Origin of the sequence: Azospirillum sp. A1-3 (genome assembly GCF_023806445.1) — a bacterium.
Classification (GTDB): domain Bacteria; phylum Pseudomonadota; class Alphaproteobacteria; order Azospirillales; family Azospirillaceae; genus Azospirillum.
On record NZ_JAMSLU010000009.1, the window covers coordinates 1 to 55312 of the forward strand.

57 protein-coding genes and 3 pseudogenes (1 of these 60 cut by a window edge) are annotated in these 55312 nt (G+C 63.5%); 26 read left to right on the forward strand and 34 right to left on the reverse strand.

Annotation, left to right across the window (positions count from 1 at the left end):
• The 3 genes and pseudogenes from M5E06_RS35110 to M5E06_RS35120 all read right to left on the reverse strand — a co-directional run.
• Window positions 1-470: pseudogene (locus M5E06_RS35110) on the reverse strand (hypothetical protein); the annotation flags it as partial.
• Window positions 467-2467 (reverse strand): TraI/MobA(P) family conjugative relaxase, encoded by a 2001-nt coding sequence (gene traI / locus M5E06_RS35115; protein WP_353654391.1) that lies wholly within the window; start codon window positions 2465-2467, stop codon window positions 467-469. The pseudogene M5E06_RS35110 and the gene traI, both read right to left, overlap by 4 nt.
• On the reverse strand, window positions 2464-2814 hold the full coding sequence (locus M5E06_RS35120; RefSeq protein WP_252142215.1) for a plasmid mobilization protein: 351 nt from the start codon (window positions 2812-2814) through the stop codon (window positions 2464-2466). Before M5E06_RS35120 ends, traI begins: the two co-directional genes overlap by 4 nt.
• Before the next feature lie 378 nt (window positions 2815-3192).
• Here M5E06_RS35120 and M5E06_RS35125 point away from each other — a divergent pair, with 378 nt between their 5' ends.
• The 4 genes from M5E06_RS35125 to M5E06_RS35140 all read left to right on the forward strand — a co-directional run bounded on the left by M5E06_RS35125 (window position 3193) and on the right by M5E06_RS35140 (window position 6821).
• Window positions 3193-3546 carry a TraK family protein gene (locus M5E06_RS35125; protein WP_252142216.1) on the forward strand — a complete coding sequence of 118 codons (354 nt, stop codon included), beginning with the start codon at window positions 3193-3195 and terminating at the stop codon, window positions 3544-3546.
• A 10-nt stretch (window positions 3547-3556) separates the two neighbouring features.
• Window positions 3557-4342, forward strand: coding sequence for a nucleotide-binding protein (locus M5E06_RS35130; RefSeq protein ID WP_252142217.1), 786 nt, complete (start codon window positions 3557-3559; stop codon window positions 4340-4342).
• A gap of 5 nt (window positions 4343-4347) precedes the next feature.
• Window positions 4348-4779 (forward strand): conjugal transfer transcriptional regulator TraM, encoded by a 432-nt coding sequence (gene traM, locus M5E06_RS35135; RefSeq protein WP_252142218.1) that lies wholly within the window; start codon window positions 4348-4350, stop codon window positions 4777-4779.
• A gap of 1229 nt (window positions 4780-6008) precedes the next feature.
• Window positions 6009-6821, forward strand: coding sequence for a replication initiation protein (locus M5E06_RS35140; protein ID WP_252142219.1), 813 nt, complete (start codon window positions 6009-6011; stop codon window positions 6819-6821).
• A gap of 10 nt (window positions 6822-6831) precedes the next feature.
• On the opposite strand, the gene M5E06_RS36005 is transcribed toward M5E06_RS35140, so the two are convergent.
• Window positions 6832-7110: a helix-turn-helix transcriptional regulator gene (locus M5E06_RS36005; protein ID WP_252142220.1), complete on the reverse strand. Its 279-nt coding sequence runs from the start codon at window positions 7108-7110 to the stop codon at window positions 6832-6834.
• 13 nt (window positions 7111-7123) lie between these two features.
• Window positions 7124-7426, reverse strand: a complete 303-nt coding sequence (locus M5E06_RS35150; RefSeq protein ID WP_252142221.1) for a helix-turn-helix transcriptional regulator — start codon at window positions 7424-7426, stop codon at window positions 7124-7126.
• A 481-nt stretch (window positions 7427-7907) separates the two neighbouring features.
• Between M5E06_RS35150 and trbB the strand changes: the two genes are divergently transcribed.
• Genes trbB through M5E06_RS35210 form a run of 12 tightly spaced genes read left to right on the forward strand, consistent with a single transcriptional unit; the run spans window position 7908 to window position 18351 of the window.
• On the forward strand, window positions 7908-8891 hold the full coding sequence (trbB, locus tag M5E06_RS35155) for a P-type conjugative transfer ATPase TrbB (RefSeq protein WP_252142222.1): 984 nt from the start codon (window positions 7908-7910) through the stop codon (window positions 8889-8891).
• A gap of 7 nt (window positions 8892-8898) precedes the next feature.
• Window positions 8899-9264: a TrbC/VirB2 family protein gene (locus M5E06_RS35160; protein ID WP_252142223.1), complete on the forward strand. Its 366-nt coding sequence runs from the start codon at window positions 8899-8901 to the stop codon at window positions 9262-9264.
• The gene (locus M5E06_RS35165) at window positions 9261-9563 is read left to right on the forward strand and encodes a conjugal transfer protein TrbD (RefSeq protein WP_252142224.1); all 303 of its coding nucleotides are present in this window, start codon (window positions 9261-9263) and stop codon (window positions 9561-9563) included. The genes M5E06_RS35160 and M5E06_RS35165 overlap by 4 nt, the downstream gene beginning before the upstream one ends.
• Window positions 9564-9572: 9 nt before the next feature.
• Window positions 9573-12041, forward strand: a complete 2469-nt coding sequence (locus M5E06_RS35170) for a VirB4 family type IV secretion/conjugal transfer ATPase (protein ID WP_252142225.1) — start codon at window positions 9573-9575, stop codon at window positions 12039-12041.
• A complete protein-coding gene (locus M5E06_RS35175) occupies window positions 12025-12630 on the forward strand; it encodes a hypothetical protein (RefSeq protein ID WP_252142226.1) in 606 nt (201 codons plus the stop codon). The genes M5E06_RS35170 and M5E06_RS35175 overlap by 17 nt, the downstream gene beginning before the upstream one ends.
• An 8-nt stretch (window positions 12631-12638) precedes the next feature.
• The gene (locus M5E06_RS35180) at window positions 12639-13352 is read left to right on the forward strand and encodes a type IV secretion system protein (protein ID WP_252142227.1); all 714 of its coding nucleotides are present in this window, start codon (window positions 12639-12641) and stop codon (window positions 13350-13352) included.
• An 11-nt stretch (window positions 13353-13363) separates the two neighbouring features.
• The gene (locus tag M5E06_RS35185; protein WP_252142228.1) at window positions 13364-13552 is read left to right on the forward strand and encodes a hypothetical protein; all 189 of its coding nucleotides are present in this window, start codon (window positions 13364-13366) and stop codon (window positions 13550-13552) included.
• An 11-nt stretch (window positions 13553-13563) separates the two neighbouring features.
• Complete coding sequence (trbL, locus tag M5E06_RS35190) at window positions 13564-14817, forward strand: P-type conjugative transfer protein TrbL (protein WP_252142229.1); 1254 nt, start codon at window positions 13564-13566, stop codon at window positions 14815-14817.
• 56 nt (window positions 14818-14873) lie between these two features.
• The gene (gene trbF / locus M5E06_RS35195; RefSeq protein ID WP_252142230.1) at window positions 14874-15572 is read left to right on the forward strand and encodes a conjugal transfer protein TrbF; all 699 of its coding nucleotides are present in this window, start codon (window positions 14874-14876) and stop codon (window positions 15570-15572) included.
• Between the two features lie 11 nt (window positions 15573-15583).
• The gene (gene trbG / locus M5E06_RS35200; protein ID WP_252142231.1) at window positions 15584-16543 is read left to right on the forward strand and encodes a P-type conjugative transfer protein TrbG; all 960 of its coding nucleotides are present in this window, start codon (window positions 15584-15586) and stop codon (window positions 16541-16543) included.
• 3 nt (window positions 16544-16546) lie between these two features.
• On the forward strand, window positions 16547-16996 hold the full coding sequence (locus M5E06_RS35205; protein ID WP_252142232.1) for a conjugal transfer lipoprotein TrbH: 450 nt from the start codon (window positions 16547-16549) through the stop codon (window positions 16994-16996).
• On the forward strand, window positions 16993-18351 hold the full coding sequence (locus tag M5E06_RS35210) for a TrbI/VirB10 family protein (RefSeq protein WP_252142233.1): 1359 nt from the start codon (window positions 16993-16995) through the stop codon (window positions 18349-18351). The genes M5E06_RS35205 and M5E06_RS35210 overlap by 4 nt, the downstream gene beginning before the upstream one ends.
• A gap of 77 nt (window positions 18352-18428) precedes the next feature.
• On the opposite strand, the gene M5E06_RS35215 is transcribed toward M5E06_RS35210, so the two are convergent.
• Window positions 18429-19037 carry an ATPase gene (locus M5E06_RS35215; RefSeq protein WP_252142234.1) on the reverse strand — a complete coding sequence of 203 codons (609 nt, stop codon included), beginning with the start codon at window positions 19035-19037 and terminating at the stop codon, window positions 18429-18431.
• Window positions 19034-19288, reverse strand: coding sequence for a hypothetical protein (locus tag M5E06_RS35220; protein ID WP_252142235.1), 255 nt, complete (start codon window positions 19286-19288; stop codon window positions 19034-19036). Before M5E06_RS35220 ends, M5E06_RS35215 begins: the two co-directional genes overlap by 4 nt.
• A gap of 198 nt (window positions 19289-19486) precedes the next feature.
• Here M5E06_RS35220 and M5E06_RS35225 point away from each other — a divergent pair.
• A pseudogene (locus M5E06_RS35225) lies at window positions 19487-19672 on the forward strand (IS5/IS1182 family transposase); the annotation flags it as partial.
• Between the two features lie 225 nt (window positions 19673-19897).
• Window positions 19898-20611, forward strand: coding sequence for an IS6 family transposase (locus tag M5E06_RS35230; RefSeq protein ID WP_252142236.1), 714 nt, complete (start codon window positions 19898-19900; stop codon window positions 20609-20611).
• Between the two features lie 200 nt (window positions 20612-20811).
• Here M5E06_RS35230 and M5E06_RS35235 read toward each other — a convergent pair whose 3' ends face one another.
• The 10 genes and pseudogenes from M5E06_RS35235 to M5E06_RS36010 all read right to left on the reverse strand — a co-directional run.
• Window positions 20812-21090, reverse strand: a complete 279-nt coding sequence (locus tag M5E06_RS35235) for a DUF6522 family protein (protein ID WP_252142237.1) — start codon at window positions 21088-21090, stop codon at window positions 20812-20814.
• A gap of 140 nt (window positions 21091-21230) precedes the next feature.
• On the reverse strand, window positions 21231-21917 hold the full coding sequence (locus M5E06_RS35240) for a DUF4142 domain-containing protein (RefSeq protein WP_252142238.1): 687 nt from the start codon (window positions 21915-21917) through the stop codon (window positions 21231-21233).
• 24 nt (window positions 21918-21941) lie between these two features.
• Window positions 21942-23867, reverse strand: a complete 1926-nt coding sequence (locus tag M5E06_RS35245; protein WP_252142239.1) for a nitric oxide reductase activation protein NorD — start codon at window positions 23865-23867, stop codon at window positions 21942-21944.
• Window positions 23868-23871: 4 nt separating this feature from the next.
• Complete coding sequence (locus M5E06_RS35250; RefSeq protein WP_252142240.1) at window positions 23872-24657, reverse strand: CbbQ/NirQ/NorQ/GpvN family protein; 786 nt, start codon at window positions 24655-24657, stop codon at window positions 23872-23874.
• Between the two features lie 26 nt (window positions 24658-24683).
• The gene (locus tag M5E06_RS35255) at window positions 24684-26033 is read right to left on the reverse strand and encodes a cbb3-type cytochrome c oxidase subunit I (RefSeq protein WP_252142241.1); all 1350 of its coding nucleotides are present in this window, start codon (window positions 26031-26033) and stop codon (window positions 24684-24686) included.
• Window positions 26034-26049: 16 nt separating this feature from the next.
• The gene (locus M5E06_RS35260) at window positions 26050-26502 is read right to left on the reverse strand and encodes a c-type cytochrome (protein WP_252142242.1); all 453 of its coding nucleotides are present in this window, start codon (window positions 26500-26502) and stop codon (window positions 26050-26052) included.
• A gap of 223 nt (window positions 26503-26725) precedes the next feature.
• On the reverse strand, window positions 26726-27133 hold the full coding sequence (locus tag M5E06_RS35265) for a c-type cytochrome (protein ID WP_252142243.1): 408 nt from the start codon (window positions 27131-27133) through the stop codon (window positions 26726-26728).
• 121 nt (window positions 27134-27254) lie between these two features.
• Window positions 27255-27401 (reverse strand): cytochrome D1 domain-containing protein, encoded by a 147-nt coding sequence (locus M5E06_RS35795; RefSeq protein ID WP_353654393.1) that lies wholly within the window; start codon window positions 27399-27401, stop codon window positions 27255-27257.
• A gap of 71 nt (window positions 27402-27472) precedes the next feature.
• Window positions 27473-27814 (reverse strand): DDE-type integrase/transposase/recombinase, encoded by a 342-nt coding sequence (locus tag M5E06_RS35270; protein ID WP_252142244.1) that lies wholly within the window; start codon window positions 27812-27814, stop codon window positions 27473-27475.
• A 58-nt stretch (window positions 27815-27872) separates the two neighbouring features.
• Window positions 27873-28121: pseudogene (locus tag M5E06_RS36010) on the reverse strand (DDE-type integrase/transposase/recombinase); the annotation flags it as partial.
• Window positions 28122-28540: 419 nt separating this feature from the next.
• Here M5E06_RS36010 and M5E06_RS35280 point away from each other — a divergent pair.
• Window positions 28541-28723 carry a hypothetical protein gene (locus M5E06_RS35280; RefSeq protein ID WP_252142246.1) on the forward strand — a complete coding sequence of 61 codons (183 nt, stop codon included), beginning with the start codon at window positions 28541-28543 and terminating at the stop codon, window positions 28721-28723.
• A gap of 50 nt (window positions 28724-28773) precedes the next feature.
• On the opposite strand, the gene M5E06_RS35285 is transcribed toward M5E06_RS35280, so the two are convergent.
• The 12 genes from M5E06_RS35285 to M5E06_RS35335 all read right to left on the reverse strand — a co-directional run bounded on the left by M5E06_RS35285 (window position 28774) and on the right by M5E06_RS35335 (window position 41584).
• On the reverse strand, window positions 28774-28923 hold the full coding sequence (locus M5E06_RS35285) for a hypothetical protein (RefSeq protein WP_252142247.1): 150 nt from the start codon (window positions 28921-28923) through the stop codon (window positions 28774-28776).
• 11 nt (window positions 28924-28934) lie between these two features.
• Window positions 28935-29441 (reverse strand): flavin reductase family protein, encoded by a 507-nt coding sequence (locus tag M5E06_RS35290; RefSeq protein ID WP_252142248.1) that lies wholly within the window; start codon window positions 29439-29441, stop codon window positions 28935-28937.
• Window positions 29442-29455: 14 nt separating this feature from the next.
• On the reverse strand, window positions 29456-29884 hold the full coding sequence (locus M5E06_RS35295; RefSeq protein ID WP_252142249.1) for a DUF1924 domain-containing protein: 429 nt from the start codon (window positions 29882-29884) through the stop codon (window positions 29456-29458).
• A complete protein-coding gene (locus M5E06_RS35300; protein WP_252142250.1) occupies window positions 29881-30177 on the reverse strand; it encodes a hypothetical protein in 297 nt (98 codons plus the stop codon). The genes M5E06_RS35295 and M5E06_RS35300 overlap by 4 nt, the downstream gene beginning before the upstream one ends.
• Window positions 30174-30416: a hypothetical protein gene (locus M5E06_RS35305; RefSeq protein ID WP_252142251.1), complete on the reverse strand. Its 243-nt coding sequence runs from the start codon at window positions 30414-30416 to the stop codon at window positions 30174-30176. The genes M5E06_RS35300 and M5E06_RS35305 overlap by 4 nt, the downstream gene beginning before the upstream one ends.
• A 43-nt stretch (window positions 30417-30459) precedes the next feature.
• Complete coding sequence (locus M5E06_RS35800; RefSeq protein WP_286209174.1) at window positions 30460-30594, reverse strand: hypothetical protein; 135 nt, start codon at window positions 30592-30594, stop codon at window positions 30460-30462.
• An 81-nt stretch (window positions 30595-30675) separates the two neighbouring features.
• Window positions 30676-31059 carry a hypothetical protein gene (locus M5E06_RS35310; RefSeq protein WP_252142252.1) on the reverse strand — a complete coding sequence of 128 codons (384 nt, stop codon included), beginning with the start codon at window positions 31057-31059 and terminating at the stop codon, window positions 30676-30678.
• Between the two features lie 203 nt (window positions 31060-31262).
• Window positions 31263-32471 (reverse strand): IS256 family transposase, encoded by a 1209-nt coding sequence (locus M5E06_RS35315; RefSeq protein WP_252142253.1) that lies wholly within the window; start codon window positions 32469-32471, stop codon window positions 31263-31265.
• A gap of 217 nt (window positions 32472-32688) precedes the next feature.
• Window positions 32689-35535: a bifunctional diguanylate cyclase/phosphodiesterase gene (locus tag M5E06_RS35320; RefSeq protein WP_252142254.1), complete on the reverse strand. Its 2847-nt coding sequence runs from the start codon at window positions 35533-35535 to the stop codon at window positions 32689-32691.
• A 417-nt stretch (window positions 35536-35952) separates the two neighbouring features.
• Entirely contained in the window at window positions 35953-38133 is a 2181-nt protein-coding gene (locus M5E06_RS35325; RefSeq protein ID WP_252142255.1) for a methyl-accepting chemotaxis protein, read from the reverse strand.
• Window positions 38134-38550: 417 nt separating this feature from the next.
• Complete coding sequence (locus M5E06_RS35330; RefSeq protein ID WP_136701296.1) at window positions 38551-39336, reverse strand: Crp/Fnr family transcriptional regulator; 786 nt, start codon at window positions 39334-39336, stop codon at window positions 38551-38553.
• A gap of 496 nt (window positions 39337-39832) precedes the next feature.
• Window positions 39833-41584 (reverse strand): sensor histidine kinase, encoded by a 1752-nt coding sequence (locus tag M5E06_RS35335; protein WP_169054762.1) that lies wholly within the window; start codon window positions 41582-41584, stop codon window positions 39833-39835.
• A 565-nt stretch (window positions 41585-42149) separates the two neighbouring features.
• Between M5E06_RS35335 and M5E06_RS36015 the strand changes: the two genes are divergently transcribed.
• Window positions 42150-43247 carry a tyrosine-type recombinase/integrase gene (locus M5E06_RS36015; RefSeq protein ID WP_353654392.1) on the forward strand — a complete coding sequence of 366 codons (1098 nt, stop codon included), beginning with the start codon at window positions 42150-42152 and terminating at the stop codon, window positions 43245-43247.
• 198 nt (window positions 43248-43445) lie between these two features.
• Here the strand turns inward: M5E06_RS36015 and M5E06_RS35345 are convergent, their stop codons facing one another.
• From M5E06_RS35345 to istA, 3 genes are all read right to left on the reverse strand, one after another.
• Window positions 43446-43676: a hypothetical protein gene (locus tag M5E06_RS35345; RefSeq protein WP_252142256.1), complete on the reverse strand. Its 231-nt coding sequence runs from the start codon at window positions 43674-43676 to the stop codon at window positions 43446-43448.
• A 686-nt stretch (window positions 43677-44362) separates the two neighbouring features.
• Window positions 44363-45115: an IS21-like element helper ATPase IstB gene (gene istB / locus M5E06_RS35350; protein WP_252142257.1), complete on the reverse strand. Its 753-nt coding sequence runs from the start codon at window positions 45113-45115 to the stop codon at window positions 44363-44365.
• A gap of 9 nt (window positions 45116-45124) precedes the next feature.
• Window positions 45125-46672 (reverse strand): IS21 family transposase, encoded by a 1548-nt coding sequence (gene istA, locus M5E06_RS35355; protein WP_502802037.1) that lies wholly within the window; start codon window positions 46670-46672, stop codon window positions 45125-45127.
• Here istA and M5E06_RS35360 point away from each other — a divergent pair.
• Window positions 46650-48674, forward strand: coding sequence for a GGDEF domain-containing protein (locus M5E06_RS35360; protein ID WP_252142259.1), 2025 nt, complete (start codon window positions 46650-46652; stop codon window positions 48672-48674). The two genes, istA and M5E06_RS35360, sit on opposite strands and share 23 nt — an antisense overlap.
• Window positions 48675-48792: 118 nt before the next feature.
• On the opposite strand, the gene M5E06_RS35365 is transcribed toward M5E06_RS35360, so the two are convergent.
• Window positions 48793-49191: a hypothetical protein gene (locus M5E06_RS35365; RefSeq protein WP_252142260.1), complete on the reverse strand. Its 399-nt coding sequence runs from the start codon at window positions 49189-49191 to the stop codon at window positions 48793-48795.
• A 649-nt stretch (window positions 49192-49840) separates the two neighbouring features.
• Here M5E06_RS35365 and M5E06_RS35370 point away from each other — a divergent pair.
• The 3 genes from M5E06_RS35370 to M5E06_RS35380 all read left to right on the forward strand — a co-directional run bounded on the left by M5E06_RS35370 (window position 49841) and on the right by M5E06_RS35380 (window position 51311).
• The gene (locus M5E06_RS35370; RefSeq protein WP_252142261.1) at window positions 49841-50521 is read left to right on the forward strand and encodes an AAA family ATPase; all 681 of its coding nucleotides are present in this window, start codon (window positions 49841-49843) and stop codon (window positions 50519-50521) included.
• Window positions 50518-50841, forward strand: a complete 324-nt coding sequence (locus M5E06_RS35375; protein WP_252142262.1) for a hypothetical protein — start codon at window positions 50518-50520, stop codon at window positions 50839-50841. Before M5E06_RS35370 ends, M5E06_RS35375 begins: the two co-directional genes overlap by 4 nt.
• A 281-nt stretch (window positions 50842-51122) precedes the next feature.
• On the forward strand, window positions 51123-51311 hold the full coding sequence (locus tag M5E06_RS35380) for a hypothetical protein (protein ID WP_252142263.1): 189 nt from the start codon (window positions 51123-51125) through the stop codon (window positions 51309-51311).
• Window positions 51312-51549: 238 nt separating this feature from the next.
• Here M5E06_RS35380 and M5E06_RS35385 read toward each other — a convergent pair whose 3' ends face one another.
• Window positions 51550-54357 (reverse strand): TrlF family AAA-like ATPase, encoded by a 2808-nt coding sequence (locus M5E06_RS35385; RefSeq protein ID WP_252142264.1) that lies wholly within the window; start codon window positions 54355-54357, stop codon window positions 51550-51552.
• Between the two features lie 329 nt (window positions 54358-54686).
• On the opposite strand from M5E06_RS35385, the gene M5E06_RS35390 reads away from it, so the two are divergent.
• Window positions 54687-54929, forward strand: coding sequence for a DUF4167 domain-containing protein (locus M5E06_RS35390; RefSeq protein WP_252142265.1), 243 nt, complete (start codon window positions 54687-54689; stop codon window positions 54927-54929).
• A 13-nt stretch (window positions 54930-54942) separates the two neighbouring features.
• On the forward strand, window positions 54943-55312 hold the 5' portion of the coding sequence (locus M5E06_RS35395) for a hypothetical protein (protein ID WP_252142266.1). The gene runs 14 nt beyond the window's last position; only the first 370 of its 384 coding nucleotides appear in the window; its start codon is at window positions 54943-54945; its stop codon lies off the right edge, out of view.

Consider the following 55312-nt stretch of genomic DNA (forward strand, 5'->3'; position numbering starts at 1 on the left):
CGGCCGGTCGCCGGATCGGTCCAGCCGCCGACATAAACGCCGGCACCCGGCTTATCCGCCGCCGGCAGCAGCCCGCTGCGCTCCACCTCGCTCCGGCCCGCCCAATGGGCAGTGCCATGCACCCCCTCGTGCCGGGTGGCGCTGCGCGTCGCCAAACCAACGGCCAGGACATAGGTCAGGATGCTGGCGCCAAGCCCGCCGAGAAAGCCGAGATTGGCTTTGTCGAATACCTCCTTGGCGTTCCAGTACCAATCCATCTGCCACTGGAACCACGCCCACGGCGGATAGAAGACGCCAATCAACGGCTCCCCCAATGCCGGGTGGTAGCCGAGACTCTGCGCCACATACTGGGTGCAGACGCTCGACAACCCGACCGCCGTCCCGGCCAGCAGCAGCGGCCCGAACAGCCGCGCCCGTGATCGCTTGCGCTTGGGCTGGAGAGTCGGAATCAGGGGACCGGCCGTCGTCATCGCTTGCGCCCTCTCGATGGGGAAAGGAGGCGGCCCCGGCTGTCCAGCTCGACCGTCTGCCCAACCCGCCATGTGCTCGCCTTGGCGGCCTGGGCGGGGGTGACCGGCTTGACCAGCGTCTCGCCGCCTCGATGCAGCAGCACCACCTCGGCACCGTCTTGCAACCTGCGGCGGCCTTGGTAGACCACCGGGCCGGCGTCATTCGCCGTCCAGAGGCGCGTATAGTCTATCGACGTTACTACTTCCCTCCTACTGTTCCGCTGGGAGATGAAGTCGGCGATGGATGTAGATCCTTCGGCCTGGGTCATACGTTCGGCAAACTGGGCGCGCTTCTGCTCAAGCTCGGGATCGGCAAAGCGCACCTCCAGCCCCTTCATCGCCGCGAGCTGCGCCACCTGCGTCTTGAAGGCGTCGGTGCCCTCCACCACCAAAGCCCGGCCACGGAAGCGGTCGTCGGCCAGCGACAGGGCAAGGAAGGCCGCCCCGGTGGTGACCTCGGTCACCCGCACCTGGGTTGCCTCGTCGCTGACCACCCCGCCATCCTCCACCCGGTAGACCAGCGCGCCGTCCCTGCCGGCCTTCGGCCGCAGCCGCTCATAGACGATGTGCCGGGCAACATCGGCGTCGGTCGCGGTCAGCAGGTTCTCCGCCATGCGGCGCTGCCGGCGGGACCGGCTGCGCAGCACCGCCACGGCCACCTCGTTGCCCCGGCTGGCCTCCGCTGTCAGGAACTCTTGCCATGTCGGCAAGCTCTGTCCTGCGGCCTGCTGGCACTGCCGGGCCTGCTCCTGTCGCCACGCCACCGCATCGGCCCGGCGCTGGTGTGCCAACATCGTGTAGGCATGCCGGCGCTCGGCCGCCGTCAGCACCGGGCTGCGCTTGATCTCCGCCCGCCGTGCCGCATACCACGCCGCCAGCTCCTTGGCGTGGTTAGCCTGGGCCTGCCGCTGGGCCGCCCGTTGGGCAACTCGCGCCTTTAGCAGCGCCTCCCGCTGCGCCTGATACTCTTGGTACAGCGCCTTGCTGTTGCCGTGGCGGTGCAGCGGCACTCTCTGATAGCTGCGCCCTGGTTGGGTCGGATCGCCGGCCGGCGCTGATGTGACAAAACGGGCGGCTTCTCCCCCCCCTTGCGAAGCGTCACCGGTCGGCCGGCGCTGGGCCGGTGCCGCAGGCGGCTCGTAAGCCCCCAGTCGCTTCGTCAGCGATTTGGCCGACAAGCTGCGGTCAACGCTGCTCGCCTTCACGCCGAGTCCTGTTCCCTCCTGCACGATGACCAGACCCGCTCCCTTCCGGCGGATCGCCAAGCCATGGCGCTCCAGCACCACGTGCAGCTCGCCCCAGCTCGCCGCCTTGGCTGCCTCTTCCACCAGTTCAGCGCCGGCCGTCTCCTTCACCCACCGCAGGAATGACGCCTCGCCTGCGTGCGCCTCGAAATCACCCGGCCGGCCGGCCAAGGTCGGGCCGTCCATCGGATGGAGCTGCAACCCGTGTTTCTGCTCCAGCGCCCGGCACAGCCGGAACAGCTCCTTGTAATCGTAGAACGGCTCGATGCAGCGGAAGCTACGGGGATGCACCCGGTTGATCGCGATGTGAAGATGGAAGTGCTGGGTGTTGCTGTGGGCGGCACTGATCCGCTGGTGCTCGGCAAAGCCGATGCCGGCGCACAGCGTGTCCTCGATATCCTCCAGCTGCGCCCTGGTCGGTTCCTCCCCCTCGGGGAAGCTGACGATCAGGTGATAGCTCTTGTCGCCCTTGGAGCGCTTGTTGCGGTCCTGGGTCGCCAGGATCTCACGGATCGCCCATCCTGGTTCTTCCGAATGGCAGTTGGTGATGCGCGACCACGCCAGCTTTTCCCCGCCGCCCTTGGCGTCCAGAATGTAGTCCGCCGTCCGCGTCCATAACTGCGCCGCCGTCTCGGTCTTGGCCGCCATAATATAACGACCCAATCTTGCAAAATCGGAGGTCGCCGCCGTCCGCCTGACCCGCTTCGCGATCATAACCGGGTCACCGCATGGCGAAGCTCGTCCTGGGTATCCTTGATGTGTCCCAGCAGCTCGCGCACGTCGGCAACCGCTGCCCCCCGCCCCGGCGTGTCGGTCAGCCACAACTTTAAGAGGCCGCCCAGCCGCCCAAGGTCGGCGTTCACTTTCGCCAGCCGCTCGACCGCTTCAAGGTCCACCACGCTACGCGGCTGATACCCCAGCCCGACACTCCGCAGATAGGCCGACACCGACAAGCCGGCCGCCTCAGCCTTCACCTCGATCCGCGCCCGCTCGGCCGCATTCACCCACACCTTCAAAGGCCGTTGCCGGTCTCGGGTCTCGCTCGCATTCGGTGTTGTCATCGGGATTTCCCTCCTGGCGTTCAAAGCGGCGGCAGCCGCCGTATGCCTCGCAGAGCAAGATCAGCGTCGAGCCCAAAGGGCGAGTAAGCGCGGGTGGTGGAGGTCTGCACGGCTCCGCCGTGTAGGCCTACAACACACATCTTGCGAGCCTCAAACATGAAATCGTATGAAATTATCTGCAATCGTCTGAAACGGCCTATACCAACCGAGTCAAAATCGCAGAGTTTCTCAGTTTATTTCATATAATTTCACATGATTTCATATGCAGCCGCCCGAAATTTCAGATAATTTCATATACTTTCAGAAAATTTCATACGGTTGCAGATAATTTCATATGTTGATAGCGTTCCTCTACTTGGCGCAGACGTGAGGCGGAGGATGGGTGAGCAGCAGCCCGGAAAGCGGCGGAAGGGGGAACACCGCGCCCTGTTCCTGACCCGGATCGACGTGATCCGCACCGAATTGCAGCAGGGCTGGCCGGTCAAATCCGTCTACGAACGGCACAAATCAGAATTGCAGATGTCCTACCCTCAATTCTGGCGATACGTGTCCTCCCTGATCCTCAAAGAGACCCCGAAGGTGAGCGGTACCGCCCCTCCCAATGAGGCTGTGGTCCCCCCGGTCGGCACCTCAGAACAGCCTCCCGTCAAGCCCACCGATCCCGATGGCGGCCCTGTGATCCGCCAATTCGAATACAATCCTCGCGCGAAAAATCCCGAGGACCTGATTTAAGGAGTCACCGATGGCTACCAAGGCCCAACAGGCTGCCGATGAGGCCCTGACCGCCGCCCCGGCCTTATCCCAACCAGCGCCGCAAATTCACATGACGCTCCAGGGAAAAGGGGGTGTCGGAAAGTCCATGGTCTCGTCCCTCCTGGCCCAGTACATCACCGCCAGCGGTCGGCCGGTCACCTGCATCGACACCGATCCCGTCAACGACACCCTCTCGGGCTACGCCGCTCTCAAGGTTCGCCGCCTCGACCTCTTGCAGGGCAACCAGATCAACACCCGCAACTTCGACGCCATGATCGAGCTGCTGGTCTCGGAGAATGCCAGTGTCGTGGTCGACAACGGCGCCGCCTCCTTCCTCCCCCTCACCAGCTACATGCTGGAAAACGGTGTTGCCGACCTTCTGGCCGCGTCGGGCCGGCAGCTCGTCGTCCATACCGTCGTCACCGGCGGGCAGGCCATCATGGACACCCTCACCGGCTTCGATCAGCTCGCCCGCCAGCTCCCCGAAAGCGCGCAGATGGTGGTGTGGCTCAATGAGTACTTCGGCGATATCCTGGCCGAGGGAAAGAGCTTCCAAGAAATGAAGACCTACCAGATCAACAAGCATCGGGTGAAAGGGCTGGTACGGATTAAGCGCTATACCGGGGAAACCTTCGGCAAGGACATGGAAATGATGCTGGATCGCAAGCTCACTTTTGATGAAGCGGTCAGCAGCCCGGATTTCGGCCTGATGGCAAAGCAACGCCTGACGATGATGAAGCGCGATATCTTCAACCAGATCGCTCTTGTCGTCTGACGGCCATGGATGTCCAACGGCTCATAGGGGAGGTCGCCAAGCGGCACAACGTGCTGCTCGGCCCCTCTGACCCGATCCTCGTCACCCTCACCCTCAACGAGCTGGTGCTCGCCCAGTATGTCGAGCGGCTGACTGCCACGCTTGAACAGGCAGAGGACCGCACGGCTGCGGGATCGGCCCAGCAGATCGCCGCCGCCCGCGAGCTGGCCGGCAAGCTGGTCACCGAAACCGGCGGCTATGTGGCCGGACAAGTCGAGGAAGCCGGTAGGACCGTCCAGGCGCAGCTTATTGCCTCTCTCGACCGGCAGGTTCAGGCAGCACGGGAAGCCGCCCAGCAGGCCGCCGTAGCCCGCCGGACGGCCCTCTACGCTGCTCTGGTAGCCGTAGGAGCCGTGTGTTGCCTCTCTGGCCTCCTGGTGGGGGTGATCGCCTTCTAGGACTACCTGGCAGTCCGAAGCTGTAGGATGGCCGGCAGTTCACTGCCGGCTGCTCCACGCTCACGTTTTGCGATGGGGCCGGCCGCCCGTTTTGTCACATCAGCACCGGCCCGACGCCGGCCCTTCCATGGTGATGCTCTGTAACGGGGAATGGCCGCCTGTTTTGTCACATCAACGCTGACGGGGCGAACGCCGTATAGCCCTTGTATGGTGAGGTTTCGCAGTGAGGTGAAGCCTATTCCTTGGATAGCAAATGATTGGACGCTAGGGGTATAAAGGAAACTTTATTTTCCCCATTTTTTCAAGACAAATCAATAGGTTCTGGTTGTTGGTTGCCCCGGTGGGGTTGTGGGCAGAGGCGGGCGGCGGTGGGCAACCGCGATAGCGGTTGTCTACGGTCGTCTGCCGGTGCGCCTTCAGGCGCACTGTCCACAAATCCACCGGAAAGGGGTGATGTGACTTAACGGGCGGGGAAGAGGTTAACTCGTTCTAAGATTCATAGATTCATAGATTCAATGTTCAGGGGTGGTTTTAGCTAACCCAGTCATGATGTTAACCTGTTGATGGGTGAGTTTTTGCAACGAGTCGCGTGAGTTTTTGCAACGAGTCGCGTGAGCGTTTGCAATGAGTGGCGTGAGTTTTTGCAATGGTATCGGTGAGTTTTTGCAATGGGGGCGGGACCTGCCGTCGGAAGGGCGCGAGGATAGAACGTATCGAGCAACATATCTTTTTATTTCAGAGAGTTAGGCTGTTGATGGGTGAGTTTTTGCAATGGCCTGAATGGCTGTTACCGGTCTATCGGGGGCATCTGCGGCTGCCCGTTGTGTCACAATGGCGATAATCGGCTCCCGTTAGTGAGGTTATTATTTGAAAACAATAATTTAGCCTGTGAATGGGTGAGTTTTTGCAATGGCAAATCTGCTCTCCCGGATGGTGCGGCTGCTTGGTGGGAGGAGCAGGCCACTCTTGTCACAGATGCTTTCTTTTCGAATCAATGACTTGCTGTGTGGATGGGTGAGTTTTTGCAACGAGACCAAACCAATAGAATGGGTGCTGAAAAGGGAGCTTGCCGTGCCCGGGTGGAAGCTGTACGGGAGGTGGGCGAGCCCCAAGGCTGACGTCTCAACTTGCGTATCGTGAGTTTTTGCAACGGGTCCTGTGAAGTGAGTTGCGCCTTGTCTCACTTCACGATACCGTGCGGCTGCTTCTTCTCAGCTCTCGGCGCAGACATGGCAATCCGTACTCTGGATCAGCGTCCAAGCATTGGCTCAATGATCAAGCCTGGGGAACTGATCGACATCCTCGAAAACACGTCCCGTCCGCTGACTCTGCTCGATCGGCGGAACTATAATCTGCTGATCCTCAACGCCTGGGATCGGATTGGTGAAGAGACTCCGCACCAAATCCACCTGGCGGAACTGCGAGGCACTGATACGAGCAACGCCAGGGTCAAGGACAGCATTGAGCGGTTGATGACGACGATCGTCCGCGTCCGCTACATCAATCCGGAAACTGGCCGGCCGAATACCATCCGCGTCCAACTCCTGGGCGGTAACCGTGCCGAAGACGAAAGCCCGGATGGCTTTCTCGCCTACCGATTCGATCCGCTGCTGATCGAATTGCTCCAGAACAGCAGGACCTATGGCCGTCTTCGGATTGAAGTAATGGCGGCCTTCGAGTCCAAATATGCCCTGGCAGCTTACGAAATGGCGATGAAGCGGCGCAACCTGCGTCACGTCGCGCGAGAGAAATTCACCATCGAGGAAATGCGTGGACTCCTTGGGGTTCAGGACGGCAAGCTTTCGCGCTTTTCGGATCTCAACGCCTACGCATTGCGCACCGCTGAACTGGAGGTCAATGCTCTGGCCGAAGAGGTGTGCATTGCTTTTGAGCCAGAATACAGGGGGCGTCGCTGCGTTGGAATTTGGTTTCAATGGCGGGATAAAACGCCGGAGGAACGGAAGGCCGCCTTTGCAGAACTCCAGCGCCCTCGTGTTGGTCGCAGCGCCCGCCTCCGCGGATCAGTCGTTGATACCGTATAACTGTGCGGAACTACGGCTCTAGCAGTTCGTGCAGTGGCTTACCCACGACCCGCGCCAGCAAGGCCATGTAGCTGAGGCTTGGAGAATAAAATGATCGTTCAAGGAAGCTGATGTAGTTCTGGCTTATTCCAGTCAGTTTCATGATGTCACGTTGAGAAAGTCCGGCTTCCAGACGCGCTCTTTTGAAATTTCTTGCAAATATGAGAAGCTCTGGCGGCGCATCCTCTTTTGCGGTGGGCTGCTTATGAGGCTTGCGTGCGGTGGGCGGTTTTTTGAACTCGTCTGTCACGACTAGAACACCATCACTTTGACTGTGAAGGTTTTAGCGTCGATGAAGGTCTCAGCAGCTCATGCAGCGGCCTGCCGACCACACGCGCAAGCAAGGCCATGTGCGTCAGGCTGGGATCAACCACAGCCCGCTCCACGTCCGACACGTAAGCCTGCGAAATGCCAATTCTCTTAGTAATGTCAGTTTGTGTCAGGCCAGCAGAGAGGCGAGCCTGTTTAAAATTATGGGCGAAAATCATCAATTCTACGGGTTTGTCTTTGTGAGACACCCGGCGTTTGCGTGAGGCTGGCTCCGGCTTTTCCTCTGGATCAACCAAGTCTATCGCCTGCCTTTACTGTTCTATGAAGGAAGATATCAAATAGCGCGTCATGGTAAGTGATGCTGCACTATACACGACCGAGCCGGCGCGCTTCTTAAGAAGTCACGAGTGGGCAAAGAGAAGACAACTGCAAGAAATTTGGATTCCGCAACCCAGCCATTAGGTGCGCCACCTCTCACTCCCGATCTAGTCCGGCGTTCGGCCGTGTTCGCGCTTTCACATTACGGGCACATTTCGGGATTTCAAGCATCTTGCGCCCTCTGATCCCATAGGCAAAAGGCATACCCGGTTATGCTCGTCCAGCGTAAATTTTGGATCGCACCGATAGTGGGCTAGTGGCCCTGTCCTTTGGGTGATGCAACCTAACCACGACCAATGAAGGATATTTCTATACCATTTAAGCCGTTCTTTGATGATTATGTGGCGACTATATTAACCGGCAGAAGAGAGAACAAAGCAACGACTCCAGGGGGTGCCGATGAGCGTAACCGCTGCCGCCTCATTCCAACAGGAACACGACCGGCGCGTGCAGGAGAAGCTACGCCGCGAGCTTGGCCCTCTGGTGTGTGGCTTTCTGGCCGAAGCGGAGGTCGTGGAAATCGCGTTGAACCCGGACGGTCGGCTGTGGGTCGAGCGCCTGGGGCAGGAGATGAGGCCGGTCGGCACCATGTCCGCCAGTCAGGCGGAATCCCTGATGACCACGGTGGCGGCGGCGCTACGCACCACCATCACCCGCGACAACCCAATCCTCGAATGCGAGCTGCCCTTTGACGGCTCCCGCTTTGAAGCCCTGATTCCACCGGTCGCCGCTGCTCCCACCTTCGCCATCCGCCGCAAGGCATCGCGCGTCTTCACGCTGGAAGACTATGTCGAGCGCGGCATCATGACAGACCGTCAGCGAGCGGTGTTGGTGGAAGCCGTGGCCGCCCGCCGCAACATCCTGGTGGTCGGTGGCACCGGCACCGGCAAGACGACGCTGACCAACGCCCTCATCAAGGAAATCGAGCGTGCCACCCCGCATCACCGGCTGATCATCATCGAAGATACGGTGGAGCTTCAATGCAGCGCGCCCAATGCGGTGCCGCTGCGCGCCACCGAGCACGTCAGCATGCTGCGCCTGCTCAAGGCCACCATGCGCCTGCGCCCCGACCGCATTCTGGTGGGTGAGACCCGCGGCCCCGAGGCTCTGGCGTTGCTGAAAGCCTGGAACACCGGCCATCCCGGTGGGGTTGCCACCGTCCACTCCAACACCAGCGACAGCGCCGGCACCGCCGGCCTGGTCCGCCTGGAAAGCCTGATTGCCGAAGCGACGCCCACACCGATGCACACGCTGATCGCCGAGGCGGTCAACCTGGTGGTGAATATCGAAAAGACCTCGTCCAGCCCCGGCCGGCGCATCGCCGCCGTTCTCGCCGTCGAGGGGTTCGACGGCAGCAATTACGTCCTGTCACAACTCGGATAAAGCCCCCATGCGCAATCCCCTCTTACGCGGCGTCTCAGCCGCCACCCTGACGGCTACCCTCACGGTGCTGGCCGCCGCTGCCAATCCGGCGCTTGCTGCCGGCGGTGGCGGCGGTGGGCTTCCCTGGGAAGCGCCGCTCCAGACCTTCGTCAACTCGCTGACCGGGCCGGTCGCCTTTGCCATCTCGCTGCTCGGCATCGTCGTCTGCGGCGCCATGCTGATCTGGGGCGGCGAGATCAACGAGTTCGCCCGCCGCTTCGTCATGCTGGTGCTGGTGGTCGCCCTGCTGGTGTTCGCCACCAACATCCTAACCCAGCTTTTCGGTGTTGGTGCGGTGATCGCCGCGGCTGGCGCCGGGGTGGTGCTGGCATGAGCGGCGGCGCCACCAGCGGGTTGCGCCTGACGGACTTCCGCCGGGCGTTGCACCGGGCCAACCTGCTGATGGGTGGCGAGCGCGAGCTGGTGATGTTCACCGCGCTCGTGGCCGGCGGCCTGATCCTGACGGCGCAGAACTGGATCGCCACGGCGGTCGGTCTCAGCGTCTGGTTCGGCCTGATCGGCTTCCTGCGGACCATGGCGAAGGCCGATCCCCGCCTCAGCCACGTCTACACCCGGCACCTCCAATACCAAGCCTACTACCCGGCCCGGTCGCGGCCCGCCCGCGACCGATAAGGAGGGGCCATGCTGGCTCTCAAGACCTATCGTGACAAAGCCAAAGGAGTTCCCGATCTGCTCGACTGGGCCGCCCTGGTCGATGACGGGATCGTTCTCGGCAAGAGTGGCGCCCTGCTCGCCGGCTTCTATTACCGGGGACCGGACACCGCCTCCTCGACCGCCGATGAGCGCAACTATGTGACGGAGCGGGTCAACGCCGCCCTCGCCCGGCTGGGAAGCGGCTGGGTGAGCTGGTTTGAGGCCACCCGCCTGCCCTCGGCCGGCTATCCATCGGCCGAGGCCTCGGCGTTCCCCGATCCGGTCAGCCGCCTGATCGAGGCGGAGCGCCGCCGCCAGTTCACCACCCACGGCGCGCACTACGAGTCCGCCTATGCCCTGGTGGTGCAATACACCCCGCCGCTGCGGCGCAACACCAAGATCCAGGATTACCTGTGGGATGAAGACCCGACCGCCGCGCCGCAGTCGCCGGCCGACCAGACGCTAGCCGCCTTCCGGAAGGCGCTCGACGATCTGGAAGACGCGCTCGGCACCGTGCTGACGGTGCGCCGCATGACCAGCTACACCCATGTCTGCGCCCAGGGCCGCGAGCACCTGCGTGACGAGTTGGTCAACTACCTGCACTTCTGCCTGACCGGCGACGACACCCCGCTCAACATCCCTCCGGACGGGATGTATCTCGACGCGGTGATCGGCGGGCGCGAGCTGTGGACCGGCGACACTCCGCGCATCGGCGACCGCTACATCGCCTGCGTCTCGCTGGAAGGCTTCCCCGGCGCCTCCTATCCCAACGTTCTCGACGTGCTGGAACATTTGCCGGTGGCCTACCGCTGGTCCTCGCGCTTCATCTATCTCGACCAGCATGAGGCGGTGACCCACCTTCACCGCTACCGCCGCAAATGGAAGCAGAAGGTGCGGGGCTTCTGGTCCCAGGTCTTCCGCACCCAAGGGGGCGTCGTCAATGAGGACGCCCTGCTGATGGCCGGTGAGGCCGAAGCGGCGATCACCGACGCCAGCTCGGCACTGGTGACCTTCGGTTACTACACCCCGGTCATCGTGCTGATGAGCGAGGACCGCGCCCGGCTGCTCGACAGCGCCCGGTTGGTGTCGCGCGAAGTGCAGCGCCTCGGCTTCGCCTGCCGGCTGGAGACGATCAACGCTGTGGAGGCGTGGCTCGGCACCCTGCCCGGCCATCCCCACCCCAACGTTCGCCGGCCGCTGATCCACACCCTCAACCTCGCCGACCTGCTGCCGCTCGCCAGCGTGTGGGCCGGGCTGGATACCGCCCCCTGCCCCTTCTATCCGGAAGGCTCACCGCCACTTTTGTACGGTTCTGCCCCCGGATCGACGCCGTTTCGGCTGAATCTGCACGTTGGCGACGTTGGGCATACCCTGGTCTTCGGCCCGACCGGCGCCGGCAAATCCACCCTGCTGGGCACGGTGGCGGCCCAGTTCCGCCGTTACCCCGGTGCCACCGTGGTGGCCTTCGACAAGGGCCGCTCCATGCTCGCCCTGGCGCTCGCCTGCGGTGGCGCCCACCACGACATCGCCGGCGAGGCTAGCCGGCTCTCCTTCGCCCCGCTCGCCGCGCTCGATACCGCTGGGGATCTCGCCTGGGCGGAAGACTGGATCGAGTCCTGCTACGAGCTCCAGACCGGCATGCCGCCGACCCCGGCGCAGCGGGAGGAAATCCACCGCGCCATGCGGCTGCTGAGCCAGGAAAAGGGGGAGGAGGAACGCTCCCTGACCGACTTCCTGCTGACGGTGCAGGATGAAAAGCTGCGCTCGGCCCTGACGCCCTACACGATCAGCGGTCCCCTCGGCCATCTGCTCGACAGCACTCGCGACGGGCTGGGTGAGGACGCCTTCACGATCTTTGAGATCGAGGAGCTGATGGGAATGGGCGAGAAAAGCCTGATCCCGGTGCTGCTCTACCTGTTCCGCCGCTTTGAGAAATCCTTGCACGGCCAGCCGGCGCTTCTGCTGCTGGACGAGGCCTGGGTCATGCTCGGGCATCCGGTGTTCCGCGAGAAAATCCGGGAATGGCTGAAGGTGCTGCGCAAGGCCAACTGCGCCGTCGTGCTCGCCACGCAAAGCCTGTCGGATGCCGTGCGCTCGGGCCTGCTCGACGTGCTGCTGGAGTCTTGTCCCACCAAGCTGCTGCTGCCCAACGAAGAGGCCGACAAGGGCGGCACCCCGCAGGTGCCGGGACCGCGCGACCTCTACACCGCCATCGGCCTGAACGAGGTGCAGATCGGCATCCTCAAGACCGCGGCCAAAAAGCGCGATTACTACTACCTGTCGCCGGAAGGCCGCCGGCTGTTTTCGCTCGCCCTGGGGCCGGTGGCCCTCGCCTTCGTCGGCGTCTCCGACAAGGAAAGCATCGTGCAACTGCGCGACCTTGCCGCCAGCCATGGCGCCGACTGGCCCTTCCATTGGCTCCAGAAGAAAGGGGTGCGCTATGACCACCTGCTGTAAAGCCGTCACCACGGCCGGCGCGCTGCTAGCCGGCCTCGCCCTGCTGCCGGCGCCGGCCAAAGCGGACGATTGGGGCTGCCAAGTCCTGCTCTGCATGAGCAACCCCGGCGGGCCGACGCAGTTTGCGGAATGCGTGCCGCCGATTGAGCGGCTGTGGCGGCATCTGCGCCGTGGCGGCAGCTTTCCGACCTGCGACATGGCCGGCTCGCCGGAAAGCGGCGGCTCCTACGTCCAGCAGGTGTTCGACCCCTACGACCTCTGCCCCGCTGGTCTCCAGCCGGCGCCGGCCGGCCAGTGGGTCGGCAGCCGCTCGCAGCTTGGATTCTTAACGCTTGGGGGCCTGCCGGCCGATATGGACAACGCGCGGCCGGCTCAGTCAGAAGCGTCAATCACCAGCGACCATGGCGGGCGCCTGGGACCACGGGCCTGTGTCGGTTCCTTGATGGGTACCACCGTCCAGGGCGGCTCCGACGATGAGCGGATCACCGTCTACGTCTACGACGCCGTGCAATGGCTGCAACCGAAGTCGCCGCAAGCCTTCGACGTCTACATCGACTCCCAGCTCTTCCACCGCGTCCGCATGCAATAGGTGCCCCGATGCGCAAGCCCCTCTCCGCCATTCTGCTGTCCGCCCTGGTGTTCCACACCCTGCCGGCGCACGCGCAAGGCATCCCGGTGATCGACGTGTCGGCCATCGCGCAGATGATCACCCAGGTCGCCAACCAGATGGAGCAGATCAGCAATCAGGTTCAGATGATCGAGAACCAAGCGCGCACGCTCCAGACCTTGGGCGGCGGCAGCTTTGGCGAACTGAACGGCAATCTCAGCCAACAGGTGGGCCAACTCAACGCGGTGATGAGCCGGGTTCAGGGGATCGGCTACCAGCTCGGCGGCATCGAACAGGAATTCAACCAACTCTTCCCGCTGGGGACGAACTGGCAGTCGGTGCCGACCGAGGACGTGGCGCCCTATTACCAGCGCTGGTCCACTCAGCTGCAGGACGCCTCGCGCACGGCAATGGACAGCCAGGGGGTGGTGCGCAACGTCCAGCGCAACGTCTCGGCCGCGCAAGGCATCCTGGCCGACGCCCAAGCCTCGGACGGCGAGGTGCGCCAGCTCCAGGCGACCAACGAGATGCTGGCGCTGCTGGCGACCCAGCTCGGCGACATAACCATGACCATGGCGACCACCGGCCGGGTCACCGCGAGTGCTGCGGCAGCAGCGCAAACACGCTCCGATGCTGAGGCCGAATTGCAGCGTCGGTTCTTACTGGCCCCTCCGCTTCCCTCCACCGATGGCGAAGCGTTCTAAAGGAAAAACTCATGTTCCAGATCAAGACGTCTATCGCTCTTCTTATCGTGGGTGGAGCAATCGCCAGTTCTGCGGTCATTACGCATATCGTTACACGCTATAGCCTCAACATGACTTGCACCGCTGCTGCGCCAGCCGAGCCCGCCAGGACACTACCAGTTGGCCCGATGCTGAATTCTCGTGACGGAGAAGCGTTCTGAGGAGAAGTCTCATGAAGAGGAATTTAAATTGGTCGCGCTGGATACCTCTCATTTTAGCCGCAGCTATCGTTACGGTTTCATGTGAAGTTTCAGCTCAAACAACAAACAACTCGCTCGACAACATTGTCCGTTTGTATCGTGATCATTCAGCCGCGTGGCAAGCAGCGCTGAGAAGCCATGCCATTACACTGTTCTGGCTGTTAGCGGCAATTGAATTTACCTGGGCGGCGATCCGTCTGGGACTGAAAGGTGCTGACTTTGGAGAGTGGGTGGCAGAGGTCACCAACCAAGTCCTGTTCATTGGCTTTTTCTTAACTCTGCTGCTCCACTCGGCCGATTATGCTCAAGCCGTGGTGGACAGTTTCCGAGAAGCCGCTAATCAGGCAAGCATGGCCGGGGGTGGAACAGGTCGGATCAGCCCGTCCAACATCTTTGAGGTTGGCGTTAACCTCGCGCTTCGAGTGGTTGGCCAAGTATCTTTGTCAAAGCTGGCGGAGAGTGCTGGCTTTCTTATCGCGGCCCTGGTCGTTCTCATCTGCTTTGCGCTGATCGCTGCCTTCCTAATTCTAGCCCTGGTGGAGAGCTACATCGTCATCTCTGCTGGTGTTCTGCTCATGGGCTTCGGCGGCTCACGCTGGACCAAGGATTATGCTGTCAAGGTGATGGTCTACGCTGTGGCGGTCGGCGCCAAGCTGTTCGTCCTGCAACTGCTTATCGGGTTGGGACAGGCCATGATCTTGTCTTGGGAAGCACAGATCATTAGCAACACCTCCGACGTTTTTGTCATTGTTGGCTCTGCTGTGGTGATGCTGGCGGTCACCAAGGTGGTGCCGGACATGGTGCAGAGCCTCGTGAACGGTACTGCCCCCAGCGGTGGCGGCGCCTTGGTTGGAGCGGCCGCCGCGGTCGGTGGGGCTGTGGCTGGTGTCGCAGCAGGTGCGGCCGGCGCCGGGATGGCGGTCGGTGGCGCCTCCAAGCTTGCCAGTGCCCAGCTCGCCAGCTCCGGCCTGTCCTCGTCCCCTCCGCCCGCTTTTGCCGCCCGCATGGCCGCCCGCACCGCCGGCAATCTCGGCCAAGCGGCGGTGCAGGATCTCGGCCGCCGCCTGTCCGGCCGCTCTTACGGCACCATGGGCGGGCGCATGGGCGAGAGCATGAGCCACAAAGCCCGCGAGCTGCGGGCCGCTGCCGAAAAGCCACAGGCTCCGCAAGCCCCCCAGCAAGGGCAACCGCCGGGCCAACCCGACAACGTGATCCGCTCCGAATAGGCGTTCGGGTTTGAACGCCAGGGGAATGGATTCCTTCGATCTATAGGCAATCGACTATGAAGACCCACGCCCTGCGCAAGCCGAAAACTCCAGCAAAACCGCCGACCGAGACCCCCTACCTCTCGGCCCGGCGCGAGTGGAATGAGCGGTATGGTTCCTACATCGCCCGCGCCAACGCATGGCGCCTGACGGCGCTGTCCAGCCTCGCCATCGCCGCCCTGGCGGTCGGGGGTGTGGTGTGGATCGGCAGCCAAAACCGCCTCGTCCCCTATGTCGTGGAAACCAACAAGCTGGGCGATGCGGTGGGGGTGCGGCGGGCCGATCAGATCTATGTGCCCAACGAGCGGGTGATCCGCGCCCAGCTCGCCCGCTGGGTCAGCAACATCCGCTCCGTCTATGTCGATGCCGCGGCGGAGCGGGCGCTGATCGACGAAGCCTTCGCCATGCTCAACAAGCGCGGCGCCGCTTACCCGCAAATCCTCGAACACTTCCGTACCAACGACCCCTTCAAGCGCGCGGAGAACGAAACCGTGACCGTCGAGGTGCAGTCGGTGCTGCCGATCAGTCAGGACACATGGCGAATCGAATGGCGGGAAAGCGTGATGAACCGGGATGGCTCGGTCAAGCAACCGCCGGTCTCCTGGCAGGCCACGGTGACGATCAGCATCGCCCCGCCAGCCACCGAACAGGCGATCCTCATGAACCCGATGGGAGTCTACGTGAACAGCTACTCCTGGTCCCAGCGGCTCATCTGACAGGTGCCCCCATGCTCAAGGTAACCATCACCCTGGCCGCTCTGGCGGTGATCGTCGCGGAACCGGCGCTTGCCCAGCAGGTTCCGGCCATCCAGACGGCGCAGACGGAGGCGCCCGGCGCCACTCCGCCGGCCGGCGATCCTCCGGCCGTCCTGACCCGCCGCACCGGCACCCCGCCGCCTGTCAACCTGATGTCGGGCAAGGAGGCTGCGCTGAACGCCAAGGAACAGCGCGGCGTCGCTCTCTCCGATGAGTGGCGCGGCGGCAAGGACCGCCCGGCGCGCGGGCAGGCCGGCCGCGTCACCTTCACCTACGGCTCCACCCTCCCCTCCGTCGTCTGCGCGCCTTTGCGGGTCTGCAACCTCGAACTCCAGCCGGGCGAGGTGGTGCAGCAGATCGACCTCGGCGACATCGCCCGCTGGAAGGCCACCCCCACCGCCTACGGAACCGGCGCCAACCAGACCAGCGTCATCGTCATCAAGGCGAGCGACAGCGGCCTGACCACCACCATGACCATCGCCACCGACCGGCGGATTTACGTGGTCCAGCTCGTCAGCCGTACCAAGGACTGGATGCCGCTGGTGTCCTTCGTCTATCCGGAGGACGTTCAGCAGGACTGGGACGCCTACCGGGCGGCGGTGAACCGGCGCCAGCAGGCCACCACCCTCTCCGATGGCCTGAATGCCGCCAATCTCGACTTCAACTTCGCCATACGGGGCGACACGCCATCCTGGCGGCCGGTGCGGGTCTACACCGACGGGCGCAAGACCTACATCCAGTTTCCCAGCGAAATGCGCTACGACGAGTCCCCCGCCCTGGTGGCCATCAGCGCGGACGACAAGGAACAGTTCGTCAACTACCGGGCCAGCGGCGACCGCTATGTGGTCGACAAGGTGCTGCGCCATGCCGCGCTGATTTCCGGTGTCGGCGGCGACCAGACCAAAGTCGAAATCCTGCGCGAGAGGAACTGAGCCATGCGGCATCCCCTGCATGCCGCGCTGATCGGCGCGATGCTGCTGCTCGGCGGCTGTGCCGGCGTCGGCCCACGGTCCTCCTACGTCGAGGCGGTGACGCCGGCAGATGCCCCGGTGCTGGCGGCCGACATCGCCGGCTTCATGGCGGAGCGCCTGCCGGCGGCCGCCACCACCCTGGCGCTCGATGCGCCGATCGCAGACTTGGTCAACGACAGCCTGACGCCGGTCCTGCGCGGCGAGCTGCGGCGGATCGGCTTCGGAGTGGCGGACGCGGGGCAGAACGCACCAGGCGCCCACCCCCTGCGCTATCTGGTGACGCCGCTCAATGCCGGGGTGCTCGTCCGTCTCCAGGTCGACCGCACCACGGCTTCGCGCCTGTGGCTGCGCAACAGTGCCGGCACCCTCCAGGCCGGCTCCCCCTTCACCGTGCGGAAGGACGCCGCGGAATGACCGACCAGACGCAGCAACCGGCCGATGGCCCCGACCGCTCGCCCGATTTCCTCGCTGGTCCGACTCTGCGCCAGACCGGCGGCCGGCGCCTGACCCGCGTGCCGATCTACATCCTGATCGGCATTTCAGCATTGGTTGCCATCGCCATCGCCTACACGATGAACGAGCGGGCCAAGCGCCGGGCGGCCGGCGTCGGCAGCACCGAAGTGGTGGCGGCGCCGGAGCCGGTGGACGCCAAGCCGCTGTTCGGGGCGGCGCAAAGCGCCGGCATCATCGAAGCACGGCGGGCAGCTCCGCCCCCGGCAACGCCGGCAACACCTCCTGCGATCACCCCCGCCACCCTGCCGGGGGTACCACCGGACCCGATGGGGCGAGGCCCCGCTGCCAATGGCGGGCGGACGCTGGAGGACGATGCCCGGATGCGGGCATGGCAGCAGTATGATGCCGAAGTGCGGCGGGTCGAGGAACAGCGCCGGGCGGTGCTGAAGGCGGCTCTGGAAGCGCCGACCACCGTCCCCGGCAACCGCACCCAGCCCGGGCAGATGCAGCAGCCGGCCGCGGCTGGTCCTGGCGCCGCCGGCACCGGCTTTGGCAGCTCGGGGGCGAGCGGCGGCCTCGGCGCGGCCGGTGGAACTGGTGGCGGTGCCGGCGGCTATGGCAGCGGCCAAGGGCGCGGGGGACAGGGCACCGGGCCGGATGCCAAACGCAACCTCCTCACTCAGCAGCCGGCCCGCGGCTCGCACTACCTCGCCGGCACCCGCGAGGCGGCACTGTCGCCCTACGAGGTGAAGGCCGGCGCCATCATCCCTGGTGTCATGGAAAGCGGCATCAACTCGGACCTCCCCGGTATCATCAAGGCGCGGGTGCGCGAGAACGTCTACGACACCGCCACCGGGCAATATCTGCTGATCCCCAAGGATTCCATGCTGATCGGCACCTACGACAACGGGGTGGAGATGGGGCAGGAACGGGTGCTGATCGCCTGGAACCGGATCATCTATCCTGACGCTTCGTCGCTGGATCTCGGCAGCATGCCCGGCGCCGACCAGGGCGGCTATGCCGGCGTCTCCGATCAGGTGAACAACCACTATTTCCGAACCTTCGGCAACGCCCTGTTGCTGTCGATCTTCTCGGCCGGCGTCCAGCTCTCCCAGCCGCAGCAGCGCGGCGACACCCGCGGCGGCTATGACGCGCAACAGATCATTGCCGGCAGTCTCGGCCAGCAGATGGGCCAGCTCGGCACGGAGTACGCCCGCAAGGGTCTGAACGTCGCTCCGACCCTGGAAATCCGACCCGGCTACCGCTTCAACATCATGGTGACCAAGGACATGATTATACCGCCTTGGCAGGGGTGAGGCTTTCTGGAGCGCATCACAAAGGGCCGGAAGTCTCCCGGCCCTTTTTTTATCGCCTGACCGTTCCCGTTGGGGTTTTACCGGCCGCCGCGCTTTTGGACTTTCTGCCTGAGTTGCTGCGGGATCGCCTGCTCGGCCCACGCCGATAGATCGGCGGACAGCTTCTTCACTTCACCCTGATCCCGTTTCAGCAGCAGCCGGCGCCGGCTATCCGAGTTGTCGAACACCCACGCCCGGTGGGCGATTGACAGAGCTTCCGGCAGGGCCTCCATGCTGCGGCCATAGCGGCGGAGGATCGCGTCCTTTGGAACGTTGTGGCCGCCTCTGCGCACACGGGCATGCACGCGCGCCGCCGACAGCGCAACATCATCCAGCCCGACAAAAATCAGGTTGACCTTGTAACCGGCCTCGGCCGCCCGGCGCATCAGCGCCAGCTCGCTCTTTCCGGTCAGCGTGGTTTCCATCGCGAAGGTTTCGCGACGGGCAAGCCTGCCCTCGCGTTCCTCCACCGCCAGCCGGCCGGCGCGCAAGTGGGCGGCCGGGCTGTTCACGTCGCTGGGATCGAGCTGGCGGGCGATGTCGTCCGCGTTGACGAACGGGACGCGCCCAATGATGTGGCGGCGGGCGATGGTTGACTTGCCGGCGCCGTTCGGACCGGCGAGCACCCATAACTGTGGTTGGCTCATGCGACCAGCCGATCGACCAGCCTTTCCTCCCCGGTCGAGAAATCGACCAGTTCCTTTCGGCCGTCCGGATATTCCTTGATGACGCAGCCCGGCCGTGTGTTGGGTTTGCGGTAGTAGATCGGCTGGCCTTCAGCGAGGTGACCGCGAGCGGCGGCACCAGCATCCTGCTCAAGTTCTGCATCGAGACGCATTAAGAAGAGGCTTTCCTGATCGGGCGTCATCTTCTCCAGGTTCTCCAGCGTCAGATCCATGGCCTTAACGTCCTTCAAGTCCCAAATTCTGATCCGGATATAGGATGCAATGAAGTCTACAACGAAGAAAAATCGTTGCGATACCAAATAGGAATTGGGGTCCGGGCATCATCCGACACTGTTGGCGAAATCCGGGGCCTCGGCACGGCCTGGGAACGGTGGCTGTTGAGGAGACATCCTCAATGAAGGGGGCCGATCATGTCGCTCAAGCCGCAGACCATTCCGCCGGTGCCCGAGACGACCGCGACCGTCGCGCGGGCCGCCTTTCCCAAGGGCACGGCCGTTCTCCGCCTCCGCGACGTGCTGGGGACGATCTACCAGGACGAACTGTTCGCCGCCTTGTACCCCGAACGGGGCCAGCCGGCGGTGGCGCCGTGGCGGTTGCCCTCTGCGTCAGGATGGTTGTCGCCCGGATAGGGTTGTATGAATCCGAGGGCGATGAGGAGAGAGCCGTTGGGCAGATAGAGGAGCGCGAGACTGTCCGGAATTTCGTGCTCGGCGGGGTTATCCTGAAGCAGAAGGAGACCCTGAAGGTTCTGTTGCAGCGTTTGCGACAGGGCTGGGATCGGGTAGAACCTTGGCCGGTTCGGCAGCTGGGGTGGCGGGGTGATGCGATGCAAGAAGGGCCCGTTCAAGGGCCGGCAGTTCACGGCGGCGGTGATCCTGTGGGCGGTGCGCTGGTATCTGCAGTTCCCGATCAGCTACCGGGACCTGGAACGCATGCTGGCCGACCGAGGCGTGGCGGTCGATCACACGACGCTCTTCCGCTGGATCCAGGCCTACGCGCCGGAGTTGGACAAGCGCCTGCGCCCGCACCTGCGCATGACGACCGGCTCCTGGCGGGTCGACGAGACCTACGTCAAGGTGAAGGGCCACTGGATGTATCTGTACCGCGCCGTCGATGGGCGCGGACAGACGATCGACTTCCTGTTGAGCGCCAAGCGTAATGCCGCAGCCGCCCGCCGCTTCTTCCGCAAAGCCCGGAGGCAGCGGCATACGGTTAACCCGCGCACCCTCACCGTGGACAAAAATGCCGCCTATCCAAGTGCAACCAAGGCGATGAAGGCAGACGGCGAGCTCTGGCGCTTTGCCAAGCTGCGGAAAATCAAGTATCTCAACAATATCGTTGAACAAGATCACCGACGGATCAAAAGGCTGGTCCGTCCTGGTCTCGGCTTCAAAAGCTTCCATACCGCGCGCCGAACGATCGCCGGCTACGAGATCATGGCCATGGTTCGCAAAGGACAGATTGCCGCCATTCCCGCCAACGACATGAGCGGCCAGGCCTCCTTCATCGCCACCCTGTTCGGGGTTGCTGCCTGAAGTCGTTCAAACTGGAACCACTTTCACCCAACCGCCGACTTTGCAACAGAACCCCAAAGACGGCCAGTTCACCCAGGATGAGAATCCACATCATTGGATTTCCGGGTAGGCTCGACAACGGTCCCCAGTCAGCCGTCTCGGAGTCTGGCCGCATGTGGGAAGGCAGGGAGTGCTCCTTAACGCCGACGTCAGCGGCATTGTTATCCGACATGAATCACGCGTCCAAAGCTATCTAAGATCAGGACAGATTGCCGCGCCCGATGCCGGAATGTCACCCGCGTCGTCCCGCTGTCCTCCCCCACCCCCAACTCATGCACGTGGTAAACCATGCCCCTCTTCAGTTCTTCCATGAATGCACCGGGCCTGAGCCCGAGAACCGGAGCCACGAGCGTTGCGTCGAACACGAGGCTGCCAGCGCTGTCCACTGTGGCGACCTGTGTACCGACGAGTGTCTGCTGCTCGATATGCGATCTGGTCATGTGCGTCATCCGACTGCCGATAACGAGGTACAAGGCAGTATATCTTTGTCGACAAAGAGCCTCTTTGCGATTCAGCAAACCTCGCTCCAGAGACTGATCTTCACGCTCCCGGTAGGCACATGGCTGATCGATCCTCGCACTCATCGGGCTTTGCTGGGGTCGTCGTACTGAATGGCCTGCCCTTCCACAGGGGCGCTGATCCCGAACCGGCCGGCCATCTGCCGCAGGGCGTCGCGGTTCTTCTGGATCGACACCAGATTGGTGATGGCGAAGGTGGCGAGTTCGCGGTCGGGCGTGTGCGACGCTTCGGTCTGGTACAGGTCGACGATGCGGTCGTGGATGCGCAGCTGCGCCTCCAGATAGCCTTTGGCAAATCCTTCCCCGCTCGCCGCCGACAGGGACTTCGCCGCCTCCTGCGCCATCCCGTCCTGTGTGTTCGCCGGGTTGGTCACCGCCCCTGCCGCTCCGAACTGGTCGGCGCGCTGCGGCTTCACCTGATCGGCCGGCGGCAGGGTGCGGGCGGAGGACAGGCGTTTCAGACCCTCGTCGAGTTTCGCGTGGGTTTGCGCGATCTCCCTGGCCATGGCCTTGAACGCATCGTCCGGCCCCTTCTCGGCGGCGAGCCGCCCGAGTTCGGCCTGCCCCTGGCTTGCCGCCGCGGCCTGCCTGAGAAACAGCGCGTCCTCGAGCGGCAGCGATTGGCCCGGCTGCGGCGGCAGGCGCGGCGTCGGGTCCGGCCGGAGATTGGCCTGTGCCCAGGCCGAGCCGGACACCAGGATGGCTCCCAGGGCGGTTCCAAGAATGGCGGCGCGGAGGATCCTAAGCATGATGGCTCCTGTTCCCGTGAACACTCAGCAGGTCAATTGGCGGTAGATGGCCGGCAATGCCGCCGGCAGGCGCGCGACATGAGGGAAGATGGCGTAGGCGCCGGTGCCGAAGATGTAGGGGAGATAGTCTCGCCCCTGCTCGTCCACCGTGATGCCGAACAGCCGCAAGCCGGCGCGGCGCGCCTCCTGCACCGCCACGCGCGTGTCCTCGATGGCATGGCGCCCCTCGTAATGGTCGGTGTCGTTGGGCTTGCCGTCGGTCAGCAGCAGCAGCAGCCGGTGCGTGTGCGGACGGTCCTTGAGGCGGAAGGTGGCGTGGCGCAGAGCGGCCCCCATCCGGGTATAGCTGCCGGGCTTGAGCGCCTGTATCCGGCGCAAGACGCGGGCGTCCAGCCGCTCCTCGAAATCCTTCACCGTGCGCACGTCCACGCGGTGCCGGCGATGCGAGGTGAAGGTGAGGATGGCGTGCTCGTCGCCGCAGGCGGCCAGCCCATGCGTCAGCGCCAGCAGCGCCTCCTTCTCGACGTCCAGCACGCGCCGCTCGTCGACATAGCTGTCGGTGGACAGGGAGACGTCGACCAGCACGCAGACCGAAAGGTCGCGGGCGACGGTGCGCACCGCGCTGTAGACCCGCTCCGAGCCGTATCCGCCCGCCCGCCGGTCGGCGACGGAGCGCACCAGCGCCGAAAGGTCGAGGTCGTCGCCGTCGGGCTGGCCGGTCATCAACTGCCGGCGCGGCCGCATGGCCTCGAACTGGCGGCGCACCAGACGGATGCGGCGGATCGCATCGTCGTCGGGACGCCAGTCCTCGCCTTCCAGCGCGGCGGGTTCGGCGATCACGCGGCAATGGTCGGGAAGATAGCGCCGCCGCTTCCAGTCCCATTCGGGATAGGTGATCTCGGCGCGAAGCGGCGCCGCATCGGCCTCTTCGGCGGCAAGGTCGAGGTCCATTTTCAGCTTGGCCGAGGCCTTGCGCTCGTGCTGGCCGACGGCGATCTCGTCCATGTCCTCGGCCGCCTTGCGCGCGTTTTCCTCGTCGTCGTCCTCGACCTTGCGGTTGAGGTTGACCATCTCCGCCAGCCCGAGGATCTTCTCGAAGCGATTCAGCATCAGCGGGTCGTCGCGGCGGGTCTGGTCGTTCTCGCGGCGCTTGGCCTTGCGGCGCTTGCCGTCCCCCTCCGCACCGCCGCCGCCCTCCTCGTCGCCGTCCGCCGCCACGCCCGCTCCGACGGCGTCGGACACCTCGCCCCACAGCGGCACGGGCAGGAACGGCCGATAGCCGGGATCCGCCTCGAACGCGTCGAGCGGCATGGTCCCGTCGGTCACTGCGGCGAGCATGGCGGAAAACCTGACGTCGGCAGGCCGCCGCTCCGCGCCGAGGAGGGCGAGGACCACGTTTTCCACCGCGGCCTCCTGCGCGGGCAGGCGCCGCCGCGGCCTTGCGGCGCGCATCGCCCGGCAAAGCCGGTCATGCAGGACCCGCAGTCCTGGCCATGCCGCAAGCGCGCGGTCGCTCGCCAGCTTGGCCGCGCGCAGGCGGGCCAGATCGGCCTGCAGCAGGTCGGTGGGAAGCATCGGCGGCGGCTCGGCATGGACGAAGAAGACGGCCAGCCACTCGTAAAGGCCTGCGTTGTCCTCGCGCGCCGGAAAGACGTCCAGACGGTCGGGCAGTTGGAGGGTGGCGCCGTCATAGCGGGCGCGGTCGAGCTTTTCGGTTCCCAGGCCGAGCCGCTGCTTCAGGCCCAGGCGGTGGCCGGAGGATTCCGCGGCGGTCGCGGCGATGCGGACGGCGCCCGGTCCGCCCAGCGCCCGGAACAGCACGCCCAACCGCGTCCGCATGTCGTCCAGGCCGACCGCCGCCTCCGGATGGCGCGGGTATGACACGGCATTGCCGACAAGGCGGTGCCACAACGCGCCGACGAACTCCTCGGGTTCCCAGATGGACGCCATACGATCACCCCAGCGTGAGTTCGGTGACCCGCAGCAGCGCCTTCTTGACCTCCGGGTCGTCGGTGAGCGGCTCGATCATGGAGGCCAGCACCGCCTCGTCCCGCGCCATCCCGTCACGGATCAGGCTGGCGCAATAGACCAGCAGTCGCGTCGAGACGCCTTCCTCCAAGTCCTGTCCCTTGAGCGCACGCAGGGCGTTGCCCAGCCGGACCAGCGGCGCCACCCGATCGGCGGCAAGCCCGCTCTCGCGGGCGACGATGGCGGCCTCCGCCTCCGGGGCGGGAAAGCCGAACTCGATGGCGACGAAGCGCTGGCGGGTGCTGGGCTTCAGCGACTTCAGGATGTTCTGGTAGCCGGGGTTGTAGGAGACGACCAGCATGAAGTCGGGCGGAGCCTCAAGCAGTTCGCCGGTGCGCTCCAGCGGCAGCAGGCGGCGGTCGTCGGTCAGCGGGTGCAGCACGACGGTCACGTCCTTGCGCGCCTCCACCACCTCGTCGAGGTAGCAGATCGCGCCTTCGCGGACGGCGCGGGTCAGCGGGCCGTCGGTCCAGACGGTGTCGCCGCCCTTCAGCAGGTAGCGGCCGGTCAAATCGGCGGCGGTCAGGTCGTCGTGGCAGGACACGGTGTGGAGCGGACGCCCCAGCCGCGCCGCCATGTGCGCGACGAAGCGGGTCTTGCCGCAGCCGGTCGGCCCCTTCAGCAGCAGCGGCAGGCGGTTGCGGTGGGCATGCTCGAACAGCGCCACCTCATTGCCGGTCGGGGCGTAGAAGGGGATGGCGGAGCCCGCCATCCCGTCCGTGGGTATGACCCCGCCCATCATTCCGCCGGAGCGACGCTGGGCCGGCTGCGCGCGGGCAGCTGCTCGCGGGCCGGTCCGAAGACGGAATAGACGAACAGCAGCACCGACAGCACCACGAAGATGCCGGACCCGAGACGCATCCAGTAGAACAGGGCCAACTGCTCCTGCACCTCCATGTAGGTCATGCCCAGCACGCGCTGCAGGTGGATCTGCACGACGCCGCCGAAGGTCAGGGTGAAGGTCATGAAGGCCATGGCCGAGGTCATGATCCAGAAGCTCCACATGTTGAGCACCTGGTTGTATGGCGCACGGCCGCGCAAGGTCGGCATGGCGTAGGTGATGATGGCGAGGTTCAGCATCACATAGGCGCCGAAGAAGGCCAGATGCCCGTGCGCCGCGGTGACCTGGGTGCCGTGGCTGTAGTAGTTCACGAAGGACAGCGTGTGCAGGAAGCCCCACACGCCCGCCCCGAAGAAGGCGAAGACCGGCGTGCCGAGCGTCCACAGGAAGGCCGCCTTGTTCGGATGGTCGCGCCGTCCCTTCCAGGCCATGGTGAAGGCGAAAAGGACCATGACGAAGAAGGGGGCCACCTCCAGCGTGGAGAACAGCGAGCCGATCCACTGCCAATACCCCGGCGCGCCGATCCAGTAGTAATGGTGCCCGGTGCCGAGCAGGCCGGAGAACAGGGCGAGGCCGACGATGGCGTAGAGCCACTTCTCCACCACCTCGCGGTCGACGCCGGTCATCTTGATGACCAGGAAGGCCAGGATCGACGCCATCACCAGTTCCCACACGCCCTCCACCCACAGATGGACGACGTACCACCAGTACATCTTGTCCAGCGCCAGATTGGCCGGGTTGTAGAAGGCGAACAGGAAGAAGATGGCGACACCCCACAGCCCCAGCAGCAGGACGTTGGTGATCGCCGTCTTGCGGCCCCGGAACACCGTCAGCGACACGTTGTAGAGGAAAATCAAGGCGGCGATGACGATGCCGACCTTCACCCACAGCGGCTGTTCGAGGAACTCGCGCCCCTCATGGATGCCCATGGTATAGCCGGCGACGGCGGCGAGAGCGCCGATCATCAGGATCGCCAGTTGGACATAGGCCAGCATCGGACTCTCGATGTCCCGCTCCGCCTCCTCCGGGATCAGATAATAGGCCGAGCCGAAGAAGCCGAGCAGCAGCCACACGATCAGCGCGTTGGTGTGGATCATGCGCAGGATGTTGAAGGGCAGCGTCTCGGACAGGAAGTTGGGCACGACATAGACGGTGCCGGCAAGCGTGCCGACCAGAACCTGGACGACGAACAGGACCATCGCACAGACGAAGTACCAGTAGGCGATGCGCTGGGTTTCGTATTTCATGCCGCGACCCTCCCCTTCAGCCCGCGTTGTTCGGCGGCCAGCCTTGCGTGTCGATGCGGCTGGTCCATTCGAGGAAATCGACGAGGTCGTTGAGCTCCTGGTCGGTGAGATTGAACTGCGGCATCTGTCGGCGCCCCTCGACCCCGCTGGGCTGCGACTGCATCCAGGCGATCAGCGCTGCGCGCGCGCTTTCGGCGTCATCGCGCCCGCCGTAGCGGACCCAGACATTGCCGAGTTCCGGCGCGAAATAGGCGCCTTCGCCGAGAATCGAATGGCAGTTGATGCAGGCGTTCTTTTCCCAGACGTGCTTGCCACGGGCCACGCTGTCGGACAGCGTCGCCTCGTCCGTACTGGACGTGCGTATGTAGTAGTGGCTGTGGATCGTCAGGGCGACGAAGGTGACCAGGAAGAAGAGCGATCCGCCATAGAAGATGTTGCGTGCCGCTGATTTCGTGAACCTCTCGGCCATCACCTCCCCCTCGTTGTCGATTCGCGACAGAATTGCTTATTAACCACCAATAAAACCTGTGGTGGGCGGCGGTGGCTACAGCGCAAAAGGGGAGACTGGCGTAAGGCGGATCGACCTTGCGGATAAACGTTCAGCCTCCCCAGGCTAGGTACTATGACCTATATGCGACTACCCTCGATCGCCGACAGCGAGCCAGGCAATCTGAACCATGTATCTGTGACGGTCACTTGGTTTCGGTCAGGTAAGCAATGAGATTGTCGGCTGCTTCATCCGGACTGGCTTTGTACTTGGCAGAGTTCTTCAATCCTGCATAAGCCATAGTGGTACCTGGAACGATCTCCTTAGGCGCTTGCAGATAGGACTTGAGGACCTCTGGCGTCCAGGTTAGCCCCGATGATGCCTTTTCCTGCATAGGTTTAGAATACTTGAAGTTCTCAACTGACGCGGCCTTGCGACCGACCACACCATGCAGGCTCGGACCCACGCGGTTCTTTCCCTGTTCGACGGTATGGCAGGCCATACATTCCTTGAAAACATCCTTGCCTGCAGCCGCGTCGGCTGCCGATGCGCCGGACGCGCCGAGTGACGAACCGATGACGAGAAAAACTCCCCAAAGCAGCGCCTTGCCCATAGCTTGGTTTCCTCCTTGTTGTGCTCTTGCCATATCTGGCACCTGAACTCCGGCTTTTGCCGACACATGACGGCACCAGGGATTCATGCGTCGCCTTGTGTTGAACCAGCGCCAGCACAACTCAGTGGCTGGTGCCGGCCGATAGGCTGATTTTGTTGTGAACATTGTATTTTCCCGACGGTTTGGACATCGGAATACGTTTCACTTCCGTGAGCGTGATGGCGTCGTAGACGATCAAGGCACCGTCCATCTCCCACAGGCTGACCAGGGGGTTCCGTCAGGTCTCGCGCCAAGGTGAGCGAGTAGGCGCAGAGAGCCCGTCCTCCGGCTCCGTGTTTGTCAGGCGGCAGCGAGCATATCGCGCAGGACGGCGACCCTCTGGACATGGATCGCCCGTCGCCGCGCCGCTGGGACGGGCTGCATGCGCTCGGTCGCCGGCCGCAGGAAGTCGCGCACCTCATCGTGCGCCCGGCAGAAGCGGTGAGCACTGGTGTGGGTTTGGAAGCCGCGCATTGGGCGCGTGCGGCCTTTGACCCCGCGATGATCTTGCTCGAGATGGTTATTCTTGAACTTGGAAGTACGGTGCTCGATGTCGTCGCCGAACACCTCCTCCAGAGCCGGCGGGTAGCCGGCATGCTTGTCGGTGGTGATGGTCTCCGGGATGATGCCGGTGACGTCCACGGCGGAACGCCACGGCGGAACGGAAGAACGCCTCGGCGGCGGCTTGTTCACGGGTCGCGCTCAGGTAGACATCGACCAGATTGCCGTCGGTGTCGATGGCCCGGTACAGGTATTGCCACTGCCCGGCGATCTTCAGGTACGTCTCATCCACGTACCAGTTCCGGCCGATTTTGCCCTTGCGCCGTTTGCGCAAGGCCCCGGTGAGCAGCTGCGCCAGCTTGGCTTCCCAGTCGCGCACCGCCTCGTGCGAGAAGACCAGCCCGCGCAGCAGCAGGACTTCTGCCAAGTCGCGCAGGCTGAGCTTCATCCGGAGGCGCTACAGCACAACAAGAAAGGCCACATCGGTGGGGACCTGCAGCCGGTTCAGCAGCGAGCCCGTGCGCTCGTTGAACTGGCGTCCGCACCCGCGGCAGCGGAAGTGCCGGTACCCGTGGGCCGTGCGGTCTGAACGCTCGGTGGTCGCGGTCGAAGAGCAGTGCGGGCAGCGCATAAGGCACCTCCTGAAGGGAGGTGATCCTCTACGGCAGCGCCAGCACGACGATCAAGTTGGCGCGAAACCTGCCGGAACCATCGTGACGGCCCCGCCAACGATTCCGACATAACTCGGTACTATCCCATGGATGCCGATCAGCGTGTCGCACGGAGGTGGCCGGGGTTACAGTTCCGCTTGGCTCGCGTCCGTAATCAGGTTCTGTTGCAAAGTTTGCCGGCACGTGTAAAGGCCGGATGAACCTCAAATATGCCAGCCCCGTCGTCAACACGATCATGCTGTCCAATGTCACCGACCTGACCGCGGTTCTGTCCTCCATGGCTGCGGAGGGCATTGCCGTCACCCTGGCCTCGTTGCCCGCCTCAGCCCCTACACACGCGAACACGCCCGCCGCTTCGGCCAGTACGTCCTCGACATGAACGACCTCCCGGGGCCGCTCAATCCAACGTCCCTTCCCTTCGAAGTGCCCTTATGACCTATTTTTACACGTATCTTGGACGGACCTGCATTCCTTCCGCGTCGCCGCGTCGGTCACCGGCGGCACCCGCTCGAACTCGTTCGCCAGTGCGCCGCCGCCGATCAGCAGCAGGGCGGCGGTGGCGCCAATCACGAGGCGCATGGCCGGACTCCTCAGGCTGCTGTGGCGGACGCCAGTTCGCGGCGCAGTTCGGCGTAGCGGCTGGCGAAGAACAGGAGCGGCGCGCCGTCGCGGTGCTCGAAGCGGTGCACGCGGCCCAGGACGACCAGATGATCGCCGGCCTCCACATGGCTGTGTGTCGTACACTCGAACTGCGCGAGGCAGTCGCGCAACAGGGGCACGCCGCCCAGACCGGGCGTCCAGTCAATCCCGGCGAACCGCTCCTCGCTGCGCGACGCGAAGCGCGTCGAGAGATGGTGCTGATCGTCGGCAAGCACGTTCACGGCGAAGCGGCTGGCCTCGCAGAACACGGGCAGGCTGGCGGAGGACTGCATCAGGCTCCACAGCACCAGTGGTGGATCCAGCGACACCGAACTGAAGGAGTTCACGGTCAGGCCGACGGGAGTGCCCGCCGGGGTCAATGTGGTGATCACCGCGACCCCGGTGGCGTACCGGGCGTAGGCGTCGCGTAGCGAGCGGAGATGTGGGTCGGGAGACATCGGGAGCGTCCTTTCTATTGGCCGGCCAGGAAGGTGATGAAGTCGCCCTTCTCACGGGCGGTACAGGCGCGGCCGAGGACGTTGACGCAGTCGCGCTCGAAGCGCTTCTCGCCCTCGGCCGGGTCGGTGAACCGCTTCGGGTTGGCCGAAATCGCCATCGGCTCGATGGCCCGCCCGGTCCGGTAATGGCGCCCCGGCCCGGCGGGGTTCTGGGTGTGGCAGCTGGCGCAGGCCCGGGTTTCGGCCACCTTGCCGCCGCTGTGCGGGCCCAAGTAGAGCTCCTGACCACGGTCGGCGGAGAAGCCGGTGAAGCTTGGATCGGCCTTCTTCGCCTCGGCGGCGTAGCCGTCCAGGATCTTCGTGCGGTTAGGGTCAGCGGTGGCCGCCAGGGCGACGCCGGTGGTGGTGGCCGCGACGGCCGCGAGGACGAGGAGCAGTCTCATGAGGGCACCCGATCGGAAAGGGTGGAGCGCTGGGTGGTGCCGCGGGACGGGACCACGGGCGTGAGCCGCTTCAGCCCATACAGCCCGAAGACCAGGGCGATATGGGCGATGACGATGTACAGGGCGACCGCGCCGAGGGTCTCGTGCAAGTCCTCGAACTTCACGACGAAGTCTGCCACCGCGCCGGAGGCCGCCGCCAGGCCGAAGGCGCCGAGGAGGGCCGCGGCCATCCAGGCGATCAGTGGGCTGCGCTCGGTGCGCGCTTTCGGATCGCCGCTGACCAGGCGCTTCATCCAGTCCAGCACCGGTCCGGGCGATGGCCGGGGAAGGCGCAGCGGGCAGCCGGTGGGGCCAACAGTCCGATCACCACGCGCAGCGCGATGGCGATGAGCGCCGCGTAGCCGACGAAGACGTGCATGCCGTAGGTATCCTCGTCCCCCTTGAGGTAGGCGACGACGAACGCGCCCGAGAGGGTGGCGTGGAACGTCAGCAGCGCGGTCATCTCGGCGGCGGTCGGCTTGCGGGTGGCCATGGCGGTGTCCGTGTTGGCTGGGGTTTGCGCCGGCAGGTGCGGTTCAGTGGTCCCGGCTGCCGCCGGCGGCCCAGAGCCCGGCGATGCTCGACGGGCCGTCCACGGCCTGATAGGCGGTGGCCAGAGCGCCGATCACGAGCACGGTGGCGACGGTGTGGGGGATCGTCGTCTTCAGCATGGGCGGCGCTCCGGCTGGGAATGCCTGGAACGGCGTCGGGCGGGGGCCTCGTTCCACCCCGCCCGGGTGCCGGGGGCGCGGTCAGTCATTGTCGGCGTACCGGCGGCGGTCCAGGGATGCGTCGCGGCCGAAGGCGGTGCCGTCCTGGCGGATGATCTGGTCGGCCCGGATGCCGCCGTGCCGGATGCTTCCGACCACGGTGATCTGGTCGCCGGACTGGATGCCGTCCGCCAGGAAGCCGTGGCTGGTGACCGGGATCTCCTTCTCCCCGTCGGAGAGGACGAACGATGTCGCAGCGACGGTGCCGACCGTGCCGGTGACAGTGCCGCCGCCGGCCTCGACGACGGCCATGAGCGCCTGCGGGCTGCTCGGCTGGAACGCCTGGGCGCGGTGATGGTCGCCGGCGGAGACGCCGCCGGAGAGCGTCAGGAGGCCAAGAGCGGCGAGAGCGGTGGTCTTGAGCATGGCTTCACCTGTGGTGCTGGGGAGCGCCGATGCGCTCCATGACCGGCACTCTGCGCCACGCGGCCTGAGGCGAGCCTGAACAGCCGGTTCAGCCCGCGTTCAGGATCGCGGCGCAGGGGGAGTACCCCTGTGCTCGGGGCTGTGCGGACGCGGTCACGTCCGTCAAGGTGGTGGAATTGGAAGGTGGTCAGGAGCGTCGTCGGTCAGGCCGCCTTTGCTGAGGGAAGTGGCGTGATGGCGGTCTCGTCGGGGGCAGCGATCCCGGCCATGGTTTCGAGCGTCAGGTAACGGTGCTGGAGCTGCCAGTCATCATTTTGCTCCAGCAAGATCGCGCCGACGAGCCTTCGAACACTTTCCTCATTTGGGAATATACCAACAACATCAGTGCGGCGTTTGACCTCCTTGTTGAGACGCTCAAGAGGATTCGTCGAATGTAGTTTGGTGCGGTGCGCCTCGGGATAGTCCATATAGGCGAGCACGTCATGCTCGGCGTCGTCGAGCAGTGCTGCCACCTTGGGAAAGCGCGCCCGCAGCTGATCGGCGACATGGCGCCAGACCTCACCGGCGTTCTTGCGGTCGGGCTGCACGAAGACTTGGCGCACGGCGGCCGACACCACGGTTTGCTGGCCCTTGGGCACATGGCAGAGCAGCGAGCGAAGGAAATGAACACGGCAGCGTTGCCAGGTGGCGCACAGCACCTGGCTGATCGCCGCCTTCAGCCCCTCATGAGCATCGGAGATCACCAGCTTCACGCCTTTCAGCCCGCGCCGCACGAGGCCGCGCAGAAACTCAATCCAGAAGATCGCCGCCTCTGATTGCCCCAGCCCGAGGCCGAGGATATCGCGCCGCCCATCCTGATTGACGCCGGTGGCGATTATCGCGGCGATCGAGACGATCCGGCCGTCCTGGCGGACCTTCAGGTAGGTGGCATCCAGCCAGAGGTACGGCCAGTCTCCCTCCAGCGGACGCTCCAGGAAGGACTGCACCCGAGTGTCGATCTCCTGGCACAGCGCCGAGACCTGGGACTTGGAGATGCCGGTCATGCCGAGCGCCTGGACGAGGTCATCGACCTTGGGGGTTGAGACGCCTTGAATCCACGCTTCCTGGATGACGGCGGTGAGCGCCTTCTCGGCGGTCTTGCGCGGCTCCAGGAAAGCCGGGAAGTAGGAGCCCTGGCGCAGCTTGGGGATCTTCAGATCCAGCGTGCCGAGCCGGGTGTCGAACTGGCGCGGGCGCGAGCCGTTGCGGTAGGTGGTGCGCGTGTCGGTGCGTTCATGGCGAGCGGCGCCGATCAGCGCCTCGACCTCGAAGTCCATCAGCCGGTGCAACGTGTGCTCGGCGACCGAGCGCAGGAAGTCGCCGTCCGTGCTCTTCTGGATCTGCTCGATCAGTGCCAGTCTGTCGTCGGTCATCGTCGTGTCCTTGGTCGGGGTCGCGTGTTGCAACTTGACCTTACCGAAGATGCGCGATGACCACCTCCTGCCGCCGAACACACCGCCTGCGAGGCGGAGGATCGGGCTGGGGCCGGGCTACGCTGTGTGCGAGCTTCGCCCGGCCCCAGCCCGATCCTTCATGGGCGCTTTTTCCACCACGCCCATGGACGTTACCTCAAAAAAACGATGTAAGCCGTCATCCCATCTGGCCGTGATTGGGCGCTGATCCACAGTGAGTCGGCTTGACACATTCCGGTCCGGAGTGGGCTCGCAGCCAATCGGCAAACTCCACCGCCGGCAGTGGCGGAGCGATCCCGAAACCTTGCCCTAGGTCACAGCCCAGTTTCAGCAGCATCTCCACATGCTTCGGCCCCTCGACACCCTCGGCAATGACCCGGCGGCCAAATGCCTGGGCCAAGCTGATCACAGCCCGAACGATCGTCAGGCTGTCCGACTGGTACGGCATGTCGATAACGAACGATTTATCAATTTTCAGCACATCGAACGGTAGGCGCCGGAGGTAGTTCAGCGACGAATATCCCGTCCCAAAATCGTCTATGGCAAACGGCACCCCGAGGTCCCGACAGGTGTAGATGATTGTGCCGACCGCCTCGACATCCTCCAGCGCCGCCGTCTCAAGGATCTCAATCTCTAGGCTCCCAGCCGGCAGTTCCGGCCAGCGGGAAAGCCGATCCCGGACCTTGGTTATAAAGTGGGGATCTTGGAGTTGGCGGGCGGCAACGTTGACGCTCACCGTGACATCCAAACCTTGGCGACGCCAAACCACCATCTGGCGCAGCGCTTCCTCCATGACCCAATCGCCAAGGATGATGATCAGGTCCGAGTTTTCCAGATCCGGCAGGAAATCGTCCGGGATCAGCAACCCTCGTTCCGGATGCTTCCAGCGGATTAGTGCCTCCGCTCCTGCGAACCGGTTCTGCCGCAGATCCAGTTTGGGTTGATAGAACAGCTCAAACTCACCAGCCTCCAGGCCCGTCTGAACCCGCTTGAGCTTGGCACGGGTTTCGCTGACACGGAGATCGTCGGTGACGTCGAAGATGTGACAGCGGTTCCGGCCGGCCTGCTTGGCCAGGTACATGGCTTGATCAGCATGACGCAACAACACGCCGGCGTCGCTGCTGTCCTGCGGAAATAACGTCAGGCCGATCGACGCCGAAATGGTGACCGGCTGCCCCCGGATCTCAAACGGCCGGGCGACGGCATCTAGGGCGCGTTCGGCCGCCCGCTGGCCGTCGACCACTGTTTCGAGCCCCGGCAGCAACGATACGAACTCGTCGCCGCCTACCCGACACACGGTGTCGCCGGGGCGGAAACACTGCCTGAGCCGATCGGCGACGGCCGCCAGCAGCATGTCTCCGGCATCATGGCCCAGGGTGTCGTTGACCGGCTTGAATCCGTCGAGATCGAGATACGCGATCGCCAGAAGCTTGCCAATGTTCCGTGCCCGCTCGACCTCTTGTTGCAATCGCTCCGTCAGCAGAAGCCGGTTCGGCAAACCGGTCAAGGCGTCGTAGTAAGCCATGCGGCTGAGCCGTTCCTGATGGACCCGCACAAGGGAGAGGTCGGAAAGAAAGTCGATGCCGTCACCAGCCGGCTCGTCCGCTTGGCCAGCATCGGTGTCGGCTACCCGAGGAACCAGCCGCTCGATGATCTCTGTCCGCAGCCGATTGAGGAGGAGCTGCTGGTTGTAGCGCCGCGCCGTGAAGTAGTTCCTGAAAGTGGAGTAATAGGCTGGAAAAAGATCGACGCAGGGATCGGCCATTCGGGCGCCGCCGGCGGTTTGGAAGAAGACAGCCGCGGTGAGGGTCTGGTTGACATTGATGCCGAACAACTCGCCGAAACTGGAACAGCCAGCGGCTGGAATGCCGTCGAACACGCGCAGGCGATCCGGATCCGCGGCGATGGCCGAACGGCGCTGAATGCAGTCGTTCAACAGGATGCCAACGGGCGGCGGTTTGCCCTGTAGGAAGGCCGCCCAGTCGGCTTCCGTCTGCTGGACGGGATCAGTTCTTTCCAAAGAATGCAGCTCATCGCCCGCCGCGAGATCACAGAAGAATGTTACTGTGTTGGCGTCGTCGTCGATATCGGCGACCGAGCGCACGAAAATTTCACCTTCCAGTTCAATGCCGACAGCATGGTGATTTAGCGTGGCCCGGAGATTTTGCGGATCGCAGCCGAGCAGCCGCGCCAGGCCGTCAACGGCCGGCAGGATCTCCAGGGTCCGGGGGTCGATGAACTGTGTGACGGAACAACCGGTAATGTCGGTGGCCGCCACGACCATGCCCGAGCCACCTTTCTTCCTGACGTTCTGGGTTCTGAAGACCCCGTAAGCCGCACCAGCAGCGAGTTTGATGAAGATGATGAGCGCATCACTGGTCGGTAGTTCGCTACCGCCGTCTGACAAACGGCTGGTGTCCACAGCGGCGGCCGAGCCGCCAACAAACGGGCAGAGAAACCGGTTAACCCGGTAGACGGCTTCCATGAGCGAGCTCTCCGCTCCGGACAGACTATCGATGAAGGTCAGGGCGAGCGTGTCGCGGGCGTCCAGCGGGAACGGTACGGTGACCGACGACAGCGTATCGGCGATCCGATCGGTACGCCGCTCCGGAACGCCGGCCGGACCGAGCGGGACACGGACGATGTGGAACTGTGCGACCATGTCACGGGAAAACGCCTGGAGGACGATGCCGCCGGGACTGTCTTCGGGCGACAGATGCAGTCCGCCTTCCGGTCGGGAGCACAGGCAACCGCCACCGGACACCAGCACGGTTGCGGTATCGCCGGCCACAGTGCCGCGCATTTCACGAGCGACAGCCGCGATATTCATGCCAGGCGGCACGAAAGCGAGGATAAGGGAGAGATCGGCGCCATCGGGGGCAAGAGCGGCCGTGAGGGTGGCACCCAATGATCCGGAGTGGGCCACCGCCGTCCGCACGGGAGGCTGTCGGCGCAACATCGCAGAATACCCGTTCTCGGCGGTCGGGACCATTCCGTCGGGCTTGGCCCGATGTGACACGGACATGGACATCTCTCCCGCTGATTTTGCGCCAATTTGCCGGTATTGCGGTTTAAGCACTCTTAACAGTCCTGCCAATACCTCGGAGCGAAGCCAATGGATCTACGCACTAAAATCAATGTGCTGGAGGGCTTTCGCCCAAACAGGTTGTGCTCTGGCGGCATCAAGGAACGCCAGGCATTGGGACAGTCTCACTGTCGCCAAACTCGCATCTGCGTTCTCTGTAATGGAGCCGCTGGCCATGTACCGTGGAAACGACCGGAAGCGTGGCGCGCCAGCGGTCGGTCACGTTCCGACCACTGCCGCAACCACGCTCTTGATGAGACCACTTTACATCACGGAGGGCATCTGCTGCCTCCAGATGACTGTCAGTCATCAAACCTAGAGAGTTGGCGAGGCACCCTAATATCACGGTTGATGGCGCTAAGCCGCGCGGACCTGTGACAGGAAACCAGTCACCACCGAGCGCAGGCGTCCCGCTTCATCGCCAAGCTGGGCGGAGACGGTCAACACCTGCCCGGCGGACTCGCTGGCCTCCGCCGCTGCCTGCCTAACGCCTTCAATATTCGACGTAACCTCCTGAGTGCCGTTGGCAGCTTGTTGGACATTGCGCGCGATCTCCAGTGTTGCCGCGTTCTGCTCCTCCACTGCAGCAGCAATCGTGGTGGCAATGTCATTGATCTGGGCAATGATCGTGCCGACGCTCTTGATTACCGCCGTGGTTTCACCAGTCACCCGCTGCATGTCGTTCACCTGACCAGCAATCTCCTCGGTCGCCTTGGCGGTCTGGTTGGCAAGGTTCTTCACCTCTCCGGCAACCACCGCAAAGCCCTTTCCCGCCTCTCCTGCCCGAGCTGCCTCGATGGTCGCATTCAGGGCGAGCAGGTTGGTTTGCGCGGCAATGGACTGGATGAGCTGCACCACCGTCCCAATCTTCAGCGCCGCTTCGTTCAGCCCCAATACCTGTCCGTTCGCCTGCTGGGCGGCAGCGACGGCATCGCGGGCGATGTCTGCCGAGCGGTTGACCTGTTGCCCAATCTCGCGAATGGACCCGGACAGTTCCTCCGTCGCGGCGGCAACGGTCTGGACATTCACATTGGCCTCTTCGGAGGCAGACGCAACCACCACCGCCTGCTGGCTGGTCTGGGTTGCGGTGCTGGTCATGCTCTGGGCGGTGGTGCCCATCGCACGGGCGGCGCCGTCCACCCCTTCGACCACGCTCATGACTTGCCCTTCCAGATCGTCGGCAAGCCGCAGCATGCTCGTACGACGCTCCTCCTCTGCCCGTTTCTGGTCCTCGGCCCGTTGGGCGTTCATGCGGGTAAGGTCGGCCAGCATCTTGCGCAGCGCATCGGCCAGAACGCCAACCTCATCCACCTGCCGAACGGCGAGCTCCTGATCGAAGCGGCCGGCGGCGATTCCCTCGGCAAAGCCGACACAGGCGCGGATCGGCCGGGCAACGCCACGGGCCATGCCCCACATGACCCCGACCGCCGCAATCGCCACCAGCACGGCAATGCCGACCTGCCATAGCACGCTGGAGTTTGCGCGCTGGTCCAGCGCAGCACCAAGAGTGACGCTATCCGCCAGCACAACGCTTTGCGGCACCTGGATCAGCACCGCCCACGGCTTACCGGTCTGGCCCAGGGTAATAGGGGCAAACGTCCGCAGCATCTTCGACCGATCGTCGATCTCCACCTTCGACTGCCCGCTCTTCACCACGGCGATGTCCTGCTCCCAGCCGGTGTTGAGCTTGGAGAGCGGCTGGCCGATAAGTTCAGGGCGTGCGCTGTGGGCAACGATCAGGCCCATGTTGGACACGATCACCACTTCATTGCGCCCATCGAAGATCGACTTGCTAACCTGGGTGGTCAGCTTCTGCACAAAGTCGAGGTCGAAGTCGGAGCCGGCAACACCTTGGAACTTGCCGTCAACCACGATCGGAACCGATAGTGTGGCAAGAAAGACCTGTTTTCCTTGCACGATGTATGGCAGAGGATCGAGAACGCTCTCCTTACCGGTTTCCTTCGGACCGATGTACCAGCCGCCCTTCATGACACCGTTCGGGTGCAGGTCGCGGCTGTCATACTCTACCAGAGGCTGCATGGCGATCCGACCGTTTTGATCGCGGTTCCAGTAGGGGATGAACCGGCCTGTTGCGTCGGTGCCGGTATCGCGTCTATTGCGGAACTGCTCGTCGTGCCCATCCACAGCATTCGGTTCCCAAGCTGTGTAGGTGCCATTGAACAGGGTGTTGTTGCTCAAGACGTTCAACAGCATCGCGTTCAATGCCTCACGCCGATGTTCGATCGGCACTGCACCGGAATTCTTCTGATCCACCATGGTGGCAAAACCGTGCGCCATCGTGCGAGCGGCATTGAGGGCGGTTTCGAACTCAGACCGGATCAAGCCGGCCTGGGTTGAGGCAAGGTTCTGAATGGCCTCCTTCGACTTCTTTTCGAGGATGTCCGATACGTTCTGCCCGACGAAGCCGTTGGTTGCATTGGTTGAGGCAATGCCAAAGCCGACCATAACGATAATCGTTCCCGCCACACAGAATCCAGCGAGGGAGGCGATCTTCAGCTGAAGTGACTTGATTTGCACTCTATTCGTCCTCTTCTTCGCAGGAAGCAAGGTGGTGGGCGCGAGCGCGTCAAGAAGTCACTTTAGAATGACATTTGCGGGTAAGCGCACCACTAGCGGATCAGCATCCATAAAGTTCTCAAGCAGCACAATTAGGGTTTCCCATGCGACAAACATACGCAGGTATGCCGTCTGATCATTGCGGAATGATCGGCTACTTTCTTGCTTAGTTTCTGTTCAAGAAGAAGTTGAATCAGATGAATCTCTTGTGATTCAAAGTTGCCTGTGGATCGGCGCCCAAGCTCGGCCAGCATCTAAATCTGTCAACCGTATTGATTTTTTGAGGGAAATTTGCTGACAGGTAACCTTTTATCGGCGCCACTGCTGGACCACTCTGCAGTGGGGTTCCTCCATTAAAGTCAATGATGTGAACCGCCATCACTCCGCCGTAGCCAGTTCGCCAAATGCGTCGAGGTCGTTGATGCGAATATGAGCCGACTGGATGCGGGTGATCAGCCCCTTGGTCTCCAGAGAGCGCAGAACACGAGAGACCGTTTCCGGACGCAGGCCAAGATAGCCACTCATGTCAAGTTTCTTCATGGGCAGAAACACCACCGGACGGGTTCGGCCGTCCTTTGGGGCACGGTGGGCAAGGCCCAGCAAGAAGGTGCAGACCCGCTCAGTCGCATTCTTGCAGCCGAGCATCAGGATTTGGTCCTGTGCCGCGGAGAGTTCGGTTGACAGCATCGAGAGCAGGCGCCTCTGGAGGCGGGGATTGCGGTCGACCAAGGCATGGAGACCACGGCGGGTTATGGCGCACACGGTCGATGGCCCCACTGCTTCGGCGGTATAGACATAGCACGCGCTGAATGCCAAACCGACGACCTCGCCGGGCGTGACGAAACCGGTAATTTGCTCACGGCCATCCGGCAACGTCTTGTAAATTTTCAGCATGCCGGACAGGAGCGTGAAGACCGTGTCTGCGGCTTGGCCCTCAATGGTCACCGTCTCTCCCGCGTTTAACGCCTTGATGCGAGAGATAGCCGCCAAGTCCGGCAATTCGCTAACTGGCAGGGCGGAACACAGAACGTTGTTTCGCACCGCACAATGAAGGCAGCGGGACGCCGCCTGAACTCGAAGATATGGCCCAGTGCTCGAAAGGAAGCCTTTTAGATCATCGCTGCATCCTCCTGTATGCTCATTGGCCTCATTGGGCAGCGGCATGCTCTGATCCTCCCTCACGCCTATGGGTATGACCCTTTAGAATTGATACGTTAGGACCAATCCTGGACACTAACAACGCCCCTGCGGAGCATTGCTATGCAAACAGGAAAATTACGCATGGAACTTTGTCTTCTTCGAACTGAGCTGCGTTGCCACGATTACGGTTTGAGCACAAAAGATTCATAAAATTATATAGGTAAATACATAGTGTTGGAGATTAATATCTGGCCATTTTTATAAATGGCGGCATGCATTGAGATGACGGGGGAGTTTTCCCAGGCAATCTCCGCTGCAAGAGTGATTGCTTGTGGATCGGCGTCCACGCTCGGCTAGTATCTGAAGCTGGCTGCCTTGTTGATCTCATGAGATAAAGTCTCTGTCAGGTGACCTTTCATCGGCGTCGATGCAGGGCCACTCTGCGGTGGAATTTCTCTATCAAGATCAACAATGTAAGCCATCCTCCCATCTGGCCGTGATTGGGCGCCGATCCACAGACTCAGATAAGAAGCATCACTCGCAGCTGGGTTCCGGGGCCAACCGTCCATTGTGGTTCCCCGCCAACCTGTTCGGCAAGCATGGCGATCAGCTGAAGACCGGAGGCCCGTGTTTGCCCCTCCGGAATGCCAATGCCGTTGTCGGCTAGGGTGAGACAGACGGACCCCGGATGTGGCACGTTCAGATCGAGCGTGATCGTCCCTGCTCCTTCGGGGAAGGCATGCTTGGTGCTGTTGGTGACGAACTCGTTGGCGATCAGACCGAGCGACACCGCCGTGTTATGGTCGACGTAGACCTCACAGACGCTTGCCCTGAGGGTGACCTCCCCGGCAATGCTCCGCCCATACAAGGCGACTGCATTTGTGCAGAGCTCTCGCAGGTATCCGCCCAATTCGACCGTCCCAACTCGGCTGGTCTCGTAGAGGCGGCTGTGGATGAGGCGCAGCGCCTCGACACGGCCTTGCAGTTCACCAAGGATGCGGTGGGTCTCAGCCCCATTGGACTGGCCGCTCTCCAAAGCGATCAGGCTCAGGATTGCCTGGAGGTCGTTCTTCACCCGATGTTGAAGCTCTCGCATCGCCGTCAGGCGCTCTTCCTCCGCACGTCGCAGATGGGCATCGGTGGTCTGCATCGACTCGTACACCGAGGCCAGTTCCGCGAGATCGATACCGGGTGACGGCGGCAACTTCGCCCCCGGCTCCCGCATAGCGTCCACCACCCGCGCCAACCCCACGACAGCCTGGGATAGCCGACGTGCGTAGACCAGCACCAGGAGCGACGCGAACCCGAGCGCCAGGACGCATACCGTCGCCGCCAACATCAACGAACGGCGCATCGGGGCTTCGAACACCTTGGCAGGAGCGGCAAAGGCAACGGTCCACCCTGAGACGTGCGAGCGTGCAAAAGCCAGCGACAGCGGTTCTCCTTCCAGCGCTGGGCCTGACGCGTGGCCCTCTGGTGCCGTTCGAATGGCCTCCCGAACCCAGTCGGGAGCCAGTTTCCCGACGGAGCTTTCGGCGGCGCGAGTGCGAGCAACGACGACGCCGTCCCGGTCGATGATCCCGGCCACCCAGCCGGACGGGACCCGTTGCTCGTGCAGGAGTGCCTCCCACTTGGTCGCCGTGACGGCGGCACCGAGCACATATTGTCGCCCGTCTGGCCCGCGGGCCGGTACGAACACCACCGCGACCGGGGCACGGGCAATCGGCCCGTACAAGAGGTTAGACACCTGCGGCTGGCCTGTGAGCAGTGCCGTGTTTATCCAGGGGATGACAGCGTCCGTTCCGGCTGCGGGAGCCCCGTAGGAAATAGCGGTGGTGAAAAGGATCTTGCCCGTATCATCACGCAAAATCACGTGCGACCAATAGGGATGATTGGTCATGACGTCCTGGGCGATGCGGTGCAGCCGTTCGGGGTCGGCATTCTCCTTCATGGTCGACACGAGGCTTTGCAGGGCGGCCGTGGTGACAAGAAGCTGCTGGTCGAGGGCGGCAGCGATGGCCTGGACGGTCCGGCCCATCTCCGCCTCGGCTAGCCGCCGCTGGGATGTCATGTTCCATGCCAACAGGCCCAGTGTGATCAGGGCCATCGATGCCAAGGCCGCGACCACGACGCGGAGAAGATGGCCACGGATGTTTTGCCGCGGTGACGAACCCAAGGGCGGTTGCGCCTTGGAAGAGGCTGACGCGCTCATCGGAACCGCCCCATCTTGGTTGAGCGATGCACCAGCAACCTCGCTGCTGCCCTTCGTCATAGAAGCCGTCATCTTACCAGAAGAGCTCATAAGACTTTATCAATGAATTGAAGCGCAAAGAATTTGTTTTTGATCAAGGGGCATGACGATTAGTACGTCTCCACCCTCGCGCAAATCGGGTATCCTTTGAGCGTTAGTCTTCGATGCCGGCCATTGAATTTTGGCGCACAGTTTGTGAATCGCCGCCGCCTCGAGACCCCTATCAGGGGTCACGCGATAGGACGGACGAAATTATACGCCGCCATTATCAACCAAGGACAGCTACGGCGGAGCGGATGCTGAGCCCGCCATCCTTGGTCCGCCGGAGTTAGTGCCCGACAGCATAACGGAAGACGGCCGGAAATTGAGGCTGGGGCCGCAAGGGGCCAGAGGGGTTGGAACACCATCCGCCCCTTTCGGCTTCGGCGTTCGGCTTGCCCGACCATACTCCCGCCCACCGTCCATCCCCCCCCTGTCGCCCCAACGACCGCCGATAAGGGTCTCTTGTCGGCGATCGTCGGCTTGACGCCGCCGGCGCCCTCGGCGACCCTGGCGCCCCCGCTCCCCCCTGCTTGAGACGCCGCCCGTGCCGCTTCCCGCTCCGCTGTCCCCGGGCACCACCCCGGCACCGGCGATCGCCCTCGATGCCGACGCCGCCGAGCGGCTACGCCGGCTGCGCGCCCAGGCCACCGCCGCCAACACCGCCCGGGCCCAGCGCAGCGACACCCGCTACCTCACTGCCTGGGCCGAGCGGCGGCTCGGCCTCGACCTGACCGATCCGGCGACCCTGCCGCTGCCGGCCGAGGCGGTGGTGACCTTCGTCCTCGACCATGTCGACCTGACCGGCGACGGCATCAGCCTGCCGGCCGCCGTCGACGAGGCCCTGGTCGCCGCCGGCGTGAAGCGCCGGCTGGGTCCGCTCGGCCTGGCCACCACCGAACGGCGGCTCGCCACCTTGGCGGCGCTGCACCGCGCCCGCGCGGTGCCCAGCCCAACCCTGCATCCCGGGGTGCGCGACCTGCTGCGCCAGGCCCGCCGCGCCCTGGCCGCCCGCGGCATCACCCCCCGGGCCAAGCGCGCCGCCACCCGCGACGAGGTGCTCGGGCCGATGCTCGATGCCCTGCCGGACGACGCCCGCGGCCTGCGCGACCGTGCCATCCTCGCCGTCGCCTTCGCCAGCGGCGGCCGCCGGCGCTCCGAGCTGGTGGCGCTGCGCCTCGCCGACGTCACCGCGGCCGGGCGCGACTTCACCCTGCGCATCCGCCGCTCCAAGACCGACCAGCAGGGCGCCGGCACCGACGTGCCGGTGAAGCGCGCCGCCGCCGACGCGCTGCGCCGCTGGCTGCGGCTGCTCGCCGACCAGGGCATCAGCGACGGTCCGCTGTTCCGCGAGCTGTCGCGGCGCGGCCGGGTGGTGCGGCGCCGGGGCGCGGAGGACGGGGCGAAGCCGCTGGACGGCCGGGTGGTGGCCGAGGTGGTGAAGCGCGCCGCCCGGGCCGCCGGCCTGGATCCGGCCGCCTACGCCGCGCATTCGCTGCGCTCCGGCTTCCTCACCACCGGCGGGCGCGACGGCATCCCGCTCGACCTGCTGATGCAGCTCTCCGGCCACAAGAGCCACCGCATCGCCGCCCGCTATTTCCAGGCCGGCGCCGTCCACCAGAACCCGGCCGCCAACCTGCTATAGATGAAAGGGAGAACAACGACTGCAAAGCAGACGGCCAGAGTTACCGTCAAGAAAAAGGCCGCCACCAAATAGGTGCGGCCTTTCAGGTTTCGGTTCGGGGAGGATGAGAACCTGAGGTCACCATAGGGCGGTCCCCGTTAATGACCTGTGAACGGCGCCACACGTCTGGCTCTCTACTCCCTTTTTGCAAGATTTTGATCAGAACAGCGGGAGCTGGATGCGCCCACCATCGTCCGTGTGGGCTTTCGCGGCACGCACCGCAGCATCCTGAGCGCCGGTCATCGTCCGGGCACTTCCAGAGCGGACCGGCTCTCCAGCAACGGTGACGGTCCAGCTCCACAGATCCGGCCCGCGCCAGACCACCGCCAGATCGCACCCGTGCATCCGCGTCACCGCGTGCCGTGTCGTCCAGGTCGTTGTCGTTGGCATGCCGGCCCTCCACAAGCTCCGGCTTGCTGTACCACAGGACGACGGTGGCCAGTAAGCCTGTCATGTGGAAGCGGTCATCTGAGCAAATGCCCGTTTGATCTTTTACGCTCTTGACCATTTGAGTGTCGCTAAACTGAAGGGCTCAAATGTTCGGGATGCGCAAACACGGTGTGAACGCCGGCTGCCCCGCGCTGACCAAGGTTGGCTTTGCCGGCTTCAGCCCGGCCAAGCCAGGTTTCAACCTCCAGGGGCTGGCTGCGCGGCGGTCGTCCACAAGATGTTGATCGGAGGCGCCCCAACAGCTGTTGCATAACTTCCACTGCCGCGCGAAAGCAAGCCGAACCAGGGGCTTGGCCGGGCACAACCGGCGCGGCGAACAGATTATATGCAGATTCCGATGAAGCCGGCCGGGTATTCCGATTTGAAAGCGGCCACTGTTCCGAACTGAAGCCGGCCAGCGTTCCGAAGGAAAGCGGCCGGGGTGGCGTATCCCCGCGAGGCATTTTTCGTGTCGCATGAGCATGGCGTCGGGTCAAGCCGCCATGATCATGTCGAGGTGGAGGGCGTCCCCGGAATCCACAGGAGGGCCCCGGGCAAGCCGGTCGCGAGCGCGCCTCATCACGCTGGAGAGCGGCCGGCTTGCCTGGGAGGTGCCTGTGGAGCTCCGGGGGCGCCCGGCGGTCTCGTCACTCTCCGTCGGACAGGGCTGGCTGGCGTCGCGGCTTGCGCATTGAGTCTCCGGTGAGGTCGATGCGGTAGGCGTTGTGAAGAATGCGGTCCAAGATCGCGTCCCCGAGAGTCGGATCCCCAATGAGTTCGTGCCAGCGGTCCGTGGGGATTTGGCTGGTGATCAGCAGAGAGCCGGCGTTGTAGCGGTCCTCTACGATCTCGAGCAGGTCGCGGCGCTGCTCTGCGTTCAGCGGCTCTGGTCCCCAGTCGTCCAAGATGAGAAGTCGCACGCGGGCGAAGCCACGCATCAGGCGGGCGTAACGGCCGTCGCCATGTGCCAGGGCCAGGGTCTCGAACAGCCGGGGCATCCGCTGGTAGAGTACCGATAGGTTTTCGCGGCAGGCACGGTGGCCAAGCGCGCAGGCCAGCCAGGATTTGCCGATGCCGGTCGGCCCGGTGATGATCACGTTCTGGTGGTCGTGGATCCATCGGCAGGTCGCCAGCTTCTGGAACAGCGCGCGGTCCAGCCCACGCGGCGCCCGGAAATCAACATCCTCGATCACGGCGGGATGGCGCAGCCGGGCGCTCTTGGCGCGCGCTTCGAAACGTTTCTGCCGCCGCAGCGTCACCTCGTGATCGAGCAGCACACCCAGCCATTCCTCATGGCTGAGCGTGCCGGCCTCGCGGTTGGCCTGCATCTCGCGCAGCGCCTTGGCCATGCCGTGCAGCCCCAGGTCGCTGAGCTGGTCGAAGGTGGGATGGGAAAGCATGGTGGGCTCCTAATGAAAGTACCGCGAGCCGCGGATGTTGGCGTGGTCCAGCGCCGGCGCCTCAGGGCGGGCGGTGGAGCGAACCCGGTCCAGGTTGTTGCGTAGGATCGAGGCGATGCTGTCGGCAGTGGTGGCGCCGATCTCCAGCGCCCGGGCACTCACCGCCTCAGCGCGGGCCCGGTTGGGGCCGCGAAACAGCTTCAGCACGCCACGGCAGGTGCGGAAGCCCTGTTCCGGGTGCGGCCGGCTGGCGAGGATGGCGCGGATCAACGCCACAGTATTGGGGCCAAGGTCGCCGGCGTCCCGCTCGAAACGCTCGGGGCTCCACTCGGCGTAGCGGCGGTGTGCTGCCGGCATGTGCTCGGGCACGGTGCTGTGGCGCTCGCCGCCGTGCCGGCGGGCATGGGCGGCGATCCGTTGGCCGCGGTGAAAGAACTCCACCGTGGTGGCGGTGAGGCGTGCGTCGATCTGTTGGCGGATCAGCGCCGCCGGTACCGAGTAGTAGAAGCCGGCGACCTCGACATGGTAGTCGGGGCCGACGCGCACGAGCTTCCACTCCGCGTATTCGTAGGGCGTGTCGGGTAGCGGCCGCAGCGCCGGCCGATCGAGCTGTTCGAACAGCTCCCTGCGGCTGAGCCCAAGGCGACGCTGGGGTCGTGTGTTGAGGTCTTCCAGCACCCGGTCGATCGCGCCATTGGCTTCGGCCAGGGAGAAGAACGGCAGATTGCGCAGCCGGCCGAGGATGAAGTATTGGGCAATGCGCACACCGGCTTCCACCTTGGCCTTGTCACGCGGGCGACGCGGACGCGCCGGCAGGATGCCGACGCTGTAGGCGTGCGCCATGTGGGCATAACTGCGGTTGAGCTCCGGGTCGTAAAAGGAAGCCTTGAGGACGCCGCTTTTCAGGTTGTCCGGCACGATCAGGCGCGGGCAGCCCTGAAACGCTTCCAGCATGCGGACATGCGCCCCGATCCAGTCGGGCAGCGTCTGCGTCCAGGTCGCCTCGGCGTAGGTGTAGTTGGAGGCGCCCAGCACGGCGATGAAGAGCTGGGCGGGCCGCACGGCGCCGGTGGCGGGATCGCGGATGGGCAGCGTCTTGCCGGAGTAGTCGACGAAGACCTTGTCGCCGGCCAGGTGGGGCTGACGCATGCTGGGGGCGAGCCGCGCCTCGAACTCCCGGTACAACTCGCAGAAGCGGCTGTAGCCGTAGCCGTCGGGATGAGCGGCGCGGTACTCCTCCCACAGGATCATCAGCGTGACGCCCGGGCGTTTGAGTTCGCGGTGCATAGCCGCCCAGTCGGGTTCCGGACGCCGGCGGGCGCCGGGGCGAATGTTCGGACGGGCGAACAGCCGCTCCTCCAGCTCGGCATCGCTGAGGTCGGGGGGCAGTGGCCAGGACAGGCCTGCGACATGGGCGCGCTCCAGGTACTCCGCCACGGTGCTACGCGCGACACCGAGCTGGGCTGCGATCTGGCGATCGCTGGTCGGCAGCAGGCTGCCGAACTTCAGGCGAAACAATTCACGGATTTGCCGCATGGAAAGCCTCAAGGCTGGCATCCGCTCCTCCTGTCGGTTGGATCAGGAGGCGGTGCTTGATGGAAGCTCTCCTCGCAGGGAAGACACCATCATCATGCCGACGATGATGCCGGCCGCCTTCACGGTGGAAGGGTGGCCGGCTTCATGTCGGAACGGTGGCCGCCTTCAAATCGGAATGCCGGCCGGCTTGCGATCGGAACACTGGCCGCTTTGGCGTCGGAAACCGTGGCCGCTTTCAGTCGGAATCTGCAGATTATATGGAAAACGAGCCTATGCAACCGGAAGCGAGGGGGGAAGGTCACTTTTGGAGGGGGCGCGCATGGTCACGCCAAGACGAAGAGCGGCCAGACCCATTCTGATCTGCGCCTCCAATTCTGCGATGCATCTTGCGATGATTGAAAGAGCCCATCAGGGTTCTCCCACGCATAACATGACCTTTCGCTCTGGTATGTTCCTTGCTGGAAACTTGAATATCCTGGTTTCCCGCAGTTGCGGCGGAGTTGTCATGTCCCGTCACCACAGTGCCCTGGTTGCCGCCGCATTGGCTTTGATTGTGGTCGTTGCCATGACGGGCCATGTCGTCTGGCGGGATCGGCAGACCACCATCGCACAGATGGAAGCGCTCGCCGCCGACATGGCCAAGGTCGTCGAATCCCACGTCCTGCACACCGCGAAGGGGGCCGACATCGCCCTGCGCCAAGCCGCCGGGGTGGTCCATGAAGCCGGCAGTTTAGACGCCGTGCGGACCACGCCCTACTGGTATCGACTGCGTGATGCGCTCGCTAATATGGACGGCGGCGATACTCTGTGGCTGTTCGATGCCAAGGGCAATGGCGTGGCCGGGACTGGCCATCAGCAGGACCGGCCGATCAACATCGCCGATCGTCGCCATTTCCGGGAAGTGATGGCCGGCTCTGACTTCGTGATCGGCCCAGCGCTGCGCAGCCGTCTGGACAACCGCATCCTCTTCACCATCTCGCGGCCGATCCGTGACTGGACCGGCGATGTCATTGGCGTTGCGAGCGCCGGGATGAAGACGGAATGGCTGGTCAACTTCTATGCTCTGATGTCCTTCGGCCTCGACACGACGGTCACAATCTTCCGCACCGATGGCGAGATCGTCGCCCGGCATCCGGATCTTGCCACCCATCTCGGCAAAAACAACCGGACCGGCCCGCTCTTCCAGGAGCAGCTTCCCCGGTCACCGACCGGCGTCTATTGGTCACAATCCGTGCTGGACGGCAAAGAGCGAATTGCGGCCTACCGGTCGATCCCTGACTTGAACCTCGTTGTCTACACGGGGATCGAAGTCGACTCGGCTTTCGCCGCATGGCGGATCCGCTCCCTTTGGTTCGTGGCCGAAGTGACAGTGACCACGACCCTCGTCCTGCTCCTTCTCCTGTGGGGAGTGCGCATGATCCGCAAAGAAAGCCTTGTTCAGCTGCGCATGCTCGAAGCCGTGAGCGTCGCGCAACAACTGGACGCCGAACTCCATCAAGCCCGGCGCGACCCACTGACCGGATTGCCCGCCCGCGGCCTGTTCCTGGAAATGGCTGAGAGGATGCGATTGAGCGCCAGCCGGACGAGATCGCTCCTCGCCTTTCTCTACATCGACCTCGATGGCTTCAAGGCGGTGAACGATCAGCATGGCCACGATCAAGGCGACAAGGTCTTGATGCTGGTCGCCGACATCATGCGACGGTCGACCCGCGACGGCGATCTGATCGGCCGGCTTGGCGGCGATGAGTTCGTTGTTTGCCTGGCCGGACACGGTCCCGATGCCCGGACGATCGCCACCAGTGTCGCCGCCCGTATCATCAAGGAGGTTCGCGAGTTGGATTTGGGGGTCGGGTGCAGCATAGGAATCGTGCTTGCCGCAGGCGAATGTGACGACTTGGCCTGCTCTCTACGCTTGGCGGACGCCGCGATGTATCGGGCCAAGAGCGCGGGAAAAGGAGCATGGTCCATCCATGAGCCGGCTCAGGAACCATGCCTATCCTGTACTGCCCAATCCGTCGCCTGACCGCACAAACCCCTTCTCGATTGTCGATGTTCCCACCGTTCAACCACCCCGCGGCCGCGGAAAGCAGACTCCGGGCGTTATGACAAGCCGGCTCTACGAGATGGTGGAGTACACGTTCTCACCGTGTTCCCACATCCCGGACAATCTGGTCACTTTCGTGTAGTGACCCCAGCTCGGTGCCGCAGTGGGGCGGCAGCGGGCCGGCGACCGGCAGTTCCCGGGCCAACACCTTGTAGCGGGCGAGCTCGGGGTCGCCGGCGATGTAGACCGGAATGCAGCCGCCAAAGCCGAAGTCGGCGCGGATGAGGGTGAGCAGGCGGTCGAGGTCGCGGTAGGTGCGGTCGCCGCGGTCGTTCCAGGTGCGCAGGGGCAGGAAATCGCGGCGCCAGCTCGCCCGCAGATAGGCCAGATGCTCAACGGCGCCGCCGACGCATTTGGAGACGATGAGAACGTTGCGGATGTGGCCGCCCTCCTGGAGGGCTTGCCTGATCTCGCCTTCCTGCAGCCCGTTTGCCAAGCCCCGCCTCCGCCGTTCCCCCCGATCTCCGACAAACAGGGCGGTGCGGTCCGGCCGGCAACCACCGGCCGGCGCCGGGGTCCGTCCCGCCTGCCGCCACTGCTTTTAGCAGCCCAAGCGCAGCCGGAGCGAGTGGGCATTGCGGATAGGCCCTCGTCTGAGGTGATGTGGTGGACGGCCCTTTCACCAAATGCCGGTGAATGTAGATCGGTGGGGGGCGACGCCGATCGGCATAGTAACCTGCTAAGAGCATGAGAACTCTTGGGGTCCCACCTGCGTGCTGTTTCACATCCCAGATCGCGCAATGCCGAGCCGAACAAATGTCGCGATGCCCTCATGTGGAAACACTCATCTGGGCAAATGCTCGTTTGCTCTATTGACCCCTTGACTGCGAAGTAGCGCGCAGGTAGGACCCCAATGCACCTCATACTTTCGGTAGGCTACTGTGTTGCTCGGCGTCGAAACTCCATGCTGATTCACACGCTGCGAATTTGGACAGCACTTCACGCTGTGCCCGCGAAGCACATAGGAGCTGCCAAACCGCCCGTTTGAGTAAATGCCCAAATGATCTCTTGGTCTTTTAATCGCTTGGACGCTTGACCGATAGCGGGCGCTTTGGTTGAATGATAGGGGTTTCATAGGGGGCATCATGCCAGTCATCGCTCTGGCCAGTGTGAAGGGAGGAGTGGGCAAGACCTCAGCCCTGCTCTCGCTGGCATCCGACCTCGCCCTGTCCGGAAGCAGTGTGTCCGTGCTCGATGCGGATCCGAACGGTCATGCCAGCCGCATCGGTGCCAAAATGGGAAAGCGGTTGAATGCTTCGCCCTTCTCGGCCACCGGCGGCGTCACCGAAGCGAACATCCTCGCCACCATCAAGCAAGCCAGGACAGAGGTGGACTATGTTCTCGTCGATCTGCCTGGTGTGTCGAGCAAGCTGACCCTCCTCGGCCTCGCCCGCTCTGATCTGGTCATCATTCCGGTGCAGGCCTCAGAGATGGACATTCACGACGCCTTGCAGACCGTTGAGAACGTAAAGCAAGCCGCTGAGGCTGCCGACCGCACCATTGCTGCCTGCTTCCTCCTGTCTCGCTGGCCCGTGACGATCGAGAGTCGGGCCGCCAAGGAAACGCGCAAGCGCCTCACGGCCAAGGCTCCCGATGTTCCGGTTCTGCAGACGCCGCTGATGGACCGCACGGCACTGAAAGAGATGACCTTCAACGGCGCACCGCCCAGAGTGACCGATCCGGACGGCAATGCCGCCGCCAATGTCTCGTCCATCTGCCAGGAAGTGCTGGCGCTGCTCGGCGCCAAAGTGGAGCGCGCAGCATGAGCAAGAAGACTCTCCTGCCTCTCGACGATGACGATGACGACGTGCTGGCGCAACGGATCGCTGAAACGGCGACCCAACGGGGCATACCCTCGCTGACGCCAATGCCGGTCGCTCTCTCCACTGCCCATGTCGGGGCCCGCCGGCCGATCAAGATCGAAGTGTCCGATCCGCTCTTCGAGGCACTAACCGTCGCCGCCGCAAGGCAGAAAGTCACCAAACGATATCTGATCCTGTCGGCACTCCGAGATGCCGGCTATCCTGTTGAGGATACAGATTTTCAGGAGGACGGACGTCGGCTTCGCGGCTCTCGCAAATCATGATCTTTTGCACAAAAGAGCAAACGGGCTTTTGATCAGTATGCTTTCGCATCATAGGGCAATTGATCATTTGCCCCATCGCGCCAGGTCAGATGCAACTGGTCGATCCCGGGTAATGAAACGCCGACTGGGGGCAGATGCGGGAAACCATTGCCGCCTATGTCACGAGAGCAGCCGCGGAACTGCAGGCCGAGTGCTTGGCGGGGAGGCTCTGCACGTGTTGATGCACACCAGGGTGTCACTACACGAAAGGAACCGGTATCAAGGCGGGGAGGGTCGGATCTGTGATCGAGACGCAGACGCCCGGCAGCCGCAACGCCTCCTTCACCACCTTGGCCGATGAGGCTTATCTGGTGCGGTTTGCCAAGGAGCCACTCAAGAAGTGGGCCGATAAGCAGCCGGCGCATCTGCCAATCGGCGCCGAGCTCTGGCTGCGCGAAACCGAGGTCGAACTCCTCGGCGACAGGGGTTAGCGCGGCAGGGACAGGTCGAAGCCAAACCACTTGCAGGATAGAGCAGCGGTGGTGCCGGCGCGCCCGGCCGTTCGCCTCCGAACGTCCGCAAAGCGCCAGGAGCAGACGTTCAAGCGTACCAATGCATGCCGGGACGAAGCATCTCGGCATGCATGTTGAAATGGTAGCAATGAATCTCAAAAAAATGACCAGGGCCACCGATTCGGCGGCCGCAGCCACATCCTTGTCGCAGAGGGGGTCAATTACCGAATCGTCCTAAGGCGATTCGTTTGTATCGCTTTTCGAATGCCTCCGTTCCGCCTTCCATCACTCGGCAGATAGCATCCCGGATTGCTTGCGACTGAAGCGATCCCCTTTCGGCGACCACGCACTGCCCGTTCTTGAACGCCATTTCGAGAACCTTCTCCGCGTCACCGTTGACCACGATGTTGGGATTGTGGGTGACGACGATCACCTGTCGCCGTGTCTTGATCTGTCGGAGTTGCTGGACAATGAGGTCGTAGATCAGTCGGTTGTCCAGGTCGTCTTCGGGCTGATCGAGCACCAGCGGTTCCGTGCCATAGGCCAGGATGAAGGCGAGGATCGCCGCCGTCTTCTGACCCGGCGATGCCTGTTCAATCGGGTGGAAATTGCGGCCAGTTCCGTCCGCACTGTAGCTGACCTGTAGCCCGTCCTCTGGATACCATGTACGTATCCGGTCGCACTGCTCGGGTGTCAGCTTTCTAAGATGATTCATGAGCGGCTTCTTCATGCCGACAGGGATAGCCTCTCCCCGTACGGCAGCGATCAGATTTGTCTTCATCTCGTCCAGACGCGCCTCGATAGAAGCAGCAGCGGACTGGGCATCAACGGGAATGTCCTTCAATAGTCGCCCGAGGAGACCATCCTGGGGCTTCCCATCATCCTCCACTAGAATATCTTGAGCGAAGTTATCATCGTTTGCGCGGTTTATCAAAGAGCGAAATGCCCTTTCGGCAATCGAAAGCTCGGGCTGATAAGGTAAGATTTTGATTTTTACATATTGATTGTTTTCGAGAACACCATTGATGAAGCCCTGCCTTTTCTGCGTAATTTCCTGACGCAGCGCCTTGAGGCGGTCCAAGCTTCCATGCGCCTTTTTGACAATATCTAAACGGCTTTCCTCGATCTTCTCCAGTTCGAGGATGCGCTGTTCCAGTTTCTGGCGTTGTTGCACCAGGACACCGTGCTGCTCGGAATTCTCGACGCCTTCATCGCGGAGCCTTGCAACGAGAGCGTTGTACTCTTCTTCGCATTTGGCAACCCCGGCATGCCATGCCGATCCGTCCCGTCGCGTCTCCCAATCAGCACGCCTACCGGCGGTAGCCTCGGCCAATGCCTTCAAGGTTTTCGCAAGTTCCTGGACCTCGGCATGCACGCCATCCAGGAGTTCCAGGGCGCCCGCTTCGGCTTCGCTGCTCGGGTCCGAGAAGGCCGCACGCTCCACATCCGGCGGCAGGATCGCCTTATGCGCGGCAAGTACCTGCTCTTCGGCGTTCGCCCACCGCTTCCGCCATTCGTCCAGCACCCGAACCTGACGCTGCTTCGTCTGATAGCTCTTCAGCGTGTCCGCATGATGGGCACCCTCGAACACCGATAGTTTCCGAATGACATCATCCAGTTCGCCGCGAACTTTACCCAGTTGGGACGCCTGGGCGTCCAATTCCCGGCACTTAGCCATAAGAGAAAGATAGCGCTTCTCTTCCTGGTCCCACCGGGTCTGCCACTCGGCCTTATTAACGCTTTCGGCCTCGTCAATCGCCCGCAGCAAAGCATCCTGGCTTTCCGCCATGGTGAAAACCTGCTTCTGGCTGAATAGGCGGGCCGGAAAGCGGGATCGTACATCGCCTGGGACTACGGCCTCCAGCCCATCGGGCTGGACCTGGGTGATAATGGGCAAATCGTCTGCTTGGCTCCACTGTATGTAAAATTCCGCTCCGTCCTTCCGATACTTTACCTTTATAGAAGTGCTGCTTGTCAGCATTCCGCGATCCGAGCGACTACCAACCCGTTTGAAATTCATAAAGTCATCCGCGAGAGAGGACGGCACCTCGTCTTCCCGATGGAGTCCGATGCGCATCATCTCCAGGACCGTCGATTTTCCGGAGCCACGCCCTCCGACAATGGTACTTAGCCAAGGACTGAACTGCACCCGAAGTGGTTGAGGACGACCACACCGGAAGGCGTTTGCAACCTCAATGGACTCGATCATCAGTGCCGGTAGGCGGTTCTGCTCGCTCGGGTCCATGTCGCTTCGCCGAACAGAAAGCGGGGCACCGTCCAGCAGCGCCAAGCACAGCCCCTCCATGCATGGGCTTTCCATCTTTACCCAAGTGAAGTGTGAGCCCGGATATTGAGGCCCATTCGCACCATCTGGGTGATGGGAGTCCGAGCCGAGAACCTCCGGCAATCTAAGGTTAAGATCCTGGTAAATCTGAGGTTTGTCGGCAGCATGATGGGTCATTTCAATTGCAGCCAGAAGACCACACTCCAGAAGCGGCTTCAGGGTGTTTCCAGTTAGCCTAAATGCGCCCCGATCTCGATCGGCATGAGCAAGTATTGGAAGAGCCCCGGCAGCGCGAATTTCCCGGACTATATCAATGACAGACTTGTTAGCTGCAACCTCGCTGTCCCCATAGCTTCCATTGTAATCTACTTTTGTAAGTAGGCGAACAATATCCAATGAGGTGGCAGAAGGGTCGAAAATGGCCAGCACATGGGTTCCGCCGTTGGCGGTGATCTCGACGCCGGGGAACAAAGTGAGCGGTCGGTAGCCGTTCGGTGGGGTGGCAGATGCCGCCATGGTGGTCAGCGCCGCCTTCAGCCGGTCGATCCACTCTCCGCTGTTGTGGTCGCTCACCGCCACACAGTCGATGCGGTTGCGCATAAAGGCGAGCAGCCACTCCTCGGGAGTGATCTGCTTTAGGGTGTTCTGGTTCGGCCCCTTGCCGTAGTCCGAGGAGGCCGGCGTATGGGTGTGAAAGTCGAATGCCCACCAAGAGGCACCGGCAAATCCAGGGGTAAGCATCTCTCAATCTCGCGTTATAGGTGAATTTATTATATTATAATCGTATTTTTAGCGCAGATGCGAATGTCCGCTATGGGTCAGAAGCGGACGCTTGAGGGTGTCGCGAAAGGGGCGGTAAGCCCAGGCGCCGCCGGCGCTGACGGCGTTGACCAGGCTGCTGGCCACCGAGCCGGCCGGACGGCCGCGCCCTCGATGTCGGTCAGCGCGCCGGCATACGTCGGCTCCACCGCCGCACCGGAAAAATCCCGCACATCGTAGAGGAGCGCGGCGTAGACTCTGCCAGGTCAGAAGATGACCCTCCACTCTATTCAAGGAAGTCAGTAGGCCCAATGCCACCCTCCAGGCCCCGCGTACCAGTGCCGCGACCGAATTTCAGCAAGCCCCGCCCCGCCGCTGCCGCTTCGGCCGGGGTTCGACCAGCACCCGTCCGTGTGAATGGATCAGCGCTTCAGAAACAGTCTCAATGGCTCGCCCGCGCTGCCGATGCCGAAAGCACCGGAGATGGAGTGGAGGCCGAACTGTGCCGGCAGTATGCCGAACATTGGTTCCGCGTATCGCAGGGACAGGACTGAGGGAGATGACCCGGTGAGCGACATCACCTTGACGCCGCGGGAGCGGGCTCTGATCCGCAACGAATTCATGGTGCGCTTTGGGCAGGCACCGCGGCTGGAGAGCGGCATCCTGGTGAAGCGGTGGGCCACCGGGCCGAACAAGGGTCAGCCGAAGCCGGGAACGGTCATTCAGGGGATGCTGGACCGTGGGCTGTTGGAGTTGCGGGATGACGGCGGCCATTGGCTGCGGGCTCGGTTTACCGAGGCCGGCCTCGCTGCCTTACGGCACATGGCCGAGGACGCACGCGCCCTGCCACCAAGCGAATACCAGCATGTTCTGGACGAACTCGGAAGCGGCCAACGGGCAGATTACAACGACGCGTCGTCGGCCATCCCAGGTTCGC

Coding starts and splice junctions, on each gene's coding strand:
- traI (WP_353654391.1), bottom strand. CDS start 2,467: ATGATCGCGAAGCGGGTCAGGCGGACGGCGGCGACCTCCGATTTTGCA.
- M5E06_RS35120 (WP_252142215.1), bottom strand. CDS start 2,814: ATGACAACACCGAATGCGAGCGAGACCCGAGACCGGCAACGGCCTTTG.
- M5E06_RS35125 (WP_252142216.1), top strand. CDS start 3,193: ATGGGTGAGCAGCAGCCCGGAAAGCGGCGGAAGGGGGAACACCGCGCC.
- M5E06_RS35130 (WP_252142217.1), top strand. CDS start 3,557: ATGGCTACCAAGGCCCAACAGGCTGCCGATGAGGCCCTGACCGCCGCC.
- traM (WP_252142218.1), top strand. CDS start 4,348: ATGGATGTCCAACGGCTCATAGGGGAGGTCGCCAAGCGGCACAACGTG.
- M5E06_RS35140 (WP_252142219.1), top strand. CDS start 6,009: ATGGCAATCCGTACTCTGGATCAGCGTCCAAGCATTGGCTCAATGATC.
- trbB (WP_252142222.1), top strand. CDS start 7,908: ATGAGCGTAACCGCTGCCGCCTCATTCCAACAGGAACACGACCGGCGC.
- M5E06_RS35160 (WP_252142223.1), top strand. CDS start 8,899: ATGCGCAATCCCCTCTTACGCGGCGTCTCAGCCGCCACCCTGACGGCT.
- M5E06_RS35165 (WP_252142224.1), top strand. CDS start 9,261: ATGAGCGGCGGCGCCACCAGCGGGTTGCGCCTGACGGACTTCCGCCGG.
- M5E06_RS35170 (WP_252142225.1), top strand. CDS start 9,573: ATGCTGGCTCTCAAGACCTATCGTGACAAAGCCAAAGGAGTTCCCGAT.
- M5E06_RS35175 (WP_252142226.1), top strand. CDS start 12,025: ATGACCACCTGCTGTAAAGCCGTCACCACGGCCGGCGCGCTGCTAGCC.
- M5E06_RS35180 (WP_252142227.1), top strand. CDS start 12,639: ATGCGCAAGCCCCTCTCCGCCATTCTGCTGTCCGCCCTGGTGTTCCAC.
- M5E06_RS35185 (WP_252142228.1), top strand. CDS start 13,364: ATGTTCCAGATCAAGACGTCTATCGCTCTTCTTATCGTGGGTGGAGCA.
- trbL (WP_252142229.1), top strand. CDS start 13,564: ATGAAGAGGAATTTAAATTGGTCGCGCTGGATACCTCTCATTTTAGCC.
- trbF (WP_252142230.1), top strand. CDS start 14,874: ATGAAGACCCACGCCCTGCGCAAGCCGAAAACTCCAGCAAAACCGCCG.
- trbG (WP_252142231.1), top strand. CDS start 15,584: ATGCTCAAGGTAACCATCACCCTGGCCGCTCTGGCGGTGATCGTCGCG.
- M5E06_RS35205 (WP_252142232.1), top strand. CDS start 16,547: ATGCGGCATCCCCTGCATGCCGCGCTGATCGGCGCGATGCTGCTGCTC.
- M5E06_RS35210 (WP_252142233.1), top strand. CDS start 16,993: ATGACCGACCAGACGCAGCAACCGGCCGATGGCCCCGACCGCTCGCCC.
- M5E06_RS35215 (WP_252142234.1), bottom strand. CDS start 19,037: ATGAGCCAACCACAGTTATGGGTGCTCGCCGGTCCGAACGGCGCCGGC.
- M5E06_RS35220 (WP_252142235.1), bottom strand. CDS start 19,288: ATGGATCTGACGCTGGAGAACCTGGAGAAGATGACGCCCGATCAGGAA.
- M5E06_RS35230 (WP_252142236.1), top strand. CDS start 19,898: ATGCGATGCAAGAAGGGCCCGTTCAAGGGCCGGCAGTTCACGGCGGCG.
- M5E06_RS35235 (WP_252142237.1), bottom strand. CDS start 21,090: ATGACCAGATCGCATATCGAGCAGCAGACACTCGTCGGTACACAGGTC.
- M5E06_RS35240 (WP_252142238.1), bottom strand. CDS start 21,917: ATGCTTAGGATCCTCCGCGCCGCCATTCTTGGAACCGCCCTGGGAGCC.
- M5E06_RS35245 (WP_252142239.1), bottom strand. CDS start 23,867: ATGGCGTCCATCTGGGAACCCGAGGAGTTCGTCGGCGCGTTGTGGCAC.
- M5E06_RS35250 (WP_252142240.1), bottom strand. CDS start 24,657: ATGGCGGGCTCCGCCATCCCCTTCTACGCCCCGACCGGCAATGAGGTG.
- M5E06_RS35255 (WP_252142241.1), bottom strand. CDS start 26,033: ATGAAATACGAAACCCAGCGCATCGCCTACTGGTACTTCGTCTGTGCG.
- M5E06_RS35260 (WP_252142242.1), bottom strand. CDS start 26,502: ATGGCCGAGAGGTTCACGAAATCAGCGGCACGCAACATCTTCTATGGC.
- M5E06_RS35265 (WP_252142243.1), bottom strand. CDS start 27,133: ATGGGCAAGGCGCTGCTTTGGGGAGTTTTTCTCGTCATCGGTTCGTCA.
- M5E06_RS35280 (WP_252142246.1), top strand. CDS start 28,541: ATGAACCTCAAATATGCCAGCCCCGTCGTCAACACGATCATGCTGTCC.
- M5E06_RS35285 (WP_252142247.1), bottom strand. CDS start 28,923: ATGCGCCTCGTGATTGGCGCCACCGCCGCCCTGCTGCTGATCGGCGGC.
- M5E06_RS35290 (WP_252142248.1), bottom strand. CDS start 29,441: ATGTCTCCCGACCCACATCTCCGCTCGCTACGCGACGCCTACGCCCGG.
- M5E06_RS35295 (WP_252142249.1), bottom strand. CDS start 29,884: ATGAGACTGCTCCTCGTCCTCGCGGCCGTCGCGGCCACCACCACCGGC.
- M5E06_RS35300 (WP_252142250.1), bottom strand. CDS start 30,177: ATGAAGCGCCTGGTCAGCGGCGATCCGAAAGCGCGCACCGAGCGCAGC.
- M5E06_RS35305 (WP_252142251.1), bottom strand. CDS start 30,416: ATGGCCACCCGCAAGCCGACCGCCGCCGAGATGACCGCGCTGCTGACG.
- M5E06_RS35800 (WP_286209174.1), bottom strand. CDS start 30,594: ATGCTGAAGACGACGATCCCCCACACCGTCGCCACCGTGCTCGTGATC.
- M5E06_RS35310 (WP_252142252.1), bottom strand. CDS start 31,059: ATGCTCAAGACCACCGCTCTCGCCGCTCTTGGCCTCCTGACGCTCTCC.
- M5E06_RS35315 (WP_252142253.1), bottom strand. CDS start 32,471: ATGACCGACGACAGACTGGCACTGATCGAGCAGATCCAGAAGAGCACG.
- M5E06_RS35320 (WP_252142254.1), bottom strand. CDS start 35,535: ATGTCCGTGTCACATCGGGCCAAGCCCGACGGAATGGTCCCGACCGCC.
- M5E06_RS35330 (WP_136701296.1), bottom strand. CDS start 39,336: ATGCCGCTGCCCAATGAGGCCAATGAGCATACAGGAGGATGCAGCGAT.
- M5E06_RS35335 (WP_169054762.1), bottom strand. CDS start 41,584: ATGACGAAGGGCAGCAGCGAGGTTGCTGGTGCATCGCTCAACCAAGAT.
- M5E06_RS35345 (WP_252142256.1), bottom strand. CDS start 43,676: ATGCCAACGACAACGACCTGGACGACACGGCACGCGGTGACGCGGATG.
- istB (WP_252142257.1), bottom strand. CDS start 45,115: ATGCTTTCCCATCCCACCTTCGACCAGCTCAGCGACCTGGGGCTGCAC.
- M5E06_RS35360 (WP_252142259.1), top strand. CDS start 46,650: ATGGAAAGCCTCAAGGCTGGCATCCGCTCCTCCTGTCGGTTGGATCAG.
- istA (WP_502802037.1), bottom strand. CDS start 46,672: ATGCCAGCCTTGAGGCTTTCCATGCGGCAAATCCGTGAATTGTTTCGC.
- M5E06_RS35370 (WP_252142261.1), top strand. CDS start 49,841: ATGCCAGTCATCGCTCTGGCCAGTGTGAAGGGAGGAGTGGGCAAGACC.
- M5E06_RS35375 (WP_252142262.1), top strand. CDS start 50,518: ATGAGCAAGAAGACTCTCCTGCCTCTCGACGATGACGATGACGACGTG.
- M5E06_RS35385 (WP_252142264.1), bottom strand. CDS start 54,357: ATGCTTACCCCTGGATTTGCCGGTGCCTCTTGGTGGGCATTCGACTTT.
- M5E06_RS35390 (WP_252142265.1), top strand. CDS start 54,687: ATGCCACCCTCCAGGCCCCGCGTACCAGTGCCGCGACCGAATTTCAGC.